40 protein-coding genes and 1 tRNA gene are annotated in these 44,021 nt (G+C 48.9%); 9 read left to right on the forward strand and 32 right to left on the reverse strand.

The window, feature by feature from the left end:
- On the forward strand, positions 1-262 hold a 262-nt coding region (tnpA, locus tag B5D39_RS14510), incomplete at its 5' end, for an IS200/IS605 family transposase (protein WP_139366746.1).
- Here tnpA and B5D39_RS14515 read toward each other — a convergent pair.
- The 8 genes from B5D39_RS14515 to B5D39_RS14550 form a co-directional block, all read right to left on the reverse strand.
- Complete coding sequence (locus tag B5D39_RS14515; RefSeq protein ID WP_078791171.1) at positions 259-1,728, reverse strand: two-component system sensor histidine kinase NtrB; 1,470 nt, start codon at positions 1,726-1,728, stop codon at positions 259-261. The genes tnpA and B5D39_RS14515 overlap by 4 nt on opposite strands.
- A 3-nt stretch (positions 1,729-1,731) precedes the next feature.
- On the reverse strand, positions 1,732-2,946 hold the full coding sequence (locus tag B5D39_RS14520) for a type II secretion system F family protein (RefSeq protein ID WP_078791172.1): 1,215 nt from the start codon (positions 2,944-2,946) through the stop codon (positions 1,732-1,734).
- A 30-nt stretch (positions 2,947-2,976) separates the two neighbouring features.
- The gene (locus B5D39_RS14525; RefSeq protein WP_078791173.1) at positions 2,977-4,068 is read right to left on the reverse strand and encodes a type IV pilus twitching motility protein PilT; all 1,092 of its coding nucleotides are present in this window, start codon (positions 4,066-4,068) and stop codon (positions 2,977-2,979) included.
- Positions 4,069-4,080: 12 nt separating this feature from the next.
- On the reverse strand, positions 4,081-5,787 hold the full coding sequence (gene pilB, locus B5D39_RS14530) for a type IV-A pilus assembly ATPase PilB (protein WP_078791175.1): 1,707 nt from the start codon (positions 5,785-5,787) through the stop codon (positions 4,081-4,083).
- Positions 5,788-5,860: 73 nt separating this feature from the next.
- Positions 5,861-6,739, reverse strand: coding sequence for a shikimate dehydrogenase (aroE, locus tag B5D39_RS14535; RefSeq protein WP_078791177.1), 879 nt, complete (start codon positions 6,737-6,739; stop codon positions 5,861-5,863).
- Positions 6,729-8,603: a glycosyltransferase family 117 protein gene (locus tag B5D39_RS14540; RefSeq protein ID WP_078791179.1), complete on the reverse strand. Its 1,875-nt coding sequence runs from the start codon at positions 8,601-8,603 to the stop codon at positions 6,729-6,731. Before B5D39_RS14540 ends, aroE begins: the two co-directional genes overlap by 11 nt.
- Positions 8,603-9,619 (reverse strand): lysylphosphatidylglycerol synthase transmembrane domain-containing protein, encoded by a 1,017-nt coding sequence (locus B5D39_RS14545; RefSeq protein WP_078791181.1) that lies wholly within the window; start codon positions 9,617-9,619, stop codon positions 8,603-8,605. Before B5D39_RS14545 ends, B5D39_RS14540 begins: the two co-directional genes overlap by 1 nt.
- Positions 9,616-10,566 (reverse strand): bifunctional riboflavin kinase/FAD synthetase, encoded by a 951-nt coding sequence (locus tag B5D39_RS14550; protein WP_078791182.1) that lies wholly within the window; start codon positions 10,564-10,566, stop codon positions 9,616-9,618. Before B5D39_RS14550 ends, B5D39_RS14545 begins: the two co-directional genes overlap by 4 nt.
- Before the next feature lie 118 nt (positions 10,567-10,684).
- Between B5D39_RS14550 and nadB the strand changes: the two genes are divergently transcribed.
- Genes nadB through B5D39_RS14565 form a run of 3 tightly spaced genes read left to right on the forward strand, consistent with a single transcriptional unit; the run spans position 10,685 to position 12,790 of the window.
- Positions 10,685-12,289, forward strand: coding sequence for an L-aspartate oxidase (gene nadB / locus B5D39_RS14555; RefSeq protein WP_078791183.1), 1,605 nt, complete (start codon positions 10,685-10,687; stop codon positions 12,287-12,289).
- A gap of 10 nt (positions 12,290-12,299) precedes the next feature.
- Complete coding sequence (locus tag B5D39_RS14560; protein WP_078791185.1) at positions 12,300-12,587, forward strand: chorismate mutase; 288 nt, start codon at positions 12,300-12,302, stop codon at positions 12,585-12,587.
- The gene (locus tag B5D39_RS14565; protein ID WP_078791187.1) at positions 12,581-12,790 is read left to right on the forward strand and encodes a hypothetical protein; all 210 of its coding nucleotides are present in this window, start codon (positions 12,581-12,583) and stop codon (positions 12,788-12,790) included. Before B5D39_RS14560 ends, B5D39_RS14565 begins: the two co-directional genes overlap by 7 nt.
- Positions 12,791-12,867: 77 nt before the next feature.
- Here B5D39_RS14565 and B5D39_RS14570 read toward each other — a convergent pair whose 3' ends face one another.
- From B5D39_RS14570 to B5D39_RS14610, 9 genes are all read right to left on the reverse strand, one after another.
- The gene (locus tag B5D39_RS14570; protein WP_078791188.1) at positions 12,868-15,528 is read right to left on the reverse strand and encodes a type IV pilus secretin PilQ; all 2,661 of its coding nucleotides are present in this window, start codon (positions 15,526-15,528) and stop codon (positions 12,868-12,870) included.
- A gap of 12 nt (positions 15,529-15,540) precedes the next feature.
- Positions 15,541-16,101, reverse strand: coding sequence for a pilus assembly protein PilP (locus tag B5D39_RS14575; protein WP_078791190.1), 561 nt, complete (start codon positions 16,099-16,101; stop codon positions 15,541-15,543).
- Positions 16,076-16,681 (reverse strand): type IV pilus inner membrane component PilO, encoded by a 606-nt coding sequence (locus B5D39_RS14580; protein WP_078791192.1) that lies wholly within the window; start codon positions 16,679-16,681, stop codon positions 16,076-16,078. Before B5D39_RS14580 ends, B5D39_RS14575 begins: the two co-directional genes overlap by 26 nt.
- Positions 16,682-16,712: 31 nt before the next feature.
- On the reverse strand, positions 16,713-17,282 hold the full coding sequence (locus B5D39_RS14585; protein ID WP_078791194.1) for a PilN domain-containing protein: 570 nt from the start codon (positions 17,280-17,282) through the stop codon (positions 16,713-16,715).
- Complete coding sequence (pilM, locus tag B5D39_RS14590) at positions 17,279-18,337, reverse strand: type IV pilus biogenesis protein PilM (protein WP_078791196.1); 1,059 nt, start codon at positions 18,335-18,337, stop codon at positions 17,279-17,281. Before pilM ends, B5D39_RS14585 begins: the two co-directional genes overlap by 4 nt.
- Positions 18,338-18,349: 12 nt before the next feature.
- Positions 18,350-18,556 carry a helix-turn-helix transcriptional regulator gene (locus B5D39_RS14595; protein ID WP_078791198.1) on the reverse strand — a complete coding sequence of 69 codons (207 nt, stop codon included), beginning with the start codon at positions 18,554-18,556 and terminating at the stop codon, positions 18,350-18,352.
- Between the two features lie 157 nt (positions 18,557-18,713).
- Complete coding sequence (locus tag B5D39_RS14600; RefSeq protein WP_078791200.1) at positions 18,714-20,648, reverse strand: ATPase, T2SS/T4P/T4SS family; 1,935 nt, start codon at positions 20,646-20,648, stop codon at positions 18,714-18,716.
- A gap of 7 nt (positions 20,649-20,655) precedes the next feature.
- Entirely contained in the window at positions 20,656-21,762 is a 1,107-nt protein-coding gene (locus B5D39_RS14605; protein WP_078791201.1) for a hypothetical protein, read from the reverse strand.
- 230 nt (positions 21,763-21,992) lie between these two features.
- Positions 21,993-23,360 (reverse strand): hypothetical protein, encoded by a 1,368-nt coding sequence (locus B5D39_RS14610; protein ID WP_139366793.1) that lies wholly within the window; start codon positions 23,358-23,360, stop codon positions 21,993-21,995.
- Between the two features lie 249 nt (positions 23,361-23,609).
- Here B5D39_RS14610 and B5D39_RS14615 point away from each other — a divergent pair, with 249 nt between their 5' ends.
- The 4 genes from B5D39_RS14615 to B5D39_RS14630 are packed head-to-tail and all read left to right on the forward strand — an operon-like array spanning position 23,610 to position 28,003.
- The gene (locus B5D39_RS14615) at positions 23,610-24,053 is read left to right on the forward strand and encodes a MarR family winged helix-turn-helix transcriptional regulator (RefSeq protein ID WP_078791204.1); all 444 of its coding nucleotides are present in this window, start codon (positions 23,610-23,612) and stop codon (positions 24,051-24,053) included.
- On the forward strand, positions 24,034-25,314 hold the full coding sequence (locus B5D39_RS14620; RefSeq protein WP_078791205.1) for a TolC family protein: 1,281 nt from the start codon (positions 24,034-24,036) through the stop codon (positions 25,312-25,314). Before B5D39_RS14615 ends, B5D39_RS14620 begins: the two co-directional genes overlap by 20 nt.
- Positions 25,315-25,325: 11 nt before the next feature.
- Positions 25,326-26,447, forward strand: coding sequence for an HlyD family secretion protein (locus B5D39_RS14625; RefSeq protein WP_078791206.1), 1,122 nt, complete (start codon positions 25,326-25,328; stop codon positions 26,445-26,447).
- The gene (locus B5D39_RS14630; protein WP_078791207.1) at positions 26,444-28,003 is read left to right on the forward strand and encodes a DHA2 family efflux MFS transporter permease subunit; all 1,560 of its coding nucleotides are present in this window, start codon (positions 26,444-26,446) and stop codon (positions 28,001-28,003) included. Before B5D39_RS14625 ends, B5D39_RS14630 begins: the two co-directional genes overlap by 4 nt.
- A 63-nt stretch (positions 28,004-28,066) precedes the next feature.
- Here B5D39_RS14630 and B5D39_RS14635 read toward each other — a convergent pair whose 3' ends face one another.
- The 15 genes from B5D39_RS14635 to gap all read right to left on the reverse strand — a co-directional run bounded on the left by B5D39_RS14635 (position 28,067) and on the right by gap (position 43,304).
- Positions 28,067-28,612: a 2-oxoacid:acceptor oxidoreductase family protein gene (locus B5D39_RS14635; protein WP_078791208.1), complete on the reverse strand. Its 546-nt coding sequence runs from the start codon at positions 28,610-28,612 to the stop codon at positions 28,067-28,069.
- A 160-nt stretch (positions 28,613-28,772) separates the two neighbouring features.
- A complete protein-coding gene (locus B5D39_RS14640) occupies positions 28,773-29,591 on the reverse strand; it encodes a 2-oxoacid:ferredoxin oxidoreductase subunit beta (RefSeq protein WP_078791209.1) in 819 nt (272 codons plus the stop codon).
- Between the two features lie 2 nt (positions 29,592-29,593).
- Positions 29,594-30,727: a 2-oxoacid:acceptor oxidoreductase subunit alpha gene (locus B5D39_RS14645; protein ID WP_078791210.1), complete on the reverse strand. Its 1,134-nt coding sequence runs from the start codon at positions 30,725-30,727 to the stop codon at positions 29,594-29,596.
- A gap of 20 nt (positions 30,728-30,747) precedes the next feature.
- Positions 30,748-30,951 (reverse strand): 4Fe-4S binding protein, encoded by a 204-nt coding sequence (locus B5D39_RS14650; RefSeq protein WP_078791211.1) that lies wholly within the window; start codon positions 30,949-30,951, stop codon positions 30,748-30,750.
- Between the two features lie 121 nt (positions 30,952-31,072).
- Positions 31,073-32,038 carry a malate dehydrogenase gene (gene mdh, locus B5D39_RS14655; protein WP_078791212.1) on the reverse strand — a complete coding sequence of 322 codons (966 nt, stop codon included), beginning with the start codon at positions 32,036-32,038 and terminating at the stop codon, positions 31,073-31,075.
- Positions 32,039-32,148: 110 nt separating this feature from the next.
- Entirely contained in the window at positions 32,149-34,377 is a 2,229-nt protein-coding gene (locus tag B5D39_RS14660) for an NADP-dependent isocitrate dehydrogenase (protein ID WP_078791213.1), read from the reverse strand.
- A gap of 227 nt (positions 34,378-34,604) precedes the next feature.
- Positions 34,605-35,300: a LysM peptidoglycan-binding domain-containing protein gene (locus B5D39_RS14665; RefSeq protein ID WP_078791214.1), complete on the reverse strand. Its 696-nt coding sequence runs from the start codon at positions 35,298-35,300 to the stop codon at positions 34,605-34,607.
- A gap of 9 nt (positions 35,301-35,309) precedes the next feature.
- Positions 35,310-37,106, reverse strand: a complete 1,797-nt coding sequence (gene aspS, locus B5D39_RS14670) for an aspartate--tRNA ligase (protein ID WP_078791215.1) — start codon at positions 37,104-37,106, stop codon at positions 35,310-35,312.
- Between the two features lie 20 nt (positions 37,107-37,126).
- Positions 37,127-37,777 carry a signal peptidase I gene (gene lepB, locus B5D39_RS14675; RefSeq protein ID WP_078791216.1) on the reverse strand — a complete coding sequence of 217 codons (651 nt, stop codon included), beginning with the start codon at positions 37,775-37,777 and terminating at the stop codon, positions 37,127-37,129.
- Positions 37,778-37,789: 12 nt separating this feature from the next.
- Positions 37,790-39,592, reverse strand: a complete 1,803-nt coding sequence (gene lepA, locus B5D39_RS14680; RefSeq protein ID WP_078791217.1) for a translation elongation factor 4 — start codon at positions 39,590-39,592, stop codon at positions 37,790-37,792.
- 116 nt (positions 39,593-39,708) lie between these two features.
- A tRNA-Leu gene (locus B5D39_RS14685) sits at positions 39,709-39,795 on the reverse strand.
- A gap of 50 nt (positions 39,796-39,845) precedes the next feature.
- Positions 39,846-40,184 (reverse strand): preprotein translocase subunit SecG, encoded by a 339-nt coding sequence (secG, locus tag B5D39_RS14690; RefSeq protein WP_078791218.1) that lies wholly within the window; start codon positions 40,182-40,184, stop codon positions 39,846-39,848.
- 73 nt (positions 40,185-40,257) lie between these two features.
- Positions 40,258-41,013 (reverse strand): triose-phosphate isomerase, encoded by a 756-nt coding sequence (gene tpiA, locus B5D39_RS14695; protein WP_078791219.1) that lies wholly within the window; start codon positions 41,011-41,013, stop codon positions 40,258-40,260.
- An 8-nt stretch (positions 41,014-41,021) separates the two neighbouring features.
- On the reverse strand, positions 41,022-42,215 hold the full coding sequence (locus B5D39_RS14700; protein ID WP_078791220.1) for a phosphoglycerate kinase: 1,194 nt from the start codon (positions 42,213-42,215) through the stop codon (positions 41,022-41,024).
- A gap of 84 nt (positions 42,216-42,299) precedes the next feature.
- Complete coding sequence (gene gap, locus B5D39_RS14705) at positions 42,300-43,304, reverse strand: type I glyceraldehyde-3-phosphate dehydrogenase (RefSeq protein WP_078791221.1); 1,005 nt, start codon at positions 43,302-43,304, stop codon at positions 42,300-42,302.
- A 237-nt stretch (positions 43,305-43,541) separates the two neighbouring features.
- Between gap and B5D39_RS14710 the strand changes: the two genes are divergently transcribed.
- Positions 43,542-43,952 (forward strand): hypothetical protein, encoded by a 411-nt coding sequence (locus tag B5D39_RS14710; protein WP_078791222.1) that lies wholly within the window; start codon positions 43,542-43,544, stop codon positions 43,950-43,952.
- The last annotated feature ends 69 nt before the right edge of the window (positions 43,953-44,021 follow it).

Here is a 44,021-nt window from a genome sequence, read left to right on the forward strand (position 1 = left end):
GCCTGACCACATCCATCTGGTGTTGAGTATTCCACCGAAGTACAGTGTTTCGATGGTGATAGGGTATTTGAAAGGCAAGTCGGCAATTCATATTCACCGTAAGGCCGAAGGGGTCAAGAAAGGTTTTATCGGTCGGCACTTTTGGTCACGTGGTTACTGTGCCAGCACTATCGGCCTGGATGAAGAAATGATCCGGGCGTATGTAAGAGATCAAGAACATCTGGACAAACAAGAGGAGTTGGACTTCACCCAAAACCCTTAGCCCCTTTTAGGGGCTTTCCTCAAGCCACCGGCTCTGCCGGTGGTCATGACTTTCAGACAAAGCATGGCAAATGCACTGTCTGCATCATCAATCCCTGACTGCAAATCTGCTGATATTATAATTTCACCACCATCCGGCATCGCCTCTGCCGCGTTGTGCAATAAATTTAACAGCACCTGCTGCAACTGACCACGATCAGCCCAGGCGGTAAGGTCCTCAGACAGATCCAGTACAAGCCTAACCTTGTCAAAACGGTTATCAGCCACCAGCAAGGCCTGTAAATCCCTTACCAGATGATAGAGATTGAAGCGTTCAAAACGTGGAGGGGTTGGACGGGCATAGGCCAGAAAATCAGTGATCAGGCCATTCAGTCGGTCTGATTCCCGCAAGACAATAGCGAGCAGCCTGGATTCATGGTCACGTAAGCTACCATGTTCTGACAACAGTTGAACCGAACCACTGATGGCAGCTAGAGGGTTACGGATTTCATGGGCCATACGGGCTGACAGCTCGCCCAGTGCTGCCAGACGATCAGACCGTTTCAGGGCCAGCTCCATCTGTTTAAAACCGGTCAGATCCTTGAGTGTTACAATCAAACCTGCTGTATCACCCTTAAGATTTTTGAACGGTACAGTGGCATAGCCGATAGTCACAGGGGTACCCGTTGTTGGACGATAGTAAAACTCTCCCTGCATCTGTTGTTCAAGAGCGACTCCATCTGCCATCAATGCAGGAAACACGGCACTGATCGGGCGCCCATAGGCATGAATCTGGCTCATACCGGTAATTCTCTCTACATAGGGGTTAAACACCCTGATCAGACCATCCCGGGTAATGGTCAACAAGCCACTTTCGAGATTTTCGACAATCGTACTATGAAGTTGCTTTAGTTCTTCATAGTTTACCTCTGTCAATCTGGCCCGTTCAGCCAGGTGACTGCCCATGATCGCAGCCAAAACAAACCCCACCAGATGCAAGAAAATGGTGTAAAAAACAACCACATTTCCCCTCTGTTGGGCAGCATCAGAACTGAGGCCGATCTCCTTCAACAGACCAAAATATTGCAGGTCAACCATTGCCCCGTACAGAATAAGGCAAAGTGCAGCAGTATATAATGCCTGCTGCCGATTCAACAGCATACCGGCACTCATTATGGCCAGCAAATAGAGAAATGAGTATGGGCTGGCAATGCCGTCTGTCAACATCAAGAGCAAGGTGACAAACAGGATATCCCAGATAATTTGCAGGCGGGTAAGGGGAAGCAGCCAGCCCTGGCGGCGTAAAGCCACCAGGGAGACAACAGAAACGCAACAAGCGAGGACCAGAAGTTCAATGACACCCCGAAACTGGATATCACTGATGGCTTCAGCATCGCTTAATTTCAGGATGATAGTTGATGCCAGAAAGAGGGAAACTACCACAATTCTGACAAAGATAAAGAGCCTTAGACGGCGCTCAGTTTTCATTACTTACCCGCCAACAGCACCTGCCAGTTTAAAGATCGGCAGATACATGGCAACAACCAGTCCACCAACCACTGTCCCTAGAAAAACCATCAACAACGGCTCCATCATGGCAGTCATGGCAGAGACCGCATCATCAACCTCATCATCATAGAAATCAGCAATCTTGTTTAACATGGCATCCATTGCACCGGTAGCCTCACCAACTGCAATCATCTGCACCACCATGGGTGGGAAAATACCACAGGATTGAAGCGGTTCAGCCATGGTCTTACCTTCAGAAATGGCCTGGCGAACCCCATATATTGCTTCTTCTACAATCTTGTTGCCGGCGGTTTTAGCAACGATCTCCAGACCATCCATAATCGGCACACCGGAACTGACCATGGTGCCCAGAGTACGGGTAAACTTGGCCACTGACACCTTACGGATCAGCGGGCCTGCGATAGGGGCTTTTAAGAACAAGGCATCCATCTTTTTCTGCCCGCCAGGGGTGGCATAATACTTCTTAATTGCCGCGACCATTACAAAAAAACCAATAATGATTAAAATTATATACTTTAACAAAAAGTTGGAAAGCCCAATAACAAACTTAGTCGGACCAGGCAGTTCACCACCAAAATCAGCAAACATCTTAGCAAAGGTAGGGATAACAAACACCAGAATAACGCCAACGACAATTACCGCAATTGACATAATGGTGGTTGGATAGACCATTGCCCCCTTAATCTGCTTCTTCAACTTCATCGCCTTTTCAATATAGGCTGCCAGACGATTAAGGATGGTATCCAGAATACCGCCGATCTCACCGGCAGCCACCAGGTTGACATACAACTGGTCAAAGGCCTTGGGATGTCTAGCCAGTGCATCGGCAAAGGTAGAACCACTTTCAACACTTTCCTTAACCCTTAACAAAATCTCTTTGAAGGCTGGCTTTTCCTGTTGTGATGAGAGAATATCCAGACACTGCACCAACGGTAGACCAGAATCAATCATGGTGGCAAACTGGCGGGTAAAGATAACCAGATCCTTGGTGTCAATCTTGCCGCCGCCAAAACTGGGCATCTTGATCTGAATACCTTTTGACTGCGCCTTTACGACAATATTCTGTAACCCGGCTTTTTTAAGCTGAGCTTCAACTGATGCAGCATCCAGGGCATCAGTAACACCTTTTTGGGCTGCACCGGTGCGGGTTTTACCTTCCCATGTAAACATTGGCATGCTGTTCCTCCTTCAAAAGTGTATCAAGGGTTATCTACGGGGTTGTTGACGCATTCCCATCGCAGGATTATTGATCATCTGACGTAGTTCATCAGGATCTGAAGAACGCCCCATAGCATCATCAAGGGTAATTAACCTTCGGGTGTATAAAGAGTAGAGCGACTGATTCATGGTCAGCATTCCAAACTTTTCCTGCCCGACCTGCATCTGTGAATAAATCTGGTGTACCTTGTCTTCCCTGATCAGGTTTCTAATAGCCGGATTCGGCACCATTATCTCCAACCCCATAGTCCTACCACCACCGATCTTTGGGATCAATGTCTGGGAAACAACCCCCTCCATCACAAAAGAGAGCTGGGCGCGAATCTGGGGTTGCTGGTATGGTGGGAAAACATCCACAATCCGGTTAATGGTCTGGGCGCAGGAGTTTGTATGCAAGGTGGCCAGACAAAGGTGTCCCGTTTCTGACAGAGTCAGAGCTGCTTCAATGGTCTCAAGATCCCGTAATTCCCCCACCAAGACCACGTCTGGATCCTGGCGCAGGACATATTTAAGTGCGCATTTAAATCCTTTTGTATCAGACCCCACCTCACGTTGATTTACCAGACAACCTTTGTGGGGATGAAGGTATTCAATGGGGTCTTCAATGGTAACGATATGTTCTTTACGATTGATGTTAATAAAGTCAATAATCGAAGCAAGGGTGGTTGATTTCCCACTACCGGTAGGCCCGGTTACCAGAATCAGGCCGCGGGGTTTTTCTGCCAGATCCTTTACCACTGGTGGCAACCCCAGTTCTTCAAATGTCATTATCTTATAGGGTATAACCCGAAAAACCCCTGCTACAGCCCCACGCTGGACAAAAACATTGCCCCGAAAACGGGACAACCCCTTGACCCCAAACGAAAGATCAAGCTCGCTTTCCTCCTCAAACTTATGCTTCTGAGAGTCTGTCAATACCGAATAGCAGAGCTGCTTGGTTTCCACCGCATTCAAGGGAGGCAAGTCAAGCGGACACAATTTACCATCCACCCGAATCTGGGGCGGCGTATTGGTGGTGATATGCAGGTCAGACCCCCCGGCTTCAACCAGGGTTTTCAGCAGTTCATGTAAATTTGCCATTAAAGTAACTCCTTAATCGTCAGAAACCGTTACCCTTAAAACCTCTTCAAGGGATGTAACCCCTTCTTTTACCTTGGTAAGACCAGACTGGCGCATGGTCTTGATCCCAAGCCGCATTGATTCACGCTTGATCTCAGCGGTATTGGCACCATTGAGAATCAATTCCCGGATCGGCTCAAGCATCGGCATAACCTGATAGAAACCAACCCGTCCCTTGTAACCGGTATTATTACAGTTGGGGCAACCTCTACCACGGTAACAGGTATATTCGGACGCTTCATCAGAGGGAACACCTGCGTCAATCAAGGCCTGAACCGGAATTTCTTCTTTTTCCTTACACTCACTACAGACACGGCGGGCCAGACGCTGGGCGGTAATCAGGTTAACCGCAGAGGCAACCAGAAACGGCTCAATACCCATATTCAACAGACGGTTGATAGTTGCCGGGGCGTCATTGGTATGCAGGGTTGAAAGCACCAGGTGACCGGTCAGAGCTGCCTTGACGGCAATTTCGGCGGTTTCAAAATCCCGGATCTCACCGATCATGATGATGTCAGGGTCCTGGCGCAGAAACGAACGCAAGGCTGCAGCAAAGTTAAGACCAATATCCTCATGCATCTGCACCTGATTAATCCCGGCAAAGTTAAACTCCACCGGATCTTCAGCTGTGGAAATATTCTCTGTTACCTTGTTGAGTTCCGCCAGGGCAGAATAGAGTGAAACCGTCTTGCCTGAACCGGTGGGGCCGGTTACCAGAACCATGCCGAATGGCTTGTGAATTTCGCGTTTAAAGTGAGCCAGAGCCTCTGGTTCATACCCCAGCTTGGTCAGGTCTGTTTGCAGGTTGCTCTTATCCAAAAGACGCAGGACTATCTTTTCTCCAAACAGAGTTGGAAGACACGACACACGATAATCCATATCCCTGCCGCCACCGAGCTTGATCTTGATCCGGCCATCCTGAGGTAGACGCCGCTCGGCAATATCCAGCTCTGCCATAATCTTGATCCGGGAGGTGATGGCATTTTTCAACTTCATCGGAGGCTTCATTACTTCATACAGAACGCCGTCAATCCTGTAACGCACCCTGAAGGTTTTTTCGTAAGGTTCAATATGAATATCACTGGCTTTTTTCTTAATGGCATCCATCAAGATCAGGTTAACCAGCTTAACAACCGGAGCATCCTCAGTGGCTCGCTCAAGGGAGGAGACATCCACCTCCTCCTCAGTGTCCACCAGCTCCAGATCCTCCATATCCAGGTTATCCATTACATCCGCGAGAGAAGCAGACTGATCGTAATACTTGTCAATGGCTCCCTTGATATCAGACTCGCCAGTTACCACCATCTCGACATTGTAACTGGTCATAAACTTGATATCTTCAATGGCAAACAGATTGGATGGATCGCTTACCGCAACAATCAGGGTTGAGCCAGCCCGGTTGACCGGTATCAGGTTATATTTTTGGACGACTTCAGGAGGGATGATTTTAATAACAGCCGGGTCGATATCATAATCAGCCAAACAGATTGTGGGAACGCCATATTGGCGAGATAGAAATGACACTAGATCCGGCTCTTTGACCAGACCTTGCTTGACCAGGATAGATCCAAGCTTACTCTGCCCGCCGGACATTTTCTGTTCCTGCAGTGCTGCTGTCAGCTGTTCACTGGTAATGATATTGTTTTTAACCAGAATATCGCCAAGGCGGCTCGTCTGCATGACACTCCAATCAACAAGATATAATAAAAAATGTATTTAACGTACGAATAGTAGCGGTCGACGTCAAATACTGTCAAGCCTTTGCTGCATTGAAAAAAGCGCTTAAAGCCTTCTGCATGATATCATTTGCAGGGGCAATACCATGCCAGAGCGAAAAGGCCAACTCTCCCTGAGCAACCAGCATACCCAGGCCGTTAGCAGCCTGCAACCCACGATTTCTTGCATCCAATAGTAGTGGCGTTAGGGGAGGATTATAAACCATATCATATACCTTAGCATGGTCCGGCAGAAGTGCAAGTGTCAGACCATCAATTTTTTCACCTGCCATCCCCAGCGAAGTAGCATTGATAAGCAGATCAGCATCTGACACCAATTGCCCGGACTGACCATCCAGTGCAGTTCCGTGCAACATAATCTGCGGAAAAGAAGAACGGAACGAACCAATAAGACCCTCTGCAACAGCCACCGTACGATTAAGTACCACAACCGACTTTACACCGGCGCGACAAAGGGCCACCAATGCGCCCCGAGCGGCTCCCCCTGCCCCCACCAGAACAACCTTACTCCCGCCAACATCACAGTTAAGGTCCTTTACTAACGAACGAACCAAGCCATCACCATCCGTGTTATGACCAATCAGCTGCCCTCCCTGATTGACAACCGTATTTACCGCCCCGGCCTGCACAGCTGAAGGAGCCAGCTTATCAAGCAAAGGCATGATCACCGTTTTGTGAGGAATGGTAACGTTAAAACCACAGACGCCTAAAGCACGCAGCCCAGACAAGGCAGCTGAAAGCTGATCAGGTTCAACACAGAAGGGAACATAGATCGCATCAACTGCAGCCTCGTGCAGTGCGGCGTTCTGCATCACCGGTGAAAGAGAATGGGTCACCGGACAACCGAGAATCCCATAGATCCTGGTCTTCCCGGTTATGACTGATTTATCGTTCATCAGCTCCTCCTGCTGCAGCGGGGATGGCATAGCGTCTCCGCATCTGTTTCAAATTTTCTTGCCATTCAGGCATAATGTTTCCTGTCAGCAACAGTAATCGCCCCGCCTCCTTGACATGACCACGTCGCGCTAGATCCTCTGCAGACTGCAAAAGACAATAGGCATGAATAATCAAGGCTTTTTGAGAATCAGCATCTGGCTGCCACCCCTTTGGGGTAAGCCGGTGCAAGACGTACATCTTCCAGACCGCCCCCTCGTCCTGTTGTCCGGCAACAGCTTCTGATAGCCAGTACACCATCCCCTGTTGAGGCGGTTGATGTTTACTCCAGTCAAGAGAATAGCGCGTGGAAAAATCCATGAGAACCGGACGCTGATGGTGCAACTTTTCAACCAGATGGGCAAAGATAAGCTCAGCAGATAAAATGCCTGATTCGCCCTTAAATGCCTGTGCAAGGCGGGGTAGTTCATGTTGATACCAGGGAAACACCAGATGAGGTATGTGGGCCAGATCCAGATCCTCCCTGAACCGTTCTACCCCCTGCAGGTACCAGAGCGGAAAAGCACCGCTGTCGCCCCAAGTAAATAACAAAGCATCCTCTGGTAGAGGACACAGGGTGTTTTTAGCATAGTCCTGTGCCAAATAATTTAGACGCTGATTCTGGACTGGTAGATTACTTACCAGTTGCACCACCGGAATAAGAAAAAAGAATAATGTCAGCACAACACGATGCACCAGACCATACTGTTCCGGCTTCTGCGCCGCTACTGCCCCCTTGGTTGCCACAGCAAACAGACCAATGGCAACAAGCACTGCAGACAGGAGGTAGAGAGGTGTATAGAACTCCTCGGTCAAAAAAATAGATTCTACTTGAGGATTGAAATATCCGGCAATAATCAGCCAAAATGAAGCCAGGCAGACCAATAGATACACAAAAAATGCCCGTTGAATTTGCCAGCATGCCCACAAACCAACCAAGACAAACAGCAGACCAACCCAGCCGACTTCATGGGGGAGATTAAAGGCGGCAAGCTGCTTCAGAAACAAGCTCAAATCCCGGCTGTGAGGATCTTCAGGATATCCCCGCCGCAACAGATGCCAGAGGAAGCGGGAAAATCCATCAGGCCCCCCCCAGTTTTGGCGGGTTTCAGCAGCAGCCCGTAACGGCAGATAGAGTTGTACAGCCCCACCTAGTAGTAACATACCGGCAGCCACAATCCATTCACGTGCCCGGCGAATGGATTGTGGCGCTGTTACCAGCACAAACAGCAGGAAACCAGGCAGCAACAACACAATAGTCTGATGGGCACCAGTAGCCAGACCTGCCAGAAAAGCCGTCCCATACCACCAAGCTGGTTGTTCATCCCCCTCTTTAAAGGCTTCGCGCCAACGCATGAGTAGCAACAGCATGATTGCGCTTATAAAGGCTAGTAAAGGATAGGGTTTATCATGATTACTCTGCAACCAGAGCCGGGGCGAAACCGCAAAGATAAAGGCACCGGACAATGCCGCAAGTTTTTTTGCAAACTCAGAAAAACTAATATCATCACAAAAAATGGTTTCACGTAACAGCACTATGACAAGATGGTAGGTGGCAAGGCAGGCCAAGGCAGCTGAAGTAGCTGTTGCAAGGTTGACTCTAAAGGCTATGTTACCAAATGGCAGCCAGGTAAACGGTTTGGCAAAAAGCAGAAACAAAGGATAACCTGGAGAATGGGCAGATCCTAAAAAATGCACTGCAGTAACAAACTCACCGCTGTCATAAAAAGTAATGGTTGGTGCCAGACAGCCAAGATACAGTCCAAAGGGCAGCAAAAAGGCCAGTACTGACCAGACATCAGAATAGGGTGTGATATTCCGCTTCATTACTGCTTGCCTGACATTGTAGCCTGTTCACGCATTTTTCCCAAAGACATCCCCAAGGACCATGCCTGATATAAGCCACCAAGGATAACCGGAAAGAAACCGACCCCATGCACTACCAAGGCAATACTTATTGCCTGAGTATCGGGAAGACCAAAGGCTGCAAGCCCGGTATAGCAGGCGAGATGGTAGGTGCCGATATAGCCGGGGGCTGCAGGAACCATAACGGCGAACACCAGCAAAACCATAATAAAGAATGATGCGGTCAACGGTAGATGAATGCCAAAACCAAGTAAAACAAGGTAAATCGGCAGAGTTGCACTCATCCAGATCAGAAAAGAACTTAGCAAAATGCCAAGCAGGTTACGCCCCCCATAGGAAAAACGCAGCCCCCCCAGGAACGATCCTGCAAGTGGGATAGCCTTCTCAGCAATCGAAGCAGGAAATGGCTTGAGTAGACGGGCAAGCAGAGACAGAGCGGCAACAGGACGCAGTTTTAAAAGCACCAGAAACAGCACCACCCCTGCATAAAATAGCAGCATAGTTGTACCACCTGCACGTAGCAGGGAGGCTGACTGTTCCATTCCTGGCGGTAGTTGCAGGGTCAGCAGCACCACTGCAAGCATGACCATCACACTAAAGCCGTCGAAAAGCCGATCAATTACCAGAGAGGCAAATACCGCCGGTGCCTGCAGTTTTTCCCGTTCAGCAAGGACCCAGGCCCGGATAAACTCCCCCAAACGTGCGGGAAAGAGGTTATTTGCCATATACCCTATAAGCACTGCAGCATACAGAGACGAAAGAGGCAAAGGACGTTCATGCAGCAGTAGATAACGCCAACGCACAGCACGTAACCAGTAACTGACAAACGTAAAAAAAACTGCGGCGGCTAGATAACGCAGATCAAGTTGCTGTAACGCAACAACTAAAGAGTGAAAATCGATTTTGCGCAGCAGCAACAGCAGCAACAGTATGCTAATACCAATCCCCACCCAAAACAACAATCTGGAGTGCTTCATTGCTGAAACTCCACAGGAAGGCCTGAAGCAAGAATCCGACGGGCTGTTGCTACGTCCGTTGTAATTTGTGACATCAGCGCAGTTTTGTCAGAAAATCTGGTAACATCTCGCAGCTTATCAACAAAATGAATCACCACGTCATGACCGTACAAATCCGCACTGAAGTCAAACAGGAACACCTCAATAGTATGCTGCCCTCCACCAAACGTAGGATTTACCCCGACACTGCAGGCCCCCATAATAAGCTGATCCAGAACCGAAACCCAGACTGCATACACACCATCGCCAGGAATCAATTCATTATGGGTACTAATATTTGCCGTTGGAAACCCAAGTGATCGCCCGATTTCACGTCCATGTATAACCTGACCAGAAACGCAGTGACACCGTCCCAGTATCTGTAACGCCTCAGCAACCGCACCGTTTGTTACTAACCGCCGGACTGCACTGCTGCTAAACAAAACACCAGCATCCCCCACCGGATCCAGTGATTGCACTTCAAAACCAAGCTCCTGCCCCATCTGCACCAGAAACGGCTCATTGCCCTCACGACCTCTGCCAAAGGCATAGTCATGACCAATCACCAGATAACAGAGACCAAGACAGGCATGCAGAATTTGTCGTACAAAGAGGTCTGCTGACAAGGCAGAAAATTCTTTTGTAAAAGGAATCACCAGCAGCAGATCAATATCACTCTCGCCAATCAGTTCACGTTTCTGGTCATCAGTGGTAATCAAACAGAAGCGACGGTCATCAGGGCGGAGGACCCGTAAGGGATGGGGACTAAAGGTCACAACTACTGAAGTTGCAGATAACTCATTGGCACGGGCGGTGACCTGTCGAAAAATCTCACGGTGCCCACGATGTACACCGTCAAAATTGCCGATGGTAACTACCGATCGATCAGCAAGGGGATGAGAAAAATCATTTGTTGTAATAGTACGCATAGTTCCAGTATATGGCACAAAAACAGCCCTGAAACAACCCTGATGCCTTGACAAATCCATCCCCAAGGTTCAATAATTGCAAATTCATCTGTATACACTATCATCACGGGAGCATCCCATGATCATTGAAAGTGATTTTCTTGTTATCGGCAGTGGTATTGCCGGTCTTTCCTTTGCGCTTCAGGCTGCTGCACACGGCACTGTTTCAGTTGTTACCAAACGAGAAATAGCTGAATCAGCCACCCGTTATGCTCAGGGAGGGATTGCCTCGGTCTTTTCCAGCGAAGACTCTTTTGACGCCCACGTCGAAGATACATTAGTTGCCGGTGCAGGCATCTGCCATGAAGATGTCGTACGAATGGTGGTTGAAGAAGGCCCCCAAACCATAAGGAACCTGATTGAATGGGGAGTTAAATTCACCACCACCACCAAAGGCGATGAATACGACCTGACCCGAGAAGGTGGTCATAGTGCCCGCCGTATTTTGCATGCTGAAGACATAACCGGACGTGAAATCGAACGGGCTCTGGTGGAAGCAGTCAGACAAAACCCTAACATTCAGGTCTTTGAAGATCATATAGCCATTGATCTGCTCACCTGCGCGAAACTGGCCAGACAGCCGGTCAGTGACAACTGCTGCCTGGGTGCCTACGTACTCGATATTAACAACAAGTGCGTCAAGACCTTTTCAGCCGGTGCAACCCTGCTTGCCAGCGGTGGCGCCGGCAAGGTATACCTCTACACCTGCAACCCCGATGTCGCATCAGGCGACGGAGTTGCCATGGCCTATCGAGCCGGTGCTACCGTTACCAACATGGAATTTATGCAGTTCCACCCCACCACCCTCTTCCACCCTAATGCAAAATCCTTTTTAATATCTGAAGCAGTTCGGGGGGAAGGTGCAATCTTAAGACGCCGTGACGGTACCGCCTTTATGGAAAAATACCATCACCTGAAAGATCTTGCCCCCCGTGATATTGTTGCTCGCGCCATTGACAATGAAATGAAGACCTATGGCGACGACTGCGTTTATCTGGATATCACCCACGAACCAGCTGATGTAGTCAGAAACAGGTTCCCCAATATTTATCAGACCTGCATGGAATATGGACTGGATATGACCAAAGACTGGCTACCGGTTGTTCCTGCAGCCCACTACCTCTGTGGCGGCGTACAGGTAAACACCCACGGTCAAACAGACCTGCGTGGACTGTACGCCATTGGTGAAGTTGCCTTTACCGGTTTGCACGGTGGCAATCGGCTTGCCAGCAACTCATTGCTGGAAGCAGCGGTATACGCAAGCAATGCTGCAAAACATGCCATTGATGCCTTAACCACAAAACCTGCTACAAAACCTGCCACTCTCCCCGAATGGGATTCAGGCACGGCCACCAACAGTGACGAAATGGTTGTAGTCTCTCAAAACTGGGATGAGATCAGACGCTTTATGTGGAACTATGTTGGCATTGTACGCTCCACCAAGCGCCTTGAACGAGCCATGCGTCGAATTAAACTTATTCAGGCAGAAATTGAAGAGTACTATTGGAACTTCATTATTACCTCTGACCTAATTGAACTTCGTAACCTGGCCAACGTAGCAGAACTGATCATTGGTTGTGCCCAACAACGCAAGGAATCCCGCGGGCTGCACTACACCATCGATTACCCGGAACGAGATGATGTTAACGGCAGAAAAGATACGAAACTAAAAAAACAATTTTAGTGAGGCATCAGTGGATATCAATGAAATAAGACTGCGCATAGACCTGCTAGATGATGTCTTACTCAGAATTTTTAACGAACGTGCCCGCTTAGCCCTGGAAATCGGGCACCATAAAAAGCTGCTTGATCTCCCGGTTTACGACCCCTCACGTGAAAAACGGATTTTTGCACGGATGAAGGATGACAATCCAGGCCCTTTAGATGACGGGGCAATTATACGTCTGTTTGAACGGGTAATTGATGAATCTAGAAGACTTGAAAGGATCATGACGCAACAGGAGGAGCAGGAAGAATGCTAATTATTACAAAGAAAAAAGCCTCAGAAGAAGCTTTAGACCAGATCAAGGAGTATCTGGTAAATAATGGTTTTGACTTCCACCAATCAACCGGTGCGGATCGCACTATTATTGGTGTAATTGGTGATACACACACACTTGAAGAGAAAGTTATTCTAAATATGTCTGGGGTACATCAAGTTATGCGCATAAAACCAGATGAATAATTAAACAAACAAAAATATATTTAAACAACTACGCCACCCATAGATATGAGTGGCGTAGTTGTTTGTCAGCTCGTCTATTAAATCGAACTATTTAAAATACGTGGTGTAATAAAGATTAACAGCTCACTTTTACTTTTTGAATAACTTGTAGATTTAAATATATTACCTAAAATAGGCACATCCATAAGCCAAGGAATTCCTTCCTCTCCCTCTGTTTCGCTATCAACAAAAATACCACCTATCACAGTTGTTTCACCATCTTTCAATAACATTTCTGTGGTTGCTTGCTTCTTGTTAATAGGTGGAGTTGTTGAAGTAGAGGTTGTGTCAGGAGCATCGTTTTTTGCATCTACCTTCAAAACTATTGTTCCATTATTATTAATATGTGGTGTAACCTCAAGAGATAAAGCAGCTTCAACAAATTTAGTTTCAACTTTATCCGAAGTTGCTGAAACATAGGGAATTTGTTTGCCTTGAGTAATTTTGGCTGATTTATTATTAAGAGTTGCAACCTTAGGTGAAGATATAATACGTATCAGTCCGGCTTTTGCAGCAGCATTCAAACGCATTGATAATTTAACGTTTGCACCTATTGTTCCAAAAGTTATATCTGCGGCTCCTGTTGTACTACCTATCGCAGATGTTCCAGGTGTATTAGTAATACCTCCAAAGACAGAATCAACACTTTGTACAAGCCTTTTAGAGTTCAACTCTTTATCAACGCTCCAACTCACACCTAACGATCGCGAAAAATCAGATGAAGCTTCAATAATTCTAGCTTCAATCATAACTTGTTTTTCAGGCACATCAAGGTCTTTCAGAATTTTACCCATATCAGTCAGTGAATTTTTTACATCCTTAACAATCACCTTATTAGTACGAGCATCAGATGTAATCACTCCGCGCTCAGTTTTTAGTGCGGCAAACTGTGTAACTATTCCGGCTAAGTCAGCATAGTTTACTTCAAATATTTTAGTATCAAGTGGCTCAGACTTAAGTGTCGCCTTACGAACTTCCAACTCTTCATCAATCACTGACTTAAACTTGCCCTTGGCACGGATCAAAATAATATTACCTTCTTCACGTTTATCTAGACCTTTAGTATCCATTATAACATTAAGAGCCTGATCCCAGGGTACATTTACCAGTTTTACGCTAATGGCACCAGTCACTTCATCACCAAGGACAAAATTCTTATTACTTACTTCCGAAAGAAGTTGAAATATTTTACGCACTTCCGCATCTGCAAACTCAAGCGTAACTTTACGACCTGTATACTTGGTTTTGCCTACAACAGGCACTGAATCTCCAACCTTTACCAACTGATCATCAACAGAGGGTGTTACACCCCCTGAAACAGACGCCTTCTGAGTTGCTGTTGATTTAACCTGCTCTACAGTTTTTTGCATTGTTACAGGGTGCTTAATATCAAGATAGATAACATCTGTTTCACGACGAAGTTCAAACGAAGCGTCAACTTTCAAACTAATACGCACAAGTACATCAGTGCTGCTTTTTGTTTTAACCTGCACTGGTGTAACTCGCAGTATCGGTGATGTAAACTCATGTACATCAAGAGATCGTTGTAAATTATGGGGCAACTGGACATTTTTTACCTTAAAAGAGATAACACCTGAAGACTTAACTGGTGACTCTACAATAGGAGAGCCGTTAAGTTTTATTGCTACCCGACTTACGTCGCCAACCACCTGAAAATCAATGGCAGCAACCTGTGTAGCAGCTTGTGCAGTGTTGCCTGAATTTTCGACATCTGTTTTAGTAGATACCGCCGGATGAGTAGACAACTTATCCGTTTGTGGGCCTGGTAATGCCACGCTAGAAGTCTTATCATCTAAAACTCCAAACCTGACAGCAAGACCTGCATCTGTTTTGTTAAAGGTAGCCTCTGGCAAGATTCCGTTAATTGAATCAAAAACTACTCTTACTTTATCTGGATAACTACCAACACGCGCCGTTGACACCCCTGACACATTCAACTGTACCAGTTTGCCGGTCATCGATACTTTAGCGTTTAGTAGATCAACTACGACTCTTTCAGGCTTATTCAGTCTGAAAACTTTGTATTCTCCAATCGGATACTGCGAAAGAATTTCGATAGAATCACCACGAGCTTGTACACCTGATATCACAGCAACATTACTAGTACTGGATGTAGTTTGAGTTGACTCTTTAGGAGGATCAGCTTTATGTTGTTCAACTGGAGGAACCGTATCAATTTGCACTGTTTTGGATGAGCCGTCTTTAACAGGTGCATCTACAACTGCAGGCTTAAATCCAGGAAAACCTATTCTAAGCTCGCCGACTTTACCACTCGTTGGAGTAATAACCGGTTCAATGTCCTGAGATAAAAATATTTCCATACGTGTAAGCACACCGGCATCAGTATCAAAACGCCTCAGTGTTACAGTTTTTATAGCTCCCTTATTAAAATCAAGGCTTGAGAGAGAATCTACTGGAATTGCTTGGGAAAAGTCAACCACCAAACGATGCGGCGAGGATGTCTTATAACTCGTGTACGTAGCAGGTACAGAAGAAACAATAACGAGTTCTGTAGAAGCCCCATCCCCCTGAGTCTGTACTGACTGGATTACCACAGGTGTAGAACTAGTTTGTGCTGATTCAGCAGATACCTTCTCTACTCCAGTCACAAAGCCAGTAAGTAAAGCTGCACTCAAGAAAATTGCAAAAACAGGTTTAACTTTAACAATACATTTCATCGGGAACACTCCTTACGGTTTCCGCAGCAAGGGAATTCGGATTGACTCTTTGCGTATTTTGTTGTTGTCATCATTAAACTGTTCAACAACGTCAACACCTGAAGTATCAATTCGGGTAATTTTACCTTCATTTTTGCCAATCGTCATACCTACCTTTAACACATAACCCTTACCTGAAGGATCAACAACCATAGCCTTGTTACCCTTGGGATCAGAGATGGTTCCAATCAAACGAAACTGTGAAACATCAAAAGAATGAATTGGCAGAAGTGGCTTAATGTCGCGCTTAGACTTACCTTGTTCAGCGGATGTCGCCACCCTCAAGGCAACAAAAGGTTTGAACGGATCCTTCTTGGCACTAAAATCAAGTTGGTTCCTCTGAATAGGTGCCATTTTTACTGTGCTTATAGACTTCTGCACAACAATTTTAGGCAGACTCACTGCGGTTGGCGGTGGCGCTGCTGGCGGCGGTGGTGTTTTTTTACAACCTAATTGCAAAAGCATCAAGGCTGCCAGTAAAACAGACACCGAGCCAGCAACGTGACGACTATTTTTGGGGTTTTTTCTTGTCATTCTTGATCTCTTCCTTGCCAAGGAATCTAAAGGTTGTGGCAAGACAATTTACCTTGGCCATCATACGGTTATTAACACTTTTAACCTCAACAAAATCAACATTGGTAATATTAACAATCCTTGGAAGATTAGCAACGGCAGCAAAAAAGTTAGCAACGCTATAATATGAGCCTGATACAGTAATATCAACCGGCACATCTGCATAAAAATCTTTGACTACTTCTGGTTTTGGCTTAAACAAAAGAAAGTCAAGACCGGCACTTTTGCCAATTGCAGTAATACTAGTCAGCAATGAAGGTATTTCTTTTGAGTTAGGCAATTCCGTCAAAGCCTTTTCTAACTCAAAATTTAGATCGTTATACTCTTTTTGTATTTTAGGAAGATTGTTAGCTATTTTTGTTTTTTCTTCTACTTCAGCCTGAAGGGTTTGATGCTTTGCTTTTAAATCAATCAGCACCTTACGCTTAGGAAGATAAAGAAAGTACATCAAAGCTACAGCTTCAATCACTAGCACTGCGACAAGAATTCCTATTTTTTGTTTATTAGGTAGTTTCAGTATCTTTTCTACACTGGGATCCATAGCTCGCACCCTTACTTAGTCGTTGATAAACTTATTTAGCAGATGGCGCTACATTATTCTTAGGTGCTTCAATTTTAAAAGTTATATCAAAATGCTTCAGCTTGATACCACTAACATCTTTTTGTTCTGACACAACCAATTCAACTTTTTCATACTCTGGAGATGACTCTAAAGCTCTTATGAACTGTGCTATTAATTCTTCATTATATGCCATGCCACTTATTTTAATATCACCACCAGCTTCTTTATAGGACTCTATCCAAAGTTGATCTGGCGTGACATCGCTGAGAGTTGCCAGGCGTGTTGCAGGGCCCGTCTTGTTTTTTCTTAACTCGGAAAGAACATCAAGCTTCTTTTTGACCTCATCTTTAAGCTTTTTTATTTCGTCAAGCTTTCCAATTTTAGCTTTAAGTTCACTTATTTTTGCATTGGCCGCATTGATATCATTCTGTGTCCCTGATATCTGGCCTAACTTAACAAGCCACAGGGCAACAACGACAGCTAAAACAATAAGAATAGCAGAACCTGCGAGAAATAACTGTTGAAGCGCAGTTTCCTTCTTTTTAGCGGCACGAACCGGGAGTAAGTTTATTCTGATCATTTATCCCCAACCCTCCGTATAGCAAGCCCCACGCCAACGGCCATAAGGGGTGCGATCTCCTGAAGGTACTCAGGATCAAAATCCTTCTCGTTGAACTTAATCCGATCAAATGGATTAAGCAATTCAACATCCACTCCAAGCTTTGCAGCGACGGCCTCTTTCAAACCTGACATTTTTGAGCAACCACCAGACATACTGATACGAACAATTCTTTCTTCTCCAGATGCTGTTGAATTATAAAAATCAACAGAACGCCGGATCTCTTGAGACAATGTTTCATTCACTCGACTTATTACATCCACCAATGGACCACTCTGTTGTTGAATGGCCAACATTTTCATGGTTTCTGCTTCATGGGCACTAACACCGAGTTGTTTTTGAATTTCCTCTGTGTATTGATTACCACCCATTTGAACATCGCGTGTAAAAAGAGACGTCTCCCCCTTTATCACATTGATATTCATCACACCGGCGCCCACATTGACCAATGCCCGCACTTCATCGTTTATTTCTGCATTCAACTCAAAGGAGTTCTGAACAGCAAATGCATCAACATCCATCACACTTAAATTCAGGCCGGCATCATTAAACACAGAGACATAGTCATTAATAATATCTTTTTTACTGGCAACCAACAAAACCAGCACCTTTGAAGGGTCAAGCGGGTCTGGTCCCAAAATCTGAAAGTCAATATGCACATCCTTGATGTCAAATGGGATGTATTGCTCTGCTTCCCAGCTGATCTGGTCCTCAAGTTCCTCTGAGGTCATCGATGGCAAAGAAATCTTTCGAATAATAACGGCATTTCCCGAGATAGAACAAGCGACATCTCGGGTTTTAATCCCAAGGCTACCTACAAGATTTTTCACAGCCTCAACGACTGCTGCAGTATCCATAAGGCTATTATCAACAATGGCCTCCGGAGGAAGCGGCATAACTGCAGCGTTTAACAACTGATAGCCATCCTTAGTCGGCCACAACTGCACCAGCTTAACAGAACTGGAGCCGATATCGATGCCTATAAGGTCCTTTTTCTTATTAAATAATCCAAACATGACCCGCACCTGTCATCCCTGTTCTTGAAAAACCTTATCACGGTCTTCCAGCGTATAACCGAGAGCCAAAATAATCTTGCGCATTGTTTCTACGCGACAACTTTCTCCACGCTCAATCCTGTCAACTGTAACAGTTGAAATACCAGCCTTGCGTGCAAGTTCTGACTTGCTCATGAGCATTTTTTCTCTTAGCTTTTTAACTTTATTTGGTGTTTTCATAAGTTTCCCACGCTTTAACTGACTATCTTCTATTTAGCGCGTTTTTATTCTTTGTCAACAAGTTTTATAAAATTATATATAAATAAAAAAAATGATACCATATAAGGTATCTTTCAATTTGCTAGCCACAATATAATGCACATTTCAATCCATAAAATTATTTTATGCAAACTCTCCTAACCTCATGAATATCGGTCAACCCCTGAAAAACTTTTAATATTCCATCCTGTTTCAGGCTGGTCATACCATCCTGGACAGCCTGAGTACGAATATCGTCCGTATCGGCCCGGCGCTTGACCAGATATTTAAGATGATCAGTTGCATCCAGTACTTCATGTATACCCAGACGGCCGTGATAACCAGACTGACCACACTGCTCACAGCCATGTGCATGGGCTAACGTTATACTGGACGGATCAATACCAGTTTCTACAAATGCGTCTCGGCCATACTCTTCTATCAATTCATCCAACTCAGCCTGATCTGGTGTATAGGTTTCCTTGCAAGCTGAGCAAAGACGGCGGGCCAAACGTTGCGCCAATACACACAGAAGTGAATCAGAAAAACTGTAGGGATCCAGCCCCATCTCCAGCAGCCTTGTAACAGTTTCGGGGGCCGAGTTGGTATGCAGGGTTGAAAAAACCAGGTGACCGGTTAGAGACGCTTCCACGGCGATCCCTGCAGTTTCTTCATCCCGCATCTCTCCCACCATGATCACATCTGGGTCTAGGCGAAGAAAAGAACGCAAAGCAGCAGCAAACGTAAAACCTATCTTAGGGTTAATCTGTACTTGGCGTAAGCCGATCTGGCTAATTTCAACCGGATCTTCAGCTGTCCAGATCTTGCGATTCGACGAGTTTATCGTAGCAAGCCCTGAGTGTAACGTGGTTGTTTTACCAGATCCGGTGGGACCGACAACCAACACGAGCCCATAAGGGCTCTGAAGACAGCGTTCAAAGACCTGGCGATTCCTGTCCGTAAGCCCCAAACGTTCAAATGAAACAGGATCCCCACTGGTAAGAACACGTATAACCACATCCTCAAGCTGCCCAACGGTTGGCATGGTAGCAACACGCAACTCTATATCCAATGGACCAAACTTTTTAAAATCGACCTTACCATCCTGCGGTCTCCGGCGATCTGCAATATCCAGATCTGCCATAATTTTGATCCGCGAAGGGATGGCAAACTTATACTTGTACGGTATTTTCTGATAAACAATGCACTGCCCGTCAATCCTGATCCGCACGGTTACATCCCGCTTGCCTGGATAAGGTTCAATATGAATATCAGAGGCCTTCTTCATATAGGCATCGTAAATAATTTTATTAACCAGCTTGACAATAACGGAGTCTTTTTCCGTTACCTTACGAACTTCCTCTTCAACCTCTGGCTCATCAACGGCCGAGGTTTTATTCAAAAGTTCCGAAATGCTGTCAGGTACCAGATCAAGATTCACCTCATCCATCGCACTAGTGCTGGATGACAGGTCAACCCGATAAAGTGATTTAAGCGCACGCAATACGCTGGCCTCAGAGGCTATTACTGAAATAATTTTGAGGCGGATACTATCCTCAAGCTGCCTGATGTCATGGTGCCGTAAAGGTTGCGCCATGGCCAGCGTCAAGGTATTACCGATCATTGAGATCGGCACTAGCAAGTGTTTCTGGGCGTAGACGGAACTTATGTAACGAGCCAGGCCTGGATCCAGTGAGAGGGAGTTGATTTCAACATAAGGAAGGTCATACTGGGCAGCAACTGAACGAGCCAGCTGTTCTTCATCAACAAAACGTAACTTTAGTAGTGCCCGTTCAAGCGGAATATCATTCTGACGACTTAATTCTCGGGCCTGAGAAAGCTTCTGTTGATCAAGGAGCCCCTCTTTCAACATAATATCTGCCAGCTTGCGCCGCTTGTTTTTCTGGTCCAGTACCAGCGAAAGATCGCTTTCCCGAATATACCCCAAACGGCACAGGAGCTGACCAACCGTCTGATCAGGAAACATCTTCTGCATATCAAGGGCTTCATCCAACTGTTCCTGGCTGATTAACCCTTGCTCTATCAGCAATTCTCCAAGACGTTTGGTAATCATCTCGCCCCTAACGCTCCTGCACCTGATAGCCGTGATCGTAGAGCAGATCTCGCATGGCATTCTCAATTGGGCGATCCGTCAGCATCACAGCCCCGCCGCCAGCTGTTGCGTTTTCAAGCATGAAACCAGACATTTCAAACGAGTATCTTCCTGCTGGATCCGCTAAAAGCAGGTGTGAGGCATAGCTTGAGGGAAGATCCATGCGTGACAAAAGTTTGCCAGCAGCCGTCTTAAAGGAATCTTGCGGCTCCAGAATGACCACACGATATCCCTTGGTTTCCAATAGACGGAACAGGGTATAGGCAATCGGATCACCGGTAAATCTGGTCACCACATAACGTTTTCCGCCATGTTCAAAATAGCGATCAGCAGCAACAGAAAGTCCAACGCCGGTTTCTGCAGCCTTGAACAATTCAACCCGGCGGTTTCGCTCTACAGGCACAGCCAGTGTCTCCAATACAAGATCCACTGCCTGCCCTTGGCCCTGCGGAGCCGCCCGTACAACACGGTGACGCAACGGAACAGCGGCATGCACTTGATCAGCAAAGGGCTCGGACACCTTTAACCCCTGCGTTTTCAGATATTCAGCCAAGCGAATCGGAATCCCCTGCTGAGAGGCATTGACCAGCATAACCTCATTATTCATAACACTATCGGCACTACGCTCAACCTTAAAATCACTTCTTACCTTCAACTGAGGATCTGTGCCAAAGGTCATGAGCGGTTGTTCTTCAACAGAGTAAAAACCAGCAGCCCCAAGTAGCGCCCCTAAAAAACGACGGGCATCTGACGGAGAAGCAGTGACTACTCGAATTTTAGAATCCTTTTCCTGAAGCAATGTCCTCACCAGAGGGGGCAGGGAGGCATCTTTATCCAGCAAAATCATACCACCATCAGCTGCCTTCAGCAGGGGATAGCGTGCCGGATCAATTGCCAGTTCAAAGGTGTCCGACTTAAAGGATAATGCTGGCAATGCTGTCTCACCTGAGGGCACCAGGGTATTCCAAAAGGAGCGGATTTTTTGTACATTTTGAACAGCACTCGCATCGGCGCTGTAGGAGGCCAGTTGGAGTGTGGACGCTGGCTGCTCAAGAGGACTTTTATGCAATGCCATTCCCGTCTGATGCTTCTTGGCTGAACGGTGTGACCTACCAGTGCGCTTATGTTTACTGTTACTGCGACTCGCAGAAACCCCAGATTCCATTTTCACCTGAGCTGGATCAAGCTCAAAACGGGCGTCTATGGCACTACTGGTGGACGGAAGAAACAGAGCTGCAACAGCCAGAAAAAGTAGAGGAGAGACAATAGAGCGACGTAGTACACTAATCATATCAATGAAAAACCTCATGGCGTAGGCGCAAACACAACGGCCTTAATCGGACCGTTTGAAGCTGAACGATAGATCAATAGATCCGCCTGACCAGGAAGCGTTGCCCGCTCCAGCCAGACTCCCCTCTTGTGTTCCTGACGACCTGACTGATACTGATCTTTGCCGGTCAGATCACGCAACACCTGTTTAAGCTCTGATACTGGAATACGACTGTCTTTAACAGCAATTATCTGAACTGCACGCAACCGGCCATCGGCATGAAACAGGCGATAGTCACGGCTCACTGATTGATAGCGGGACCAGCCCGGCTTCTTACTGGAAAAGAGGGGATCTGGTTTTGCCTGAGAGATAAAGGATGGCAGCGCATCAGCTTTTTGTGTAACGGCCTGAGGGATCGGCGCAGGTGTTCTAACAGCACTTATCTGAGGTTGCACCCCTGTTGGCTGCGGCAACCTTGTTGGCAGGTTTTGTTTAACAACATCACCTGTCCGGCCATCAAAGGTTCCGCGTTGCTTCATCCAGAACAGCAATGTCCCCACCAACAAAAGTACCAGGACGCTCACAGCACCTCTGACCAAACGCTTCCGACTACGGTATTTTTCTTCAAATACAGACAGTAATTCTTCCACCGGTACCGTAGCATCTTCTGAAGTTTTTATCTGCTCAGGAACTGGTGGCACAACCGTTGGGGCTTGTTGTTGCACAACTGGACGTACAGGCCGCTCAAGCACAGGTTGTTGCAGAAAGGCAGGGGGCTGTTTGCCAGCCATTAACGGATCTCGTGGCACAGGTGCTTCCAATGCATCAGAAGCAGCAGAAACAACGGGGACATCAGAAACAGTTTTGGCCGCATGTGGTTCTGCCACTGGCCCACCCGGCAGATCATGCTCAACCACCATACCTTCTACCGGCTTAACCGTCTGATCGTCAACCTGAGCTGGCTTGGAATTCTGTGGGGGGGCAACCACGAAACCTTCCTCAATTAATTCATCAACCAATTGATCAGCAAGGAGTGAAGTTGCTGCTAATTCAATCTGGGGAGACTCTGCCTCGGGTGGTGCGCTGTAGACCATATCCCATTGATCGCCCAACAGCGCCTGCAGGGCCTTGCGCAAGGCTTCACAAACAACTTCAAAGGGAGCATTAAGATCAACCAGATAACTGAAGAGACCCGGCACTGGCTTGGCCTTGGCATTACCTTCATGCATCAGCACAAAACCGGGGGCACCGTTACCCAACAACAGTTGAATGTGCCTGGCAACACTTTCACCGGTTATCCCGGTAATCTGTTCCTGAATACAGACTGCAACCGGGCGTTTCTCAAAGACATCTTTCAGACCATGGTCAAAATCTTCAACCACATCAATGCGAATCTTGAGCATTTGCTGAAAATGCACCCGCAACAGTTCTGCTCGCGGACTGTTTGATATGAAGAGCAAGTTGATCATATTCACCTGTATTTCAGAATTATATCTTTATTGCACGGTAAATTGCGCTTGTCAACATCACGAAATCACATAATTTAAGCTACAGACCCGTAACAAGTTGTTAAAAAATGAACTGAGCGCACAAAGATTTTGACAGTATGCTGATTATCAGTATTATGAGATAACTTTCAGCAGGAGCTTACCATGTATGATATTGAAAAAAGCATCGGTTTTTTGCTGGCTAAAGCTCACCAGCGGGGCTGGGCACTCTTTTCCGAAGAGATCAGCCGCTTTGATCTGACACCACCACAGTTCAGTGTTCTGGCCTTTCTCTGGCAACAGGATGGTCTAACCCAGACAGAGCTGTCTGAAAAGACCCAGATTGACCGCACCACCATTGGCGGTCTGCTTGATCGAATGGCACGTTCTAACCTGCTGGAACGCCGCCCCCATCCCCAAGACAGGCGTGCCCATCTGGTATATTTGACTGAACATGCCTGGAGCCTGGAGCCTGAGCTGACCTGCCTTGCCCATGAGGTACTGGACCGCTTTACAGCAGGGCTTTCCGAATCAGACAAACAGCAGCTGAGACAGATGCTTGAAACACTTCGTGGAGAAAGGAAAACGTATGCCACGACTGCAGCCTAACATAGCATTATGCATACTTGGTCTGATGCTGGTCACACAGACAGGTTACTGCGCTACTTTAAGCCTGGATGACTGCCTGAAATTGGCTAAAGAACGTAACCCCCTGTTGCAAACGGTCCGCTGGGATCAGTCTGTTGCGAACCAGCAGGTACGCCAGTCAGATAGCAGTCTCTATCCCAGAGTAGACCTGCAGGGCGGCTACACAGCCCAGCTTGAACCGCAGGCCATGAAGATTAATGGCATGACTATGGAGACTCAGCAAGGCTCCTACGGCTTTGCCAATCTGGCTGCAACCCAGACCATCTATGACTTTGGTCGTCGTGATGCCCGCCGCAAGCAGGCACAATCAGCAAACAAGGCAGTGGAAAGCGGTATCCGGTCAAAAGAGCAGGAGGTAAGCCTGCAGGTGATAGAAGCCTACTTTGCCGTACTTGAGGCAGAAAAACAGGTCATCACGACCCAACAGGAACTGCAGACAGTGACGGAACACCGGCGCGTAGCCCGGACGTTATACGATAATGGAGTAGTCACCCGTAATGACCTGCTGCAGGCTGATCTACGCAGCGCCTCAACACGTCAGAAGCTATTATCAATTCAGAATATGGTAACTAACCTGCGCCTGCAGCTTAACTTTCTGATCGGTGGCGAACCAGGACAACAGCCAGAGCTGCTGGAACCTTCCGAAGCACCAGCCGCAACCATACCGACGACTGATACAGCCAAAGCACTTGCCCTACGACCAGATCTGCATGCATTACGCAAGCAGCTTGAGGTCAACGACCAGGAACTGCGCGAGAGTAAGACACTTTTTTATCCAGAGATCTTTGCTCGGGCATCCATGGATTACCTTCAGAACGATAAAATGCGCGAACAGGCGATCTACGCCGGCACCATTGGCCTGAAAATAAATCTGTTTGACGGATTCAGTTCCACTGCAAGCCGGGAAAAATCAGTCAGCACACGTTCACGCACCCAACAGCAACTTCAGATGGCAGAGCAGCAGGCCCGGCTTGAGATAGCCATGGCTCAAAACGACACCAAGGTAGCCCGTGAGCGGATTGCTGTCACCGTTGAAGCGATCAAACAGGGGGAGGAAAATCTGCGGATCAACCAGAACCGTTATCAGGAGCGGGTTGGCACTGCTACGGATGTACTTGATGCCCAGACTCTGCTCTCTCAAAGCAGGACAGAGCATTACCGCGCCTACTACGACTACCAGATTTCCTCTGCCCGCCTGCGCAAGGCGGTTGGCGAACTTTAACAGGAGCGAGCATGCCTGAAGAATCAATAACCACCCCTACCCCACCCTCAGATTCTACACCTGCTATCCAACCAGAGGCGGTAAAAACTGGGCTGACACCTCAACGCAAGGCGGCCATCCTGATGTTGACACTGGCTGCAATCGGCATCTGGCTGGGGCTGCGCTGGCTGATTGATGCAAGAACCAACATCACCACTGATAACGCCTTTATTGAATCAAACATCCACCCGATCTCGGCACGGATCTCGGGGACCGTGACAACGATCCATGCGAAGGACAATCAGCTGGTAAAGAAAGGAGAGCTGCTGGTTGAACTTGATCCAGCCGACTACCGCGTAGCTGCGGAAAAGGCTGAGGCGGCCGTTGGCATTGCCCTTAACGAAACCTCTGGTGACGCCTCGCAGGTAGCTGCTGCCCGTGCTGCTGTGCAATCAGCCAAAGCCCGCCAGGAACAGAACAAACTAGACCTTAAACGGGGCGAGGCGTTGTATAGCCGTGAGGTAATTCCCAAAGAGCAGTTAGACCGTCTGCGGACCAACCAGCGTGTTGCTGACGCCCAGTTGCAGGAGGCAGTAGAACAACAGAAACGCGCGGAGGCGCTAGCCGGCATCACCAACGGCCCCGGTGGCAAGGCACGGGTACGCCAGAAGCAGGCAGAACTGTCTGAATCACGGCTTAAACTGACCTATACCCGTATTGTGGCGCCGGTGGATGGCTACATCACCCGCAAAGGGGTGGAAACAGGTGCCACCATCCAGCCGGGCCAGGCCCTGATGGCAGTAGTGCCGCTGGCTAGTTCATGGGTTACGGCCAATTTCAAAGAGAGTCAGCTGACCTATATCAAGCCGGGCCAGAAGGTCAGCTTCAAGGTTGACGCCTATCCAGGCAAGACCTTCAGTGGCACGGTTGAAAGCATCATGGCCGGCACTGGCGCTGCGTTTTCTCTGCTGCCACCTGAAAATGCCAGTGGCAACTATGTCAAGGTGGTCCAGCGGATTCCTGTCAAGATCATGATCAATCAGTCCAGTGACCCTGACCACCAATTGCGAGTTGGCATGAGCGTCATCCCCACCGTACAGACCGGTCGGACAGCCGGACAGGTTTTAAAAGAGCTAATCCCGTTCAGCAAATGACCGAGGCACGGACCATCAATAAGTGGCTGATCGTAATCACCGTGATGCTGCCAACCATCATGGAGATCATCGACACCTCGGTGGCCAACGTGGCACTGCCTTATATGCAGGGCAGCCTGAATGCTGGCACCGAAGAGATCACCTGGGTGCTGACCTCCTATCTGGTCAGTAACGCCGTAGTGCTGCCGATGACCGGCTGGCTGGCCCGCATGTTCGGACGCAAACGTTTTCTACTAACCTGCATCACCCTGTTTACTCTCTCATCAGTGCTATGCGGCGCAGCCCCCAATCTGGGCACCCTGATCCTCTTCCGGGTGCTGCAAGGTGCTGCCGGAGGAGCCCTGATACCGATCAGCCAGGCGATCCTGCTGGAGACCTTCCCCCCTAAGCAACATGGTATCGCCATGGCGATTTTCGGGGTGGGTGCCATGACCGGCCCAATTGTGGGACCTGCCCTGGGTGGCTGGATCACCGACCAGATGAACTGGCGCTGGATCTTCTACATTAACATCCCGATCGGCCTGATCGCTGCTGCCATGTGTACCCTGTTTATCTTTGATTCCCCCTACCTGCGGGAAGGGATGGCAAAGGTGCGCAAGGTCGATTACTGGGGGCTATTCCTGCTGACAGTCAGCATGGGTGCGCTGCAGGTGGTGCTGGACAAGGGCCAGCAAGAAGATTGGTTTAACTCAAACTTTATCATCAGTTTTAGCGTCATCACGGTGGTTTCATTGGTTGCCCTGATCTGGGTGGAACTGACCCATGAACAGCCGATTGTCAACCTGCGCCTGTTTAAGAGTATATCGTTTTCAGCAGGAAACCTGGTCATGTTTGTGGTGGGATTCGGCCTCTACAGTTCTATCATGCTGATACCGATGTTTCTGCAGACCCTGATGGGCTACTCTGCCACCGATGCCGGCATGGTCATGGCACCGGGCGGCATTGCCACCCTGCTCACCATGCCGTTTGTTGGTGCCATGCTCCAGAAACGTGATGGCCGCAAGATCGTCCTGGTTGGGCTGATTATCAGCGCCTGTTCAATGTACCTGATGCAGGGGCTTAATCTGCAGGCCTCCTACTGGGCCTTTGTCTGGCCACGCATTGTACTGGGGATTGGTCTGGCTATGATCTTTGTACCGCTGACCACCGTCACCCTCTCCGGTATTGCCCGTCAGGAGATGGGCAATGCCACCGGCGTCTTCAACCTGTTGCGTAACATTGGTGGCAGCGTGGGGATCGCCATTGCGGCCACCCTGCTTTCTCGCCTGTCACAGTTTTACCAAACCAGCCTGTCTGCCCACGTCACCCCCTATAACCCAGTCTTCCAGATGCGGCTATCAGAACTGAAACAGGCCTTGATTGCCAAAGGGATGCAGGCAACCCAGGCTGATCAAACCGCCATTGGTATGATCTACGGTATGGTACGAAAACAGGCGGCGACCTTGGCTTACAACAGGATCTTCTTTATCATCGGTCTGGCCTTTCTGGCTATTATCCCGCTTTTACTGCTGCTAAAACGCCCAAGCCACCAGACCGGTCCGGTTGAAATTCATTAGCCATACAACAAAAGGCCCGATGCAGATGCACCGGGCCTTTTGTGTACTGCGGATTGTTAACAACTACTTTGCAGCAGCAGTTGCCTTCTCAAAACCAGCAGCATAGGCCTTCTCGTTCAGCTCCAGGAATGCCTCAGGCACCCGGGAGAGAACAGCCTTCAGGCCGTTTTCACGGGAGACAACGCCGGTCAGGGCGATCATCGCACCCAGAGCAACGATGTTGGCAACAATCTCACGACCAACTTCGTTCTTTGCAGTGTTGATGATGTTGAAGCCAACCTTCTTGAAGCCACCTTCTGGCAACTTGGTTACCAGGTCGGTGTCATACAGCAGAATGCCGGAATCCTTCAGGTCAGCACTGTACTTGTCACAGGCTTCCTGGGTCAGAGCCAACAGGGCATCTACCTTGGTTGCCTTGGGGTAGTCAACCGGTACATCATCAATGATGACCTCTGACTTTGAAGCACCACCACGAGCCTCAGGGCCGTAGCTCTGGGACTGTACAGCCTGCTTGCCTTCATGGATGGAGGCTGCCTCAGCAAGGATGATCCCCGCAGTGATCAGACCTTGTCCGCCGGCACCGGAAAAACGTAATTCATACCTGGCCATCTATCTTCTCCTTTTTCAGAGTAATAATATCTCTTGAGGAAATGAGTAGTTTTTCGTTCTGGCCAGGCTGTCCGAGGAAGTGCGACGGAGGCGTACCTTACAGTACGTCGAGTACGCACGACCGAAGGACAACGAAGCCAGAACGGAAAAGAACCATTTCCTATTTGTTGCCGCCAGCGCGCTCGATAACCTTAGCGTACTCTTCGCAGTACTCAGGACGCTCAACCTTGTGCAGTACACCAGTCAGCACCTTGCCCTGCAGTTGCTCGGCAGTCATCTTCTCGGCAGCCTTCACCGGCACAGCAACTTCTTTCAGACGGTTCATCATCTCAATAACCGACTTGTACTTGTTGCGACGGCCATAGGTGGTGGGGCAGTCATCCAGGATCTCAACCACGGAGAAGCCTTTGTGCTGAATAGCTTCAGCAATCAGCTTGTCGATCTGGTTGGCATGGAAGGCAGTACCACGGGCAACAAAGCTGGCGCCAGCGCCGATAGCCAACTTGGCGATATCGAAACCTGGGTCAGGGTTGCCGTAAGGGGTAGTAGATGCCTTGTGGCCAGTCGGCGTACAAGGTGAGAACTGACCACCGGTCATGCCGTAGATGTAGTTGTTCAGGATGATGTAGGTCATGTTGATGTTACGACGGCAGGCGTGGATAAAGTGGTTACCACCAATGGCAGTACCGTCGCCGTCGCCACCAACCAGAATCACGTTCATCTCAGGCTTTGCCATTTTTACACCGGTTGCAAAAGCAGCTGCACGGCCGTGAGCGGTGTGCAGGGTACAGCAATCAATGTAACCAGGCAGACGAGAAGCACAACCGATACCGGAAACGATAGCGGTCTCTTCCTTGACCAGGTTAAGGCTGTCCATGGCACGGATCAGGCCCTTCATAACAATACCGTGGCCGCAGCCTGGGCACCAGATGTGGGGCAACTTGCCCGGACGGATATATTTTTCGTAATCAAAAGCCATGGTTACTTAACCTCCTTGATCTTCTCAATGATCTGCTCGGGGTTGATCGGCTCGCCGTCAACACGATTGATCCCGAGGATCTGAGCCTTGCCTTGTGCGCAACGCTCAACTTCAAGGCTGCACATACCCAGGTTCATCTCAGGTACGATGAAACCTTTTACCTTCTCGGCCAGGGCCTTGATCTGCTTGTCTGGGAAAGGCCAGAAGGTCTTGATCCGGAACATACCAACCTTGATCCCTTGCTCACGGGCCTCGTTTACTGCATAACGAGCAGAGCGGGAAGTTGAACCGTAGGCAACAACACAGATTTCAGCGTCTTCCAGTTTGAACTCTTCAAACTCAACGATTTCATCAATATTAGCAGTAACCTTACGGATCTGACGCTCTTCCTCAGCCTGGACGTACTCGGCCTTAGTGGTGGGGAAGCCGTCAGGCAGCTTGTTCAGGCCGGTTACGTGGAACTTGTAGCCGGAACCGAAGGCAGCCAGAGGAGGCACATCACCAAATTTGGTGTCATAAGGCTTGTACTCGGAAGGTGGCACCGAAGGAGCGGTACGATCAATTACTTCCAGTTCGCCCGGCTCACGGAATTCAATCCGCTCGCGCATGTGAGCAACGATCTCATCAGGCAGTACGTGTACCGGCATACGATACTTCTCTGCCAGGTTGAAAGCACGTACGATCATGTCGTAGGTTTCCTGCACAGAAGCAGGCATCAGGGCGATAGTGGCGTGGTCACCGTGGGTACCCCACTTGGCACACATAACGTCTGATTGTGAAGGGCCAGTAGGCATACCGGTTGATGGACCACCACGCATAACGTTGTACACAACGCAAGGGATCTCAGCGATACAGCCATAACCGATCAGCTCCTGCTTAAGGGACAAACCAGGGCCTGAGGTAGAGGTCAGGGCTTTTTGACCGGCCAGAGCCCCGCCCAACAGGGCAGCCATAGCACCGATCTCATCTTCCATCTGAATGAACTTGCCACCTACTTTAGGCAGTTCAATGGACAACACCTCCGACACTTCGGTGGAGGGAGTAATGGGGTAACCAGCGAAGAACTTGCAACCGGCATACAGTGCGCCGTGGGCAGCTGCCTCGTTACCTTGTAAAAAACCGACTTTTTTTGACACTTTGAAATCCTCCCGTCTTATTATTCGGCGTGAACTTTGATGGCAAAGTCAGGGCAACGCAGTTCGCACTGCATGCACTTGATGCACTTCTCCAGATCCTTGACAGAGGCAACAAAACCTTTCATTTCAAGAACCTTGGTGGGACAGAACTCCACACAAATGTGGCAGCCCTTACAATACTTCTCAATAATCTCGATACGTGGCAGCTTCTTTTCTTCAGACATCGGCTCAACTCCTTCTATCCGTATTCGGAGGTGTGAAATAAAGGCTCTTGATGCGGCAAGAGAAGGGCGGTGTACAAACCACCCTTCTCTTGCAGGCACTACAGAGCCTGTAAAAGGCGAATTAACCTTTCAGGATGCTGTCAAGGCTGTCAACCAGACCTTTTACTGCTGCAACAGACTTATCCATCATGGCTTGCTCAGTTGCATCCAGTTTGAACTGCAGAATTTTCTCTACGCCGTTTGAACCCAGAACAGCAGGAACACCAACATAGTAGCCGTTTACACCGAACTCGCCGTTCAGCAGGCAGCAGGTAGGCAGTACGCGCTTCTGGTCTTTCAGTACTGATTCTGCCATAGCGATAGCGGAAGAAGCAGGTGAGTAGAAAGCGGAACCGGTCTTCAGCAGGGCAACAACTTCTCCACCAGCCAGACGGGTACGGTTAACCATTGCTTCCATAACTTCTTTAGCCTTGTCTGCACCGTACTTCTGCTCCAGCAGTTCCATAACAGGAATGCCGTTTACTGCAGCGTAACGAACCAGAGGAACCATGTCGTCGCCGTGGCCGCCCAGAGTCATGGCGGAAACGTCCTTCACAGACACGCCCAGCTCCCATGCAATGAAGGCTTTGAAACGTGCGGAGTCAAGTACGCCAGCCTGACCAACAACGCGGCTTGCAGGCATACCGGTGATCTTCTGGCACAGGGTAACCATAGCATCCAGCGGGTTGGAGATAATGATAACAAAGGCGTTGGAAGCGTACTGCTTGATTCCTTCTGCAACAGAAGTCATGATCTTTGAGTTGGTTGCAATCAGGTCATCACGGCTCATGCCCGGCTTACGGGGCAGACCGGCGGTTACGATAACAACATCGGAACCTGCGATATCTTTGTAGTCCTGGGTACCTTGCAGGCAGACGTCAAAGCCGTCAACCGGGGATGCCTCAGCGATGTCCAGCATCTTGCCCTGGGGCATACCTTCTACGATGTCAAACAGAACAACATCACCCAGCTCACGCAGTGCGCAAAGTTGAGCAAGAACGCCACCAATCTGTCCGCCACCAATCAATGAAATCTTTTTACGTCCCATTGTTTCTTCCTCCTCGTTTGGTATGTGTTTCGATTTTTACACCAACAGCAGTTTATGTCTGAAACTTACGAGGGGAGCCGGAAAGACCGACTCCCCGAACCAACAGAAGCTTAGATAGCGTCAACAATAGCGTTCAGTGTTGCACTTGGACGCATTGCCTTTTCAGTCTTGACAGGATCAGTGTTGTAATAACCACCCAGATCCTGTGGCTTGCCCTGGGCACCGATCAACTCGGCATTGATCTTCTCTTCATTCTCCTGAAGCTGCTTGGCAACCTTGGTGAAGCGGGCTGCAAGATCGGCATCCTTGGTCTGAGCTGCCAGTGCCTCTGCCCAGTACATGGCCAGGTAGAAGTGGCTGCCACGGTTATCAATCTGACCAACCTTACGGGCCGGGTTCTTGTTGTTATCCAGGAACTTGGTGTTTGCTTGATCCAGGGTGTCAGCCAGCAGCTGAGCCTTCTCGTTCTTGAAGGTTGCAGCCAGGTGCTCAAGGGAAACTGCCAGGGCCAGGAACTCGCCCAGTGAATCCCAACGCAGATAGCCTTCTTCAACAAACTGCTGCACATGCTTAGGAGCAGAACCGCCTGCGCCGGTCTCAAACAGACCACCACCAGCCAGCAGCGGTACGATAGAGAGCATCTTGGCACTGGTACCCAGCTCAAGAATCGGGAACAGGTCAGTCAAGTAATCCCGCAGTGCGTTACCGGTAACAGTAATGGTGTCTTGACCAGCTTTTGCGCGCTTGCAGGTAAACAGCATTGCATCAACCGGCGCCATGATCTGAATGTCAAGACCAGTGGTGTCGTGATCCTTCAGATACTTGTTAACCTTCTCAATCATCTGAGCATCGTGACCACGCTCCTTGTCCAGCCAGAAGATGGCAGGTGCACCGGTGGCACGGGCGCGACGTACTGCCAGCTTGACCCAATCCTGAATAGGCAGGTCTTTGGCCTGGCAACCACGCCAGATATCGCCAGCTTCAACGTCATGTTGGATCAGCACGTTACCGGCCTCATCAAGCACCCGCACGGTACCGTCTGCGGCGATCTTGAAGGTCTTGTCGTGTGAGCCGTACTCTTCTGCTTTTTGAGCCATCAGACCAACGTTAGAAGTTGAGCCCATGGTGGTCGGATCGAACTGACCATTTTCCTTACAGAAGTCCACACACACCTGATACCAACGGGAATAGCAACGGTCCGGCACTACGCACTTGACATCGTGCAGCTTGCCGTCTGGGCCCCACATGCCGCCGGAGTCACGGATAACCACCGGCATGGAGGCGTCGATGATGATATCGTTACTGGCGTGCAAGTTGGTGATACCTTTGTCGGAGTCAACCATGGCCAGAGGCGGTTGCTTCTTGTAGACTTCCTGGATATCAGCTTCAATTTCAGCTTTTTTATCTGCAGGCAGCTTGGCAATCTTCAGGTACAGATCGCCCATACCAAGATCAGGGTTAACACCCAGCTCTTTGAAGGTTGCGGCATGCTTCTCAAACACATCCTTGTAATAAACCTCAACAAAGTGACCGAACATGATCGGGTCAGAAATCTTCATCATGGTGGCTTTCAGGTGAACCGAGAACAGCACCCCTTTGGCCTTGGCATCATCAATCTGCTCCTGAATAAACTTGCGCAGAGCCTTGGCACTCATAAAGGTACCATCAAGGATCTCACCAGCCTGCAGTGCTAGTTTTTCTTTCAGCACAGTAACGTTACCGGCCTTGTCAACAAACTCAATCTTGACATTGCCGGCTTTTTCCATGGTTACTGCTTTTTCATTTGCATAGAAGTCAGATGACTCCATCCAGGATACATGGGTTTTGGAATCTGATTTCCAGGCACCCATCTTGTGTGGATATTTTTTTGCGTACTCCTTAACAGCCTTTGCCGAACGACGGTCAGAGTTACCTTCACGCAGAACCGGGTTAACAGCAGAACCCAAGCACTTGGCATAACGGGCATGCAGTTCTTTCTCGGCGTCAGTTTTAGGCTCTTCAGGATAGTCAGGCAGCTTATAGCCCTGCTCCTGCAGTTCCTTGATGGCGGCCTTCAGCTGAGGAATCGAGGCACTGACGTTGGGCAGCTTGATGATGTTGGCTTCAAGCTTCTGGGTAAGATCTCCCAGTTCTGCCAGATAGTCTGGCATTCTTTGCTCAGGAGTCAGATAGTCAGGGAAGTTTGCGATGATCCTGCCTGCAACAGAGATGTCGCGGGTCTCAACAACAACGCCGGCAGCCTTGGTAAATGCATTTACAATAGGGAGCAGAGAGTATGTTGCCAGTGCGGGTGCTTCGTCAATCTTGGACCAGATAATCTTTGCTGATTCAGTTGCCATGTTCTCTCCTTGTTTTGGTGTAATACTTATATATGGAATTTAATATACTGATTGCAACATGTTACAATCAGTATAGACTACAGCACCTAAAAATCGTGTATACAGTATGCAAAAGGACTTGGAGTGTCAAGGGGAAATCGTGACACATCTGTTCTATTTAACCAAACTTGTCGGTAGAGTGGAAAAGGTTTAATGCGACTAAAATCAGACCCTTTTATGATCGCCAGCTAAGGGTTCCGACGATGGGCCTGCCTGCGCGCCTCCAGTGCCTCTTCTCTACTGAAATTGCGGGGGATCTTCAAGGTCTGACCAGGCCAGAGTTGATAGGGATCACGAATCTGATCTCTGTTTGCCCGGTAAATCAAAGGCCAAAGCGCCATATCATTGTAGAGCTCTGGTCTGGCAGCGATCTGGGGCAGGGTTTCACCTCGACGCACCGTATATGAGGTGGGTTGTGCCACGCGGGCCGCAGACTCTGCCGCTTCATCATTCTTCTGGCTCTTTTGCAAAGCCTTCTGAGCTTCATCCAGTTCTTGTTGACGTTTTTTCTCCGCCTCAAGCCGGCTCCGCTCCTCTTCCTCCCGGATAGCACGTTCCTCAATAGCCTTTTGCCGAGCCTCTTCTTTCAGCCGTTCTTTATAAAGGGTAACCTCTTGCTTCAGCAGCAGCCCTTTTTGATACGCCAACTTATACTGCTGGTCAGCTTCGTCCTCTTCTTTCTGTTCAAGCAGCAATGTCTCGCCCTGCTGAAACGTACTACTGACATGGGCGTAATCATCAGGGTGAGATGCTGCTGCATTCTCTCCCTGCAGTTGCAGCAGCGTTAATTGCGCCTTCATACGCCAGACCGGGTCATGACTACCACAACCAGCCATAGTCACAAGCACCAGAACCAGCAGTATGAGGCGCACCAGAACAGACATCAGTACGAGCTAAACCGCAGGAGACGCAGCAGGCGTAGCAAGGCGAATTCCCAGCTCACGCAGCTGCTTGGTATCTACTGTTGAAGGCGCTTCAGACATCATACAGGTCCCTTTTTGGGTCTTGGGGAAGGCGATAACGTCACGAATTGAGTCAGAACCGGTCAACAGCATGATCAGACGATCCAGACCAAAGGCGATACCACCATGGGGCGGCGTACCATATTCCAGAGCATCCAACAGGAAACCAAACTTGGCACGCTTGTCCTCTTCAGAATGGCCCAGCATCTTGAACATCAGCGACTGCACCTGTTCCTGGTGAATACGGATTGAGCCGCCGCCGATCTCGTTACCGTTCAACACCAGGTCATAGGCCTTGGCGCGGCAACGGCCCGGATCAGACTCAACATAGTCAACATCCTCGTCCATCGGTGCAGTGAAGGGGTGATGCACGGCACACCAGCGCTTGTCATCCTCATCCCACTCAAACAGCGGGAAGTCGGTGATCCAGACAAAACGGAATTCATTAGGATTGGTCAGCTTAAGCTGAGAAGCCAGCTGGTTGCGCAGCTTGCCCAGTGAGTCATTCACCACCTTGGGTTTATCAGCCACAAACAACAGCAGGTCACCCTCTTCTGCCCCAAAAGCACCATTCATGGCTGCAATCTCGGCCTCTGTAAAAAACTTGGTGATCGGTGATTGCCAGCCCTCGGCAGTCATCTTGACATAGGCCAGACCTTTAGCGCCATAAATGGAGACAAAGCTGGTCAGCTCTTCGATATCTTTACGTGAGAAGGTTGCACAGCCCTTGGCATTGATCCCTTTGATAATACCGCCGCCAGCAGCCACTTCGTTAAACACCTTGAAGCCGGAACCTTTGACAATATCCGTTAACTCCACCAGTTCCAGACCAAAGCGCAGATCAGGGTTATCCACACCAAAACGACGGATCGCCTCCTGATAGGTCATCCGCTCAACCGGCAGCTGCACCTCAACCCCTTTGGCCTCTTTAAAGACCCGTGCAATCAGCCCTTCCATTACCGTGATGATATCCTCACGGTCGATGAATGACATCTCGCAGTCAATCTGGGTAAACTCAGGCTGACGGTCAGCACGCAGATCCTCATCACGGAAGCAGCGTACAATCTGGAAATAGCGATCAAATCCTGAGATCATCAGGATCTGCTTGAAGATCTGAGGGGATTGCGGCAGGGCGTAAAACTGCCCCTGATTGATCCGTGATGGCACCAAAAAGTCACGGGCACCTTCCGGAGTTGACTTGGTAAGGAAGGGTGTCTCCAGCTCCAGAAAACCGTTCTCGGTCAGATACTGGCGGGTAGCCTGGGCAACCTGGTGACGCAGAATCAGGTTCTGAGCCAGTTGAGGGCGACGCATATCCAGATAGCGGTACTTCAGGCGGATATTTTCGTTCACTTCGCTATGCTCATCCAGCATGAACGGCAGCGGCTTGGAGCGGTTCAGCAGCTTGCACTCAGCCACCTGAATCTCTACCTCACCGGTCTTCATATTAGGATTTACCGTACCTTCAGGGCGAGGAATAACCGTGCCTTTAATGGCCAGCACGAACTCACTGCGCACCCCTTCAGCCACCTGATGGGCAGCTGAGTTAACCTCCGGGTCAAACACAACCTGTGCAATCCCTTCCCGGTCACGCAGGTCAATAAAGATCAGACCGCCATGGTCACGACGGCGCAGAGCCCAGCCCATCAGCACCACTTCACGGCCAATATCCTTGGCAGTCAAAGAGCCGCAGTAATCAGAACGCTTCCAGTTTCCCAATGTATCCATATACTTAATCCTCCAGTTTATTAGTCGATCAACCGCCCGATATTTCGCCAGCGGATATTGAACTTGTACCACGGCCCATCAATGGACCAGTATTTAATGAACGCCAAACCTTTCAGCTGATCACGACGGACAAACTTCCAGAAACGGCTGTCGTATGAGCGATCCCGGTTATCCCCCATCACAAAATAGGAGTTTTCCGGCACCACAATCGGTCCAAAGGTATCCCTGGGATTCTGCTCTTTGGGGATTATCTCCAGTTCTTTATGTACCTCATGGGGATTTTCATACAGCTTACCGTTGACATAGACCTTTTTATCCTTGCCTTCAACCACGTCACCAGGCACGCCGATCACCCGCTTGATAAAATCCTTGCGGGGATCTTCAGGGTACTCAAACACCACCACGTCACCACGCTTGGGGTCGCGCAGCTTAATGACCTGCTTGTCAGTAAAGGGAATTTGGGTGCCATAAATAAACTTGCTGACCAGCAGATGATCACCAATCAGCAGGGTGTCTTCCATGGAACCGGAAGGGATTTTAAAGGCCTGTACCACATAGGTCCGAATCACCAGCGCCAGAAGCACGGCAATAATAATGGATTCAGTATACTCACGCCAGAGACTCTTCTTTTGAATCTCTTCAGGTTGCTGCTGTTCGTTCAGATCTGCCATGAATGTCCCTTCCTATTTGTCGTCAACCTTGAGGATGGCCAGGAACGCCTCCTGGGGCAGCTCAACGTTGCCAACATTCTTCATCCGCTTCTTGCCTTCCTTCTGTTTTTCCAACAACTTGCGCTTACGGGTAATATCACCACCATAGCACTTGGCAAGTACATCCTTGCGCATCGCCTTAACGGTTTCACGGGCGATAATCTTGCTACCGATGGCAGCCTGAATCGCCACCTCAAACATCTGGCGGGAAATCAGCTCCTTCATCTTGGAAACCAGATCCCGTCCTCGGAAATAGGCCTTGTCGCGATGCAGGATCAGCGACAGGGCATCAACCACCTCGCCATTGATCAAGACATTCATTCTGACCAGATCACTACGACGATATTCCAGATGTTCATAATCAAGGGAGGCATACCCCTTGGTGATTGATTTGAGGCGATCATAAAAATCAAGCACGATCTCGTTCAGCGGCAATTCATAGATGATCATAACCCGCGTTGGGGTAAGGTACTTAATCTCGCGCTGGACGCCACGCTTGTCCTCACAAAGCGCCAGCACACCACCCACAAAATCATTGGGGACATGGATATGGGCAAGGATAAACGGCTCTTCCAGATATTCCGTACTCTGCAGCTCCGGCATCTGATTGGCGCTCTGGATAGAGTACACTTCGCCACTCATCCTATGCACACGATAGACAACCGTTGGAGCCGTGGTAATCAGATCCAGCCCAAACTCACGTTCCAGACGTTCCTGAATAATCTCCATATGCAGCAGCCCCAGAAAGCCGCAGCGGAAGCCAAAGCCAAGGGCGACCGATGTCTCCGGCTCAAAGGAAAACGAGGAGTCATTCAGTTTCAGTTTGGCAAGGGCATCACGCAACTGCTCATACTGGGCAGTGTCAATCGGATAGAGGCCGGAAAACACCATCGGCTTTACTTCTTTGAATCCCCCCAGCATCTCAGTGCATTGCCGGTGTAACAGCGTAACCGTATCACCGACCTTGGCATCTGCCACATCCTTGATACCGGCTATCACAAACCCTACTTCGCCAGCTGTTAGTTCAGGCACTTCAACCATAACCGGCGCAAACACACCAACCTTAAGCGCCTCATAGGCCTTGTTGGTTGACATGAGCTGAATTTTATCACCCTTTTTCAGGGTGCCTTCAAACAGGCGCACCAGGATGATAACGCCCTGATACTGGTCATACCAGGAATCAAACAGCAGCGCCTTCAATGGAGCAGCGGCGTCACCCTGCGGAGCCGGGATCTTCCTGACGATCTGTTCCAGAATTTCGCGGGTACCGATCCCCTCTTTTGCAGAAGCCATCACTGCATCATGGGCATCAATCCCGATAATCTCTTCAATCTCATGCTTGACCCGCTCTGGCTCAGCTGCCGGCAGGTCAATCTTGTTCAACACGGGAAACACTTCCAGGTCGTTATCCAGCGCAAGATAGACGTTCGCCAGGGTCTGAGCCTCAACCCCCTGCGACGCATCAACCACTAGCAAACCGCCTTCACAGGCAGCAAGGGAACGTGACACCTCATAGGTAAAGTCAACATGCCCAGGGGTATCAATCAGATTGAGGATATAGGTATTCCCATCATCTGCCGTGTAATTAAGACGCACCGTCTGAGCCTTGATGGTAATCCCTCGCTCACGCTCAAGATCCATCTTGTCCAGGAACTGGCTTTGCATCTCCCGGGCAGTCAGGGCGCCGGTATACTCCAGCAGACGATCCGCCAAGGTAGACTTACCGTGGTCGATATGGGCAATAATTGAAAAGTTGCGAATCTTACTGATATCCATGAACTCTCACTGACTTTTGATGATACGAATGGAATTTGGAAGAATAATGAACAACTGGTGTAATGTAAAGTAGAAAAGGCCCCTTCCACAAAGAGAAGGAGCCTTAGAATGTTAGTTGGTGCCGAAGACGAGACTCGAACTCGTACAGGCTATCGCCCGCCACCCCCTCAAGATGGTGTGTCTACCAATTCCACCACTTCGGCACAAGAGTTGAAATATTTATCAGATCCCTGAAAACAAATCAACCCTAAATCTACTTAGCTGGCACGACCGGAGTTGCCGGAGCAGTAGGAGTCGGTGCCGCCGGTGCAACAGGGGCAGGCTTCTGGGCTTGCTTGCCAGACATAATTGACGATGCAGGCATATGGCCGGAAAAATATGCCAGAGTCAGTGACGTAAGCATAAAGATAATGGCTGCCGCAGTGGTTAACTTGGTCATAAAGTTTCCTCCACCACCTGCGCCAAACACAGACTGACTGCCACCGCCTCCAAATGAAGCGCCCATTTCAGCGCCTTTGCCAGATTGGAGTAGCACCATCCCAATGATAAACAGACTGATCAGCACATGCAAAATTGTAATGAGGGTTGTCATAGTAGTTCGTGTATCCTCTCAAAAATGAAGCTGATTAAATACCACAGCGCCAGTGCTGATGTAAAGTATGAAATCAACCCTTGAAACGAACAATACCTGCAAATGATTCAGCTTTAAGACTTGCGCCCCCAACCAATGCGCCATCAATATCGGCTTGCGACATCAACCCTTTGACATTCTCCGGCTTTACACTTCCACCATACAGAATACGCAGCGCATCGGCTTCTGATGAGCTATAGAGTTCTGCGACCAGTGAACGTATAAAGGCATGCACCTCCTGGGCCTGTGCATCACTGGCCGTTTTGCCGGTACCAATCGCCCAGACCGGCTCATAGGCAATAACAACGTGGGCCAGATCAGAAGCAGGGATACCAGCAAGACCGCCACTAACCTGAGTCTTGATGACGCTAAACGTGGCATTGGATTCCCGTTCAGCAAGGGTTTCACCAACACACAGCAGCACAACTAAACCGGCTTTCAAAGCTGCTTTGGTCTTACGATTGACGGTCTCTTCGGTTTCACCAAAATACTGGCGACGTTCAGAGTGGCCTATAATAACATGGCTGCAGCCAGCATCTTTAAGCAGCTTGGGCGATACCTCGCCGGTGAAGGCCCCCTCTTCTTCCCAGTAGCAATCCTGTGCTGCTACCTTGATAACCGTTTTTTCAGCAGCCTTTGCGACAGCGCTAATGGCTGTAAAGACAGGAGCAACAACAACCTCAACATCATCCACAGCACTAATCAGGGGAGCCAACTCATCAACTAAAGCTGTTGCCTCAGCCAGCGTCTTGAACAGCTTCCAGTTTCCAGCAATAAGTGGTGTACGCATGGAGCCCCCTATTTCTTCACATCAAGGGCTTTCACCCCTGGCAGAATCTTACCTTCAAGCAGCTCCAAAAACGCGCCGCCACCGGTAGAAATGTAGCTGACCTTGGCAGCAACCCCCGCCTTGTTGACCGCTGCGTCTGTATCACCGCCACCGATAACCGTTGTGGCATAGCAGTTGCCCACTGCCTCAGCAACAGCAAAGGTACCACGACAGAAGGCGTCCATCTCAAACACCCCCATCGGCCCATTCCAGATCACGGTCTTTGCATCACGCAAGGTCTCAGCAAACAGTGTGGCTGATGCAGGACCGATATCAAGCGCCATCCAGCCTTCCGGTATCTCCTGCACAGGTGTCACAAAATTGGTCGCCGTGGCCTCAAAGGCATTGGCCACCACGCAGTCAACCGGCAGATAAAAGGTAACACCCTTTTTCCTGGCTTTATCCATGATCTTTTTGGCAGTCGGAATCAGCTCATCCTCAACCAGAGATTTACCAACGCCGTAGCCCATCGCCTTAAGGAAGGTAAAGGCCATGCCGCCGCCGATCACAATTTTATCAACCTTATTGACCAGCTTTTCCAACACCTCCAGCTTGCCGGAGACCTTTGCGCCACCAAGAATAGCAACCAACGGACGAACCGGATTGCTCATCGCCTTGTCAAAGAAGGTCATCTCATTTTTCATCAAAAAGCCGGCTACAACCGTCGGCACCAGCTTGGTAATCGCCTCAACCGAGGCATGGGCACGGTGTGAAACAGCAAAGGCATCGTTGACATAGATTTCGCACCCGTTTACCAACTGCCGAGCAAACTCAGGATCATTTTTTTCTTCTCCAGGATAGAAGCGAACGTTTTCCAACATCACCACATCACCCGGCTTCATGGCATTAATCAGTGTATCCACATCAGGGCCAAAACAATCAGGGGCCTGCACAACCTTTTTACCAAGCAGCTGAGAAAGCCGCTTGGCAGCAGGAGCCATGGTATATTTAGGCTTTTTCTCCCCCTTAGGGCGCCCCAGATGGGAAGCCAGCACCACTTTTGCCCCCTGTTCAACCGCATATTTGATAGTTGGAACAGCACCGGCAATACGGGTATCTTCGGTAATGTTGCCCTTCTCATCCTGAGGCACGTTAAAATCAACCCGAATAAACACCTTCTTACCCTTCAGATCCTTCAGTTGATCAATATAACGAATCGGCATAAAAGCATCCTCCCTGGCACATTGTAATCTGATAAAAAAAGAGGGGGATTGCAGATCCCCCTCCATGCATCGAATATCGCCAACCTACTTCTTGCTATCAATCAGCTTCAACAGATCAACCACACGATTGGAGAAGCCGCACTCATTATCGTACCAGGAAAGGACTTTTACCAGGTTTCCATCCTGAACCTTGGTGCATGAAGCATCAACAATGGAGGAGAGTTGATTTCCGTTATAATCAATGGAAACAAGCGGTGCCTCTTCATAGCCAAGGACACCTTTCAGAGCGCCTTTCGCAGCCTTCTTGAGAGCAGCATTAACCTTGGCTACATCAGTCTTCTTCTTCAGCGTAACCACCAGGTCAACCACTGAAACATTCGGAGTTGGCACCCGGATAGCCATACCATCCAACTTGCCCTTAAGCTCTGGAAGCACCAGTGAGACTGCCTTGGCAGCACCGGTTGTGGTAGGAATCATGGACATAGCGGCAGCACGGGCGCGGCGCAGGTCCTTGTGTGGAAGATCCAGAATATTCTGGTCATTGGTGTAGGAATGAACCGTAGTAACCAGCCCTTTCTCAATACCAAAGGTCTCGTGCAGCACCTTGGCCACCGGAGCCAGACAGTTAGTGGTACATGAGGCATTGGAAATAATATTGTGCTTCTTGGGATCATACAGATGATGATTAACCCCCATGACGATGGTAATATCCTCATTGGTAGCTGGTGCAGAAATAACCACCTTCTTTGCCCCGGCCTTCAGGTGCAGCTCAGCCTTTGCACGATCGGTGAAAATACCGGTACACTCAAGTACGATATCAACCTTCTCTTTTTTCCAAGGCAGTTCTTCAGGATTTTTAACAGCAAAAATTTTGATTGCCTTGCCATTGATAATCAGCTGATCGTCCTTAGCCTCAACCTTACCAGGAAAAGTTCCATGTACAGAATCATACTTAAAGAGGTGTGCCAGCGTAGCAGCAGAAGTCAGGTCATTGATTGCTACAAACTCAAAATTCTTGTCCTTGCAGGCCGCCCTGAGAACCATCCTGCCGATACGTCCAAAACCGTTAATTGCAACCCGCAAAGCCATACCCTGTTCCTCCTCATGTAAGATGATTAACTGACGCAATTACTGAATCCACACAACATCAACAGACAAGCCTAGTAATAATAATCCATAATCCCGAATCGTCAACCGTAAAACATGCAGAAGCAACAGCATTTTTTTCACCTAGGTACTTGACCAGCTCCAGGTCCGTGCTACTCTGTAACTAATCAACTTTGACTCTTCGTATGAACAACCATCACGAAAGGAGACATTACCACCATGGCAACAACTAAATCAGCGAAAAAGGCAGCCCCCAAAGCTCCGGCTAAGAAGGCACCACAAAAGGTCGCCACAAAGGCCACCAGAAAACCGGCAGCGACTGTAAAATCAGCCGATCTTTCAAGTGAGCAACTTGTTGTAGAAAACCTGTCAGCCCTTTCCAGTCTGGTGGGGACGCTTGGCGAAACCCTTGATGTCCTGGTACAAAAGACTGAAAACATGGCCTATCACCTCATTGCCACAGAAGAAGTTCTGGCCGAGGTCGTTACCGCAACCGGCATTGACCTGGCACGGGTAAATGCACGTATCCGGGCCAAGATTGCCAACGGCACAGACAGCCAGGGAGATCCTTCCAGATCAATTGACATCGCTGCTGGCATTGCCTCACCACTGCCGAAATTTAAGAAATAACCGTTCCGAATCACCAGATAATATGCTAGATCTAAGGGCAGGAATTTAAAACCTGCCCTTTACTTATTT

Origin of the sequence: Trichlorobacter thiogenes (genome assembly GCF_900167465.1) — a bacterium.
Taxonomy (GTDB): Bacteria; Desulfobacterota; Desulfuromonadia; order Geobacterales; family Pseudopelobacteraceae; genus Trichlorobacter; species Trichlorobacter thiogenes.

Bases quoted from the DNA above. Each gene is read 5' to 3' on its own strand.
- B5D39_RS14570 (WP_078791188.1), bottom strand. From the start codon at position 15,528: ATGAAATGTATTGTTAAAGTTAAACCTGTTTTTGCAATTTTCTTGAGT.
- nadB (WP_078791183.1), top strand. From the start codon at position 10,685: ATGATCATTGAAAGTGATTTTCTTGTTATCGGCAGTGGTATTGCCGGT.
- B5D39_RS14515 (WP_078791171.1), bottom strand. From the start codon at position 1,728: ATGAAAACTGAGCGCCGTCTAAGGCTCTTTATCTTTGTCAGAATTGTG.
- B5D39_RS14640 (WP_078791209.1), bottom strand. From the start codon at position 29,591: ATGGCTTTTGATTACGAAAAATATATCCGTCCGGGCAAGTTGCCCCAC.
- B5D39_RS14525 (WP_078791173.1), bottom strand. From the start codon at position 4,068: ATGGCAAATTTACATGAACTGCTGAAAACCCTGGTTGAAGCCGGGGGG.
- B5D39_RS14700 (WP_078791220.1), bottom strand. From the start codon at position 42,215: ATGCCGATTCGTTATATTGATCAACTGAAGGATCTGAAGGGTAAGAAG.
- B5D39_RS14520 (WP_078791172.1), bottom strand. From the start codon at position 2,946: ATGCCAATGTTTACATGGGAAGGTAAAACCCGCACCGGTGCAGCCCAA.
- B5D39_RS14565 (WP_078791187.1), top strand. From the start codon at position 12,581: ATGCTAATTATTACAAAGAAAAAAGCCTCAGAAGAAGCTTTAGACCAG.
- B5D39_RS14595 (WP_078791198.1), bottom strand. From the start codon at position 18,556: ATGAAAACACCAAATAAAGTTAAAAAGCTAAGAGAAAAAATGCTCATG.
- B5D39_RS14605 (WP_078791201.1), bottom strand. From the start codon at position 21,762: ATGGCATTGCATAAAAGTCCTCTTGAGCAGCCAGCGTCCACACTCCAA.
- B5D39_RS14540 (WP_078791179.1), bottom strand. From the start codon at position 8,603: ATGAAGCGGAATATCACACCCTATTCTGATGTCTGGTCAGTACTGGCC.
- B5D39_RS14575 (WP_078791190.1), bottom strand. From the start codon at position 16,101: ATGACAAGAAAAAACCCCAAAAATAGTCGTCACGTTGCTGGCTCGGTG.
- secG (WP_078791218.1), bottom strand. From the start codon at position 40,184: ATGACAACCCTCATTACAATTTTGCATGTGCTGATCAGTCTGTTTATC.
- gap (WP_078791221.1), bottom strand. From the start codon at position 43,304: ATGGCTTTGCGGGTTGCAATTAACGGTTTTGGACGTATCGGCAGGATG.
- B5D39_RS14550 (WP_078791182.1), bottom strand. From the start codon at position 10,566: ATGCGTACTATTACAACAAATGATTTTTCTCATCCCCTTGCTGATCGA.
- B5D39_RS14650 (WP_078791211.1), bottom strand. From the start codon at position 30,951: ATGTCTGAAGAAAAGAAGCTGCCACGTATCGAGATTATTGAGAAGTAT.
- lepB (WP_078791216.1), bottom strand. From the start codon at position 37,777: ATGGCAGATCTGAACGAACAGCAGCAACCTGAAGAGATTCAAAAGAAG.
- B5D39_RS14620 (WP_078791205.1), top strand. From the start codon at position 24,034: ATGCCACGACTGCAGCCTAACATAGCATTATGCATACTTGGTCTGATG.
- pilB (WP_078791175.1), bottom strand. From the start codon at position 5,787: ATGCAGACGAGCCGCCTTGGCGATATTCTGGTTAAAAACAATATCATT.
- aroE (WP_078791177.1), bottom strand. From the start codon at position 6,739: ATGAACGATAAATCAGTCATAACCGGGAAGACCAGGATCTATGGGATT.
- pilM (WP_078791196.1), bottom strand. From the start codon at position 18,337: ATGTTTGGATTATTTAATAAGAAAAAGGACCTTATAGGCATCGATATC.
- B5D39_RS14585 (WP_078791194.1), bottom strand. From the start codon at position 17,282: ATGATCAGAATAAACTTACTCCCGGTTCGTGCCGCTAAAAAGAAGGAA.
- B5D39_RS14665 (WP_078791214.1), bottom strand. From the start codon at position 35,300: ATGTCTGTTCTGGTGCGCCTCATACTGCTGGTTCTGGTGCTTGTGACT.
- B5D39_RS14615 (WP_078791204.1), top strand. From the start codon at position 23,610: ATGTATGATATTGAAAAAAGCATCGGTTTTTTGCTGGCTAAAGCTCAC.
- B5D39_RS14625 (WP_078791206.1), top strand. From the start codon at position 25,326: ATGCCTGAAGAATCAATAACCACCCCTACCCCACCCTCAGATTCTACA.
- mdh (WP_078791212.1), bottom strand. From the start codon at position 32,038: ATGGGACGTAAAAAGATTTCATTGATTGGTGGCGGACAGATTGGTGGC.
- B5D39_RS14580 (WP_078791192.1), bottom strand. From the start codon at position 16,681: ATGGATCCCAGTGTAGAAAAGATACTGAAACTACCTAATAAACAAAAA.
- B5D39_RS14610 (WP_139366793.1), bottom strand. From the start codon at position 23,360: ATGCTCAAGATTCGCATTGATGTGGTTGAAGATTTTGACCATGGTCTG.
- aspS (WP_078791215.1), bottom strand. From the start codon at position 37,106: ATGGATACATTGGGAAACTGGAAGCGTTCTGATTACTGCGGCTCTTTG.
- lepA (WP_078791217.1), bottom strand. From the start codon at position 39,592: ATGGATATCAGTAAGATTCGCAACTTTTCAATTATTGCCCATATCGAC.
- B5D39_RS14630 (WP_078791207.1), top strand. From the start codon at position 26,444: ATGACCGAGGCACGGACCATCAATAAGTGGCTGATCGTAATCACCGTG.
- B5D39_RS14635 (WP_078791208.1), bottom strand. From the start codon at position 28,612: ATGGCCAGGTATGAATTACGTTTTTCCGGTGCCGGCGGACAAGGTCTG.
- B5D39_RS14710 (WP_078791222.1), top strand. From the start codon at position 43,542: ATGGCAACAACTAAATCAGCGAAAAAGGCAGCCCCCAAAGCTCCGGCT.
- B5D39_RS14545 (WP_078791181.1), bottom strand. From the start codon at position 9,619: ATGAAGCACTCCAGATTGTTGTTTTGGGTGGGGATTGGTATTAGCATA.
- B5D39_RS14660 (WP_078791213.1), bottom strand. From the start codon at position 34,377: ATGGCAACTGAATCAGCAAAGATTATCTGGTCCAAGATTGACGAAGCA.
- tpiA (WP_078791219.1), bottom strand. From the start codon at position 41,013: ATGCGTACACCACTTATTGCTGGAAACTGGAAGCTGTTCAAGACGCTG.
- B5D39_RS14600 (WP_078791200.1), bottom strand. From the start codon at position 20,648: ATGATTACCAAACGTCTTGGAGAATTGCTGATAGAGCAAGGGTTAATC.